The sequence below is a fragment of the Comamonas aquatilis genome, from assembly GCF_965139575.1.
GTDB classification, from domain to species: domain Bacteria; phylum Pseudomonadota; class Gammaproteobacteria; order Burkholderiales; family Burkholderiaceae_C; genus Comamonas; species Comamonas aquatilis.
This window is the reverse complement of the sequence record NZ_CBCSIW010000026.1, coordinates 1-56,958: the sequence shown is the minus strand read 5'-3', so window position 1 is coordinate 56,958 and position 56,958 is coordinate 1. Positions and strand designations below refer to the sequence as shown.

The following is a 56,958-nucleotide window of genomic DNA, read 5'->3' as shown; positions in this document are numbered from 1 at the left end:
GATATAAAGCTCAACTGCACGAATCCTGTCTGCGTATGAGTACATGAACTACCTCCTGGTAGTCCAAGTTTTTGTCCGCATCCCCACCGGGGGCTAGTGGGTCACTTCTGGGTGGAAATCAACAAGATGTGGTACTCCACATCTGAAAATAGGTGGTGAATCCGGTTTGTCTTGGCGCTCCAGACCCGCCGTGACCGACCTAGGCTGCTCAAGTCGGTGATCTCAAGCCAGGGGCGATATTCGGAGCCGTTACCTTTGCCACGGCCCTCTTTGACCATGCGTTCAATCTTCTTCTCTGACCAGACGTGCTTTCCCATCAATTCCTCTTGAGTGGTTCCTGTACCTACTCGTGTAGTTCTGGGGTCACCCCCATGCTTTGCCTGAAAGTGTTGATATCATCTAATTTAAAGAAAAATCATCATATACGATGATTGAAAATTGATGCCAGCCAAATGCTGTTGTTTTGCCTTGTTTCCAGGTCTTACGGGTGAAGGTGTACTCTTAAACTCGCTTTATGGAACCAGATTGGGAAGACCAGGCGCGCACGATCATTCGGGTCGAGCTTGTGCGTGCCAGAGTCAATTACAAAGAGCTGGCTTGGCGGTTTGAGCAAATGGGTATTCAGGAAACAGCCGCGAACTTGTCTAACAAAGTTGCACGGGGGCGGTTTTCGTTCGCCTTTTTCCTTCAGTGCATGACGGCCATAGGGGTCACTGTGGTCGACATTAACGGTGCTGTGAGTGGGGCAATGCTGATGAAGGTGCCTGAGGGTGACAACGAGGGGGAGGTCTAATGCTGGGCGCCACGCGCTTCATCTGGCTGGTCATTTATCGCCACCAGTCCTTGCCATGAGTACGAGAGCATTAGCCAGGTCAGTAAAAGAAGAAATTTGTTAGCCTAGCTAACCAATATTTGAGTGGTGCCAAGGAGGCTAATGAACGCTAGCCGGGAAAGATGGTCTCTGCTGCAATGACAAGCAACAACACCTTGAGCCCTCCAACATTGCAGCGCGGGATTCACTTCCCGACCAGCCGTTATCCAGCCATTCCTTTGGTGCGCCCCCTTGCGGTGTTTGGCAAGTCATTCGACGTAGAGCTGTCCTCGGGCCTCACCTTGAGCCCCGACACGGTCCTCCGTGCCTCACTAGGGAAAAGCCTTCAGACCTTTCTGCGTGAGGAGGGGTTGCTCCAACCAATCAAGCAGCTCCGCTACGGACTCTTGGGGCAGCACCAACTCAGCAGCACAACGAAGGCCAATATCCGCGCGGCGATGGGGCCGGTCGGAGACAAGGTCGTCGCAGTCCTCAACGGAGATCCCATCCCCGAGGACCTGGACAGCATGTCCGACTGGTCCACTCTCGCTATGACCTGGGGATCCACCTCGCCTGACAGCGCTTTGGATGTAGTCGTGAAGAGCTTCGTTGAGCTCGACCAGTTCAACGCGGAAGTCTCTGCTTGCACTGCAACTCATGGGCGCGAGGCAGGAGAGCAGATGTTTCAGACCCGCTTTGGGCAGCTCCTTCCTGCTTGGCGTGAGCTCTGTCCAGATCTCCGTATCGACTGCTGCTTACGCCTCGAATCGAGCCTTCATGTCGTGGCAGAGTTGGAAGCGATGCCCAGGGGGGTGGAGACTCAAGAAGCGGTATCGCTTGTTGCGGGCTTCCTTGATCCAGAAGCGAAGCCGTTAGGCCATTGGCTACGGCAGGTCGCTGAGACTGTGAAGTGTGGCAACAACAAGGAACTGGCTGATTTGCTGGCACGCCGCAATATCCTGCATCATGAAGGGCGTCTCATCACCCATGACACCCTCAAGGGATGGTCAGCAATGAAGCCGGGATCCCTGATGTCGCTTCAGGGATGCCAGGCACTTTTGAAGGTGGTTCCAGATGAAGAGGCCACCCAACGGCTGTTGTGCCGGTTTGCATTGGCTCGCTTTCTCGCGTTCTTATGTGAGTTCCTGCGTTCCTGTGTTAGCACTGGGGCACCCACTTGGCCGGACGCACAGCGAGTCATACGAGAGCGATACACGCAGATCTCAGTTGCCCGGCAACAAGCGGGTGGTCAAATACGCCAGACACAGTGAGCGAGCTGGTCAATCGCTCATGAGGCACAGCAGATATCGGATGCTGAGATACGGATGACAGCAAGGGATGATTGCTGTCTCAAACCTGCGGGGTCAACCGGTAGTCAGCGTTCAGGCCAGACTCAGGCCTTTGAACTCTTCCTGAGCGGAGGCAGGACCTGTGCTCGCTGAACCGTGGCATCCGCACGGCTCGCGAAGCTCTTTGGCGGGATCTTTCCGCCGGTCTTTTTTGCAGTTGTCGAGGCGATGCGGCTCGCAGCTTCACGGGTCATAGGGGAAAACTTTCCTTTGTTCATCACTAACTCCTGATAGATGGGCCGCAGAATTGCGGCCTGGAATTAGTGTCTGTGGCGAACAGGTGTTTCCGAGTGGAGTTTTCTGAACAAGATCGCGGGGGCAGGTTTCCCTCGACCAGCGTTCCTCTCTGAACTGAGCGGTACGCTTGATCTGACCACATTCAGCAACCGACCCATTGCCGCCACCTGGACATCGTCGGGTTATGTCAACTGGTCAGTGACTACCATCGCTCAAATCGTAGAACTCGCTGCCCTATTTCTGTCCTTCCACGCGAGGCATGAGTGGCAGCCAAGGGGCGGCCACGTGAAGGAGACACAGACTAAGAGCTGCGCGCGAGTCAGCACCCGCCACGAGCTAAGTCAAAGAGTGTGATTCTTCCAAGGGTTAACGTTAGCTCGCCGGTCGCCACAGAACCATTTCATTCGCTTACATATAGAGATCATTACCGAGTAATGCCTGCGCTTGACAGGCACTCAGTTGAGGGAGCCTCCAAAAGTGATTCTTCGCATTAATCGCCTTCGGCAGTTCGGCATCTTCACCGACTACAACGGAGCTGGCATTCAGCAGTTTGGCAGGTATAACCTCATCTATGGTTGGAATGGCACAGGAAAGTCAACCCTTTCTAATCTCTTTTCTTGCCTTGAGAGCCGTTCACTGACACCCCGCTTTGCTGGGGCACAGTTTTCCATCACACAGGAGGATGGGACTCCACTCACCGAAGCAAATCTGGCGGCTTCACAACTGAATGTCCATGTCTTCAATCAACGATTCATCCACGAGAACATTAATTGGGACAAATCGGTAAAGAGTATTCTGCTTATTGCTAAGGAGAAGATTGATGACCTTCAGACTTTGGAGAAAAAAAAGGGTGAGCTTGGCGAAAAGCAAAAAGCACACACGGCAAAGCTGACGGAAATCCGCACAAAGACAGAAGCATTGGAAAAATTTCTAACCAGTGCAGCAAAAAAAATGAAGACAGGTCTTCAGGCGATTGATACAAGTGATAGCTATTATCTAAACTATGACCGCCGAAAGCTCTCAAAATTCATTGAGAGCAACGGTGAAACGGTTGGGAAAAAGGAGTCTGTACTTTCCGATGAGAAAGTCATTGAGCTAACAAATGCAGCTAAACCGGACCACCTGCCGAGCATTAACTTCGCCTCAACAAAAATTGAAGATGGCTATTTCAAGAAGGCCGCTGCTCGCATTCGCGACTTAATTGGAACAACAGCAGTTAATCAGGCAATAGAGCGTCTTGCAGAAAACCCTAATATCCGTGATTGGGTTCAAAAGGGCTTGGAAATCCATGAGCACAGCAATTCAGAGTCTTGCGAATTCTGTGGGGGGAGTTCACTAAAGATCGTGCGAAAGTCTTGGCCGCTCATTTCAGCAAGGAATTCACCGAATTTCAAACGAGGCTGAATAATGCAGATAACTGGATTGAATCCCAAGGCGCACCTCTAAATACTCTTCCTGCATCAACAATCTTTTATAAAGAGTTCTCCACTGAGGCGACGAAGCTAGAAGAAGAATACAAGGGAATTGCTCAAAAAATCAATACACAAATTGAAGGATGGCGGATTGCCCTGAAGGAGAAAATCACTGATCCTTCAAAAACAGACATTCACATTGCGGATCTTGCAGAGGATGATGTGGCGAACTTTAATGCCGTCTTGTCGTCGATTGTTGACCTTGTGAAGAAGCACAATAATAAGACAGACAACTTCAGTGCAGAAACCTCTAAAGCAAAAAAAACTCTTGAACTGCATTTCTCTGCGGCAGAGATTCAAGACTTTGACTATGCAGGAAATGAGAGGCAGTGCAAAGACTTGGAGGCGACCGCAGCAATCGACAAGAAGGCGATTGATGAGATTGCTCTAGATGTGGCGAAGCTTGAGGCTCTTCTTTCCAATGAAACTGTCGGAGCTAAGGAGTTTAACGATACCCTCCATCGCTTCATTGGTCGCTCGGAACTCTGCTTGAGCTTCAACCAAGCCAAGAAGGGTTATGAGATTATTAGAAATGGAGTCGGGGAGCATGATGGAAATCTTAGTGAAGGAGAGAAGACGGCTATTGCCTTTGTCTACTTCATCACGAAGCTCAAAGAGCATGGAAACAACATCCAAGATTCGATTGTTGTCGTCGATGATCCTGTTTCAAGCTTTGACTCTAACCATCTATTTCATGCTTACTCCTTCCTCAAGACTCAATGCATAAATGCCAAACAGCTGTTTGTCCTCACCCATAACTTTACCTATTTCAAACTCGTGAGAGACTGGTTTACGACAACGAACAAGAATAGAGCAAGGAAGAGTCCTCCCAAAGCACCGGTGGCTTTTTTTTATAAGCTAGATGCCACGCCAGGATCCCCCCGTCATTCCCAGCTCGTGGATGCAGACGACTCTCTTAAAAATTATGGCTCTGAGTATCACTACATTTTCAATAAACTCTATGCATACAGAGCGAAGACGACTCTTGACCGCGACGAAGCATTCATGACCGCCAATCTCGCGAGAAAACTGCTGGAGTCATTCTTCACCTTCAAGTTTCCTCGTGGACGAAATGATGTGAGTCAGTTGATGGATGCAGGACTGGAAGGTTGCACTATAACCACAGCTGAGTTGAAGGAAAAGATATATAGATTCATTAATAAATACTCACACAGCGACGTTATTGAAATCACGGAAGAATCCACCGAAAACCTTGCGGGTGAGAGTCATAGCGTTCTAAATAACATCTTTCAATGGATTGAAGAGGCGGACAAGAAACACTTTGACGAGATGGTAGAAGTCGCCCAAGGAGCTTGATTAAATCAACGCCTAAAAAGCACGCCGCAATAAGCAAAGCCATCCTAGCGGTGGCTTTGCTTATATGAATATTGAGTTCCTATTCCATCAGCTTATTGGATTGAAGTGCTTGGTGATCACCATGATCTACGCCCATGTGATCATGATGAATGGAGTGTGCAGCCATTCGATTCACTGCTAGGTGCTGAGGTGCTGCAAAGCGACCATCGGTGAACTTCAACGCACTGGCTGAAGCCGACACTGGCATCGGCCAACTGGAACTCCGCTTCTGGCCGAACCTAGTCGGTCACAAGTCGCAGAATTGTCGGTGATCGCTTACTCTGGTGGTCATTTCAGCTGGAATACGCACAAGATGCAGGAACTCTATGGACGAACAGGCTTGCTTGTCACTTAAATGAAAGCGCTCTCGGCTCATCGCTGTTTTTAAGCTTTCAAAAAACCCCGACCGATCTTCAGCCTCACCATCCGTTAGTTGCTGGCCAGGAAGGGAAAGGTGCGGGTAGGGAAAGCCTTTGCACTGCTCTGCCTTCGACTTGAGGTCCGCAGTGTGAACGCCGCCAATCGATAGAACAAGGCAATCCAGCGCATGTTTCTTTTGTCAGTTGTGAATTCCAGCGCAGATTTATTTGTTTGAAACAGCCAGGATGCCATGAAAGTAGGTGTCTCGGTCGTTGTTTGCACCAAACTTGGGCAGGTAGGCATTGGATGTAGTCGCTTGGAAGCAATCTCACAAGGTGGCTTTTTCAGAGTGAGCGCAGATTTCTTTTGTCAGTCCGTTGTACCGGAAAAGGTTCTTCAGCGCAGGTCTATTTGTCTTAATGCTTCAGCGCAGGTTTATTTGTCTCGGCGCAGGTTTCTTTTGTCTTTCACCAGAGCGCAGCGACTGGGCGCTGTTTCGCCAGACCGGTGTAGCGCATCTGATGAGCATCTCCGGCCTTCACATCACCATGTTTTCCTGGATTGCCGCCTTGCTGGTGGGCGGCTTTGGCGGCTCAGTGCCCGCGCCTGCCGGTATTGGCCTGCGCCGCGCGTGGCTTTGCTCGCTGGCGTGCTGCTGGCCTTGGCCTATGCGCTGTTCAGCGGCTGGGGCGTGCCGGCGCAGCGCACGGTGTGCATGCTGGCCGTGGTGGCGCTGCTGCAATGGCTGGGTCTGCGCTGGCCCTGGCCGCTGGTGTGGCTGCTTGCGCTGGCCGCCGTGCTGGTGGCGGATCCGTGGGCGCTGTGGCAGGCTGGTTTCTGGCTCAGTTTTGTGGCTGTGGGTGTTTTGCTGGCAGGCAGCCGGGCGCAGCAGGAGGGCGAGGCGGAAAGCGCGCAGCAGCCAACGCGCGGCCAGCGCTTGCTGCGCCAGAGTGTCGGACTGTGGCGTGAGCAATGGCTGATTTCTCTGGTGCTGGCACCCTTGAGCCTGCTGCTGTTCGGCCAGGTTTCGGTAGTGGGCTTGTTTGCCAATCTGATTGCCATTCCCTGGGTCACCTTGCTGGTGACGCCGCTGGCCTTGCTTAGTGCCTTGATTCCGCAGGCCGCCGCCCTTGCCGCCTGGCTGATGCTGCCTTTGCTGCAGTTTTTGCAATGGCTGGCAGCGACCAGTTGGGCGGTGTGGAGCTTGCCTCAGCCCGCATGGTGGGCCAGTGTGGCGGCTGTGGGTGCCGGTTTGCTGCTGGTGGCGCCGCTGCCAGTGAGCTTGCGCTGGGTGCTGGCTTTTTGCTGCGTACCTGCCCTGTGGTGGCCGCAAGCCAGAGTCGGCTTTGGCGAATTTGAACTCCTGGCCGCAGATGTAGGCCAGGGCAATGCGGTGCTGGTAAGCACCCAGACCCATCGCCTGCTGTATGACGCCGGGCCCCGGTACAGCCAGAACAGCGATGCGGGCGAGCGCGTGCTTTTGCCGCTGTTCTCCGCTTTGGGCGTGCGTCTTGACCGGCTGATGCTCAGCCACAGAGATGCCGACCACACGGGCGGCGCCCTGGCCGTCAAGTCTGCCCAGCCTCAGCTTCAGGTCTGGGGTTCGGAATCTGTCATTGATGAACCCCTGCTGGCCGCACTGGCTCCGGTGCAGCGCTGCACCGCGGGCCAGCGCTGGCGCTGGGACGGGGTGGAGTTTGAAGTCTTGCATCCGGCAGCAGATTTCTGGGCCAAACCACGCAAGCCCTTACCGAACGCCGGCAGCTGCGTGTTACGCATACGTTCTGCTTCCGGGCGCGTGGCGCTGCTGACCGGCGATATCGAAGCCGCGCAGGAACTGCAGTTGCTGGCTGGCGGCCTGGCCGGGCCTGTGGACTGGCTGCTGGTGCCGCATCACGGCAGCAAAACCTCATCAAGCACCAATTGGGTGCAAGCCCTCAGGCCGCGCTGGGCCATGGTCCAGGCGGGCTATCTCAACCGTTTTGGCCACCCTGCAGCAGCCGTGGTGCAGCGCTACGAGCAGGCGGGCAGTCAACTGGTTTTGCAAGACCGCTGCGGTGCCGCGCTGTGGAGCTCGGGTTCGGCGCAGAGTCTGCAATGCGAGCGCCGGTTTCGGGCGCATTATTGGGACGTTCATCTGGAGGCTGAGCCCTGATTTTTGCCGCTTCACGGGAAAGCTGGCATGTGGTTTGCATGATGAAATTGCCAGGAGTGAAGTCGTCGTTGGCATGCGCAAACATGGGGCTGAACCGGGGTTGGCCATGGCTGGCGTTCGCTTGCGGCATGGCTACACTGGCTCGAGCGCAGGCCGGATGCATGCGTTGTACTTAGAGAGGACAGAATGCGCACATTTGATGAGATGTATCTCAATTCACCCGCCGATCAGGGCGCGCTGAGGGACCATTACAAGGACTATGCGCAGTGGCTGGGCGGTCAATCGCAAGACTATTTGCGTGCCCGCAGTGCCGAAGCCGAGATCGTCTTTCGCCGCGTGGGCATCACGTTTGCCGTCTATGGCGACAAGGACGAGAGCGGTGCCGGCACGGAGCGGCTGATCCCCTTCGATCTGATTCCGCGCATCATTCCCGCCCATGAATGGACGCGCATGCAGGCCGGCCTGGTGCAGCGGGTCAAGGCCTTGAATCGCTTCATTCACGATGCCTATCATCAGCAGGACATCGTGCGCGCAGGCATCGTGCCTGACGCGCTGGTGCGCGGCAACAGCCAGTACCGGCCTCAGATGGAAGGCATCAAGGTGCCCAACGATGTCTATGCCAACATCGCCGGCATAGACATTGTTCGCGCCCCCGATGCCGCGGGCAACGGCGTCTACTACGTGCTGGAGGACAATCTGCGCGTGCCCTCGGGCGTGTCCTATATGTTGGAAAACCGCCGCATGATGATGCGGCTGTTTCCCGATCTGTTCGGCAAGCACGGCGTGGCGCCGGTGGCTCATTACCCCGACATGCTGCAGGACACTTTGCGCGCCAGTGCACCCTCGGGCGTGGTCGAGCCCACCGTGGTGGTGCTGACCCCCGGCATGCACAACAGTGCTTACTTCGAGCATGCTTTTCTGGCCCAGCAAATGGGGGTGGAACTGGTGGAAGGGCAGGATCTGGTGGTGGAAAAAGACGTGGTCTATATGCGCACCACTCAGGGCTTGCAGCGCGTGGATGTGATCTATCGCCGTGTGGACGACGATTTTCTCGATCCCGAGGTGTTCCGCTCCACTTCCACACTGGGTTGCAAGGGCTTGATGCGCGCTTACCGCGCCGGCAATGTCAACATCTGCAATGCCGTGGGTACGGGCCTGGCCGACGACAAATCGGTCTACCCCTATGTGCCGGAGATGATCCGCTTCTATCTGGGCGAAGAGCCGATTTTGCAGAACGTGCCCACCTGGCTGTGCCGCAAGCCAGATGACTTCAAGTACGTGCTCGATCACCTGCACGAACTGGTCGTCAAGGAAGTGCATGGCGCTGGCGGCTACGGCATGCTGATTGGCCCGGCGGCCAGCAAGGCCGAGATTGAAGATTTTCGTCGCGTGCTGCTGGCCAACCCCAGCGGTTACATCGCTCAGCCCACTTTGAGCCTGTCCACCTGTCCCACCATGGTGGAAAGTGGCATAGCACCCAGGCATATCGATTTACGGCCTTTTGTACTGAGCGGCACGCAGGTGCAGATGGTGGCGGGCGGCCTGACGCGCGTAGCTTTGAAGGACGGCTCGCTGGTCGTGAACTCCTCGCAAGGCGGAGGCACCAAGGACACCTGGGTGCTGGAAGATGAAAACGCCGATACAGAAGGAAATACAGGGGGAGATCGCTGATGCTGTCACGTACCGCAGACCACTTGTACTGGATGTCCCGCTATACCGAGCGGGCGGAGAACACGGCTCGCATGCTCAGTGTCTCGTACGACACGGCGATGCTGCCTCACGCCATCAGCAATTCAAAGCGTGGCTGGCACAGCGTGCTTTCCATCAGCGAATTGATCCCAGCCTTTCATGAGAAATACGGCACGGTGGATCGTGAGTCGGTGATGAAATTCATGGTGGCCGACGAGTTCAATCCGTCGTCCATTTACTCCTGCCTCAAGGCTGCACGCGAGAACGCGCGCGCAGTGCGCGGGGCGTTGACCACGGAATCCTGGGAGACGCAAAACCAGACCTGGCTGGCCATGCAGCGCCAGTTTGATCAAGGTGTGTGGCGCGAAGACCCGGGGCAGTTTTTTGAGTGGGTCAAATACCGCTCCCATCTGTGGCGTGGCGTGACTCTGGGCACCATGCTCAAGGATGAGGCCTTGCACTTTGTGCGCCTGGGTACGTTTGTGGAGCGGGCTGACAACACGGCCCGCTTGCTGGACGTGAAATTCCATGCCATCGAGCGCGATTACCACGGCATACCGCGTGGGCGCAATGTGCACAATTTTGACTTCTACCACTGGAGCGCCCTGCTGCGCAGCGTCTCGGCTTTCGAGGTCTATCGCAAGGTCTATCGCGACGTCATCACGCCCGAGCGAGTGGCCGAACTGCTGATGCTGCGTGCAGACATGCCGCGCTCTTTGCACGCCTGCTTGCGTGAAGTCGTGCAGAACCTGGAGCGGGTAAAGAACAACCACTCCCAGGAGACACAGCGCAAGGCCGGTCGCCTGCTGGCGGATCTGCAGTACGGTCGCATTGATGAAATCCTGACCACGGGGCTGCATGCCTATCTGACCCAGTTTCTGGACCGAGTCAACGACCTGGGCCAGGGCATCAGCCAGGACTTTCTGCTGCCGACCTGAAGCGCAGAAACGCCATAGCCGTACAAGACAAAGCCGCCCTTGGGCGGCTTTTTTCTTCCTGTCAGGGCTGGGTTTCATCCAGTTCCAGCACCACTCCTGCTCCATCGCCTATAGGCACTACATCGCAGTTGTCGCCCGGCCCCCCGCGGTCTACCACCATGAAGCGCGCAGGCGTATTCAGTGCGATCAGAGAGTGATGCCAGACGCCTCGTCGATAGTTCACGCCCTGGCGTCCATCGGTGATGAAGGCGCGCAGATCGGCGGGTTCCACATGTTCGCCTATGGGGGCAACCACCACGATGAAAGGCTGTGCATCCAGTGGCATGAAGGCCTGGCTGCCCAGAGGATGGCGTTCCATGCTTGACAGTGTCATGGGCAGTGCATAGGGCTGAGCGTGAAACAGGTTGATCAGCGCGTGACCTCCGTGATCTCCGGTGTCCACGAGGGCCAGGGCGTGAAAGCGCTCGGTCATACCGTCGTTGATCAGCAATGGTGTGTTGCCATCGCTGGTGATGACTTCACCAAACTCGGCGAAGGCCTCGACGGTGAGTGGCTGGGCGCGCAAGCGAATTCTGGTCGGGTGGGTCTCTAACGAGGTGTTCACGAAATCTTTCCTTTTGTTTTCATGCTGGTAATACCAGTTTGTAGAGGAATCGAAGCTTTGTCAAATCTACGGATAAGTAGTGAGGTTGTCTTGTGATAGGGGTAAATGCGAGTGTGCATAGTGCTGAAGTGCAGCTAAGGTTCGCTTCGTAAATTAAGACCGGTAATACCAGTTGATTCAAACCCTTCAATCGAGGACTCCCTGATGTCATCCTTTCCTGCATCTGCCGAGGGCGCCGGCACGGCTCCGGCTCTGGCCAGTGAAACACCTGCCGAGGCCGCCGTTTACCGCAAGGTGGCCTGGCGCCTGCTGCCCTTCATCATGGCTTGCTACGTGGCAGCCTATCTGGATCGGGTAAATGTGGGCTTTGCCAAGCTGAACATGCTGGCCGATCTGCAGTTCAGTGAGGCCATGTATGGCCTGGGCGCGGGGCTGTTCTTCATCGGTTATTTCTTCTTCGAAGTGCCCAGCAATATGCTGATGCATCGCATAGGCGCCAAAGCCACCATCTCGCGCATCATGATCATGTGGAGCCTGATATCGGCCGCCATGATGTTCGTGACTACGCCCACGCAGTTTTATGTGCTGCGCTTTTTACTGGGCGCTGCCGAGGCAGGCTTTTACCCCGGCATGATTTTGTACATGACCTACTGGTTTCCCTCGTACCGGCGCGCCCGCATGGTGGCGCTGTTCATGTGTGCGATACCAGTCTCGGGCATTGTCGGCGGGCCTTTGTCTGGCGGCATCATGGAACTGATGCAAGGTGTGGCTGGTATGCACGGCTGGCAATGGCTGTTTCTGCTTGAAGCCATTCCCTCTTTGATTCTGGGTCTGGCCGTGCTCTGGTATCTGGACAACAGCATCCGCAGTGCACGCTGGCTGACCGAGGCCGAGAAGACCCTGCTCGAGCGCAATATTGACCGTGAGAACGCCAGCAAAAGCGACAGCCATATGACCTTGCGTGCGTTGTTTGCAGACCCGCGCATCATCAAAATGGCCATGATCTGCTTTTGTACCGTCATGGGCCAGTACGGACTGACCTTCTGGTTGCCCAGTCTGATCCGTCAGTCGGGGGTGGAGGGTGCTTTCCATATCGGATTGCTCACGGCGATTCCATTCTCTGTGGCAGTGGTATCCATGAACCTGGTCAGCCGCAGCTCGGACCGCATGCGCGAGCGCCGCTGGCATTTGATCGTGCCCTTTTGTGTGGGGGCGTTGGGCCTGACGCTGTCGGCGGTCTTCAGCGGCAATGTCTATCTGTCGCTGGCCGCCCTGGCCCTGGCGGCAGGAGGAAGCCTAGCGACTTCTCCTTTGTTCTGGAGTCTGCCCACGGCCATTTTGTCCAGTGCTGGTGCGGCGGCCGGCATAGCGTTGATCAACTCCTTTGCCAATCTGGCCGGATTCATCAGCCCCTACATGATCGGCCTGATCAAGGATGCAACACAAAGCACCAATACAGCCATGTACGTGCTGGCAGGCGTGTTGCTGTTCGGCGCTTTTCTGACCTATACCGTGCCAGCCAAGCTGGTCAACAAGTAAGGAAAGGGGCAGAGAATACGTCGAAGGCAGCGGGACAGTCGCTAAGATCGGATGCACCACCTCTGTTTCGATGACTGACCCTACTGTATGGAATCCACCAGCGCCACCAGCCTTGCCGTTGCCAGCCACGCCGCCCGCGTGATTCGGGAGTGGATAGACGACGGCGTCTATCCGGTGGGTTCGCTGCTGCCTTCGCAGCGAGATCTGTCGGAACAGTTAGGCATCAGCCGGACCTCGTTGCGCGAGGCGCTGTCCACGCTGCAAGGTCTGGGGCTGGTTGTGGCGCGGCCTGGCAAGGGTATGTATGTGACTGAGGCCGCTGAAGCGCAGCCCTCCGGCGAGGTCTGGCGCTTTGCCGATTCTCATGCGCTCAACGATGTCTACCAGCTGCGCTATGCGCTGGAGGGCTTTGCCGCCCGTTTGGCGGCCCTGGTGATGCAACCCGAAGATGTGGCCGCCATGCAGGCCAACCTGCATGCCTTGCAGCAGAGTATTGAGCGGGACGATTTTGCGCAGGCCAGCCGGCTGGACTTCGACTTTCACCTGCAGATCGCCACCATCTCGGGCAACCATGCCATCGCCGATGTATTGCGCGGCAGCGGTGAAGTCATGCAGGAAAGTCAGCGGCTGCCGTTTTACCGGCGCGGCGCGCGCCATGCCACGTGCGAGGAGCATGCGGCCATCATTGAAGCCCTGTCCCAAGGTCGGCCCGAGCTTGCCCAGCAGGCCATGGCGACGCACATCGTACAGGCGGCACAACGCGCGGGCGTGCACTTTCCCACGGGGCTTTGACAAACCACTGGGGGCCAAGGCATGTGCGACCTATTGGGGATCGATGTGTAGGGACGACTCGGAGAAATCCGGGAGTCTGTGAGCCTTGACTATCCTCAGAGTCAGGATGTGTGAAGCAACGGGGTCTGTGTATGAGCGATGGACCGATAAGAAAATGCCGTTCACTGGCTTCAGTGAACGGCATTGGGACCGTGGGCCGCGTTTTCATGTCTGAGACGCAATGCCGTGACTGCTGTGCTCAGTTCAATAACGGTAGGTGGCGGTCAGCAAGAAGTTGCGGCGTTCGCCGTAGAAGCAGTCGCCGCGCGACAGGCATTGGGTGATCACCACCTTGTCGCCGATATTGTTGGCATGCAGGGCCAGGCGCCAGTCGCCGGCGTCATAGGCCACCATGGCGTCGGCCAGCAGGGAAGAGGGCGTGCTGATGGCCGAAGTGCCGCTCCACTGCGGACCCACATAGCGCAGACCGGCGCCCACACTCCAGCCGCCACGACCCTGGGCAGCAAAGCGATGCATCAGCCAGCTCGACGCCATATGGCGCGACACCGAGGCCACGCGCTGGCCCTGGTCGCCGGCGTTGCTGCGGCTGATCTTGGCGTCGGTATAGGCATAGGCCAGCGTCCAGTCCCAGTTCTTGGCCAGGCTGGCGATCAGCTCTGCCTCAAAGCCCTGGGTCTTGACCTCGCCCAGCTGCAGGCTGTTGAGAGGGTTGGCCGGGTCATTGGTCTTGCGGTTTTGTTCGCGCAGGCCGTACACCGCGGCATAGCCGGAGAGGCCTTTGCCCTCGGGAATCCATTTGACGCCGGCTTCCACCTGCTTGCCGCGCTGGGGTTTGAACGGCGTGCCATAAAAATCCACGCCGCCCAGAGGCTGGAAGGACTCGGTATAGCTGACATATGGTGCCCAGCCGCCACCGGCCTGGTAGGTCACGCCCAGGCGCTTGGTGGTGGCCGAGTCGTCGGCGGCTGCTGCCGGACGGCCTTCGGTTTCGGTCTTGGCCTTGTCGTGGCGCAGGCCTACCGTGGCGGTCCAAGGGCCCCAGCGCAACTGGTCCTGCAGATAAAAGCCGAGCTGGCGCTGCGCCACATTGGGCGCACGCACCAGTTTGGAGGCCGAGGGCGGGGTGAACGTGCCATACACGGGGTTGTAGACATCCAGCGGCGTGCCCGGCCCGCGCCAGTTGGACTGGCTGCTGGTATTGCGCTGCCAGTCCATGCCGGCCAGCAGCGTGTGCTGGACGGCCCCGGTTTGCAGCTGGCCTTCCAGTTGAGTGTCCAGCAGCAGCATGCGTCCGCCGTTGATCTGCCACACGGCATCGCGCTGTACGGTGCGGCCGTTGGCATCGAACACCGGGCGTGCGGGTCGGCCCGTGGCGGCGTTGGCGGCAAAGCTGGTGTACAGCGTGCGGTAGTCCACTTCGCTGATGGTGCGGCGCAGGTTCTGGCGCAGCGTCCATTGCTCGTTCAGACGGTGGCTGAACAGATAGCCAAAGGATTTGTTTTCGGAGTCGTACTTGTCCCAGCCTGGCTCGCTGATGAAGCGGTTGGTCGGAATCTGGCCGTAAGGGCTGGGCAGGCGCGTGCCCTGCCAGGGAAAGAACTGGGTGATGGAGCCGCTCTTGTCCTTGTGGTACATGGCTTGCAGCGTCAGCGAGGTGTCGGCGCTAGGGCGGTAGGTCAGCGAGGGCGCGATCACCACGCGGTCGTCCTTGACATGATCGACCTGGGTGTCGCTGTCGCGGCCCACGGCCACCAGGCGGTACAACCATTTGCCTTCGGCATCCATGGCGCCCGTCATGTCGCTGGCGATCTGCTTGCGGCCGTGGCTGCCCAGCTGGACCTGCACTTCGCGCAGGCGCTCGGCTTGCGGACGCTTGCTAGTCAGATTGAGCACACCGCCCACGCTGCCCTGGCCGTAGAGCACGGAGGAGGGGCCGCGCAGAAACTCCACGCGCTCCAGCGTATAGGGCTCGACCTTGATGTTGTTGTAAGTGCCGTAAGTGCGCAGCAGCCCGTCCTGGTACTGGCTGACATCGCCGCCGCGGGCCTTGAAGGAGTCCACGCGGTTATCGAAGTAGCTGGAATTGACCCCTGCCGTATAGCGTGTGGTTTCGCGCAGCGTGGTCACGCCCTGGGCCTCGAACTGATCGCGCGTGACCACGCTGATGGCTTGCGGTGTTTCGATCAAAGGCGTATCGGTCTTGGTGGCCGACATCGCACGCCGGGCCACAAAGCCGATGACCGGGCCGGTGGCGGTTTCACCAGCCAGGCTGTCTTGCACGGTGACGGGGGCCAGCATGACTTCAGTGCTGCCGTCTGAGCTGGCGGTGGGGGCGGAGGTCTGAGCCCGAGCGCTCAGGCTCAGGCAGGTCAGGGCGCTGAGCAAGGCCAGCGGCAATCGGCTGGGCATGCCGGGGAGTTGTGGGTTCATGGTGCTATCGAATGGCTGGCCTCGGGAAAGGCTGCCAGAGTTGAAATGATGGGTGGGCTGCGGACGCTGTGATCAAGGCTTGGCTGCGGATGGCAGCGCGGGCGATGGCATGCCGTCCCTGACGCTGAAACTCAGCGTGGTCACATAGCTGGCTTCGCCATAGCGCTTGCCCTGTGCTTCGCCGCCTTGCTTGTCGCTGTGATGGACTTCGGCCACGTACAGGCCTTTCCAGGGCAGGGCAAAGTTCACCCGGCCTTGCTCGTCGCTTTGCGCCTCGCGCGACCAGCCCGAGGGGGCGGCGATCTGCACCTTGGCCTTGGGCAGGGGCTGGCCGTTGAAACTGACCTGGAATTGGCCTGACTGGCCCGTGGGCACCAGATCCAGGGCCTGGGCATTGGCGATGACGGCCTGTGCAGGCGTGGCCACCCAGCGCGCCGCAGGCACCCACAGCAAGGCTGCTTCATTGCGCTGGTTGCGCTCAATTAGCGGATAGGCGGCGCTGGCGAACAGGGTTTGGGCCCGGCTTGCTGCGCTGTAGCTAAAACCTGTGCCGGTTTGCTGGCCCGTCAGTTGTTGCGTGCCGCTGGCCGTCTGCTGGATCAGCGTGGGTATAGCCAGAAACTTGTCTAGCGCACCGGGCGAGGTCTCGCGCAGGTTGTCGTTGAATTCACCAAAGAACAGCTGGGCTTGGCCGCCATTGCTTTCCAGCCAGACCTGATGGGCTTGTGCCGTACCAAGGCTGACACACAGAAGCGCGGCGAGGCTGAAGGGGTGATGAAGTTGGCGCATGAACGATGTCTTTCCCCGGTGATCACCGGGATTGCTATTGAATGGATAGGTGCCTGCGCAAGATTCACATGCGTTGAGTGGCTTTTTTATTCGTGAAATGAATCGCGGCCGGAGGCCGCTCAGTCCATCAAAGGCTGAGGCGGCTGAAAGCCAAAACCGGCAGGGCCAGCGCTAGCGCCAACATGCCAAGCGTGGGCAGGCGTTGCGGCTGCCAGGTTGCCATGGCGGTGGCAGCCAGGGCCGACAGGGACAGGGCTGCCGTCCATACCGCAGCCGACATGGCGACCGTGGCCGCACCCGGAAAGCCCAGGGCCATGCCCAGCGACAGGGCCAGCAAGGCCCAGCCAGTCTGGGCCAGACGCTTGCGGCGCAGAGCGGCGGCTGGGGCTTCACTGGCTACACCCGGCCAAGCGTCCTCATGATGGCGGTCCATGCCCAGTGCCAAGGCAGACCAGGCGGCAAAGCACAACAGGAAATCGAGCAGCATTTCTTATGCCTCCTGTGCGGTGTTGCCGGCCGGGATCAGCTGGGTGCCGGCCTTGCGCTCAGAGGTTGTGGCCTTGGCGGGCGCTGCGTGTTTGGCAACGGGCTGAGGCTTGTGACGCAGCAAATGCCTGGTGATGGCGGCAAGCATCAGACCCGTGGCCGCAAAGCCCAGATCCATGCCGGCCCAGCTCCAGTCCAGGGCCGGCAGGCTGATGCCCAGATGGGTGGCTGTGGTCAAGGCATTGACCAGGGGCAGGGCCAGGTAAGCGGCAGCAGCTGCACCCAGCACCATTACCCAGCCTTGGCGCAAAGGCCAGATCAGGCCTACCAGCAAGCCCAGCGCCCAGGTGCCGAAGAAGCAAGACAGTTCGGCATCGGGTCGGCCCGTCATCTCCACAGGGAGCAGGCGGTTGGCCAGCAGATACGCCGCAACCGCCAGTGGCAGACCGCCCATGAGGCCGATGTTGAAACTGGCCACCAGCCGCTCGCCAAAAGGCAGGGCTGCGCCTGGTGATTTGCGCTGGGCTTGCGCGCGGCGCTTGACGGACCACAGCACCAGGCCCGAGGCAATCATCAGCGAGCCCATGACGCCAAAGCCAAACAGTGCCCAGCGTGTCCCGGTATCGGCAAAGCGCCCCATATGCAGGCCGTAGAGCACGCCATAGGTCTTGATGGCCGGGCTTTGCGGATCGACCTGGGTTTGCAGCTGGCCGGTGCTGCCATCGAAGCGCAGCCGGGCCGTATTGCAGCCGGTCGCCGTCGTGGCGGGTGATTTCCACCAGCGGGCCCTGGCTGTCGCTGCGCACCGTGATGCTGCCGACACGGCCGCCTTGCCATAGCTGGCTGGCTTGGGTCAGCATGGGCGCCAAGTCAAGCAAGGGCAGGGGCTGGGCCTGTTCGTTGCGGCCGCGCCGCGCGCTGCGGGCGCCGGGCTCGTCGCCTTGCAGCTCGGCAAAATAGCTTTGCGTGTCCGTGCCTTTTTCGCCCGGGTAGGCGGCGGCGATGCCGGCCGGCATATACATGGCGTGAAAGATCATCAGACCGCTGAAGGTGATCATCAAATAGAACGGCAGCACCAGCACGCCCGAGACATTGTGGGCGTCCAGCCAGGCGCGCTGCCCGCCCTTGCGCGGGCGGAAGGTGAAAAAGTCCTTGAAGATGCGGCGGTGCGTGACGATGCCGGTCAGCAAGGCAATGAACATCAGCAGCGTGGCCGCGCCCACCACCCAGCGGCCTTGAATAGTCCAACGGCCTTTGTGGGCAGTGCGCAGCTCAAAGTGAAAGCGGTAGAAAAATTCGCCGCCACCTGTTTCTCGCGCTTGAAGCACCGCACCGGTCTGCGGATGCAAGAGCAGGGTCTGAAAGCGGCTATTGGCCTGATCCCGCCACAGCAGGTTGACAGCTGGCGTGCGCTCATCGGGCAGGCGCATGATGAAGTTACTCACGCCCGGCGCATGCTGGTGCAGCGCGACCTGGGCGCGTTGCGCGACTTCGCTGTCGGCCGCTGGCAGGCCGTGCAGCTCGGGCCGCATCCAGAGATTGAATTCGTTCTTGAAAAAGCTCAGCGTGCCGGTGACGAAAATTGCAAACAGAATCCAGCCCAGAATCAGCCCGGACCAGGTATGCAGCCAGGACATGGCCTGGCGAAAACCTTCCTGCTCTGGCGAGGACGGGTTCTTGGCCTGTGCTTTGTGGGGGGGCGTCATGCCGCGATTCCCCACCATGGCGGCCCATATACGGCGGCTCCCAGGGCGAGAGCCGGTAGCAGCACGCCGGCCCAGGCCAGCCAGGCCGTGCGTGCAAAAAAGGTCCAGCCGATCGCCATGGCGTAGATGATCCAGGACAGCAAGGTGGCCGTCATGACTGCCTCCACGCGATCCAGTGGTGGGTGCAGCAGCAGGCTCAGGGCTGCGGTGCTGGTCGCCGCCAGGGCATAGCCACCCAAGGTGGCGGCCACGGTGCGCGAGGCCACGGCGAGGCGGTAAGGCGTCAGGGGATGTGTGGCTTTCATACCGCCTCCTGCGCTGCCGGAGCAGGGCGGCAGAGATGATCGCCGCCAGGGGCCGCAACGGCAACGCGCGGGGAAGTCGCCCTTGGCGATAAAAAGCAGGTAGATGGGGAGTGCAGCATGGCAGACAGGCAAACGGAGCAAGCGGTTCGCTGGCTGGCCTATGTCAAGAAATCATGCTGGCATGCGAAGAAATGTAAAGCTGAGTATAAGCTTTATTGAGAATGATTGTTATTTGGTGTTGGGTTTCAGGCCACAAAAAAGGACCCGTAGGTCCTTTCAATCAGCAGCTCAATGGCCTCAGAATCTTTATTCGATCTCGCCCATCAGCGACTGCAGATAGTTCTGCGTACCGACCTTGTCGATCAGATCGATCTGGGTTTCCAGGAAGTCGATGTGTTCTTCGGTATCGTCCAGAATCTTTTGCAGCAGGTCGCGCGAGACATAGTCACGCACGGATTCGCAGTGTGCAATGCCGTCCTTGATGGTCTGCTGGGCAGCCAGTTCCAGACGCAGATCGCAGGCCAGGGCTTCGGGCACGTCCTCGCCGATTTGCAGCTTGCCCAGGTCTTGCAGATTGGGCAGGCCGTCGAGCGTGAAGATGCGGTCCATCAGCCAGTCGGCGTGCTTCATCTCGCCGATGGATTCTTCATATTCCTTCTTGGCCAGCTTGTCGAAGCCCCAATGCTTGTACATGCGGTAGTGCAGGAAGTACTGGTTGATCGCCGTCAACTCGTTCTTCAGCTGTGCTTGTAGCCAGGAAATGACTTGTGCGTCGCCTTTCATGGGGGGACTCCTTCTCGGACAGTTGTTATTCGCTTGGATTGTCCACGCTTTGTGAGGCAAATCAAACAAAGCCCATGCTTGGGCGAATTGGCTGCATCTGATGCGCGTTCTCGTTTAGCTTCTGTGGGGCCGGATCGTGATCGTGCATGGAGATTGACCTGTTGATGACAACAAAAGCTATGAACGTGATTGAAGGACTATTGACTTGAAGCGGCCAGATTCGGCCCACAATAGAAAGCTGAGCTGCAAAGCGATGCGGCTTGGCTCCAGAATGGCTGGAAATCTGGTTTGATAGATTTCTTAAATCAATTTAATGAAATCAATTGATTGGTTTTATTGATTGAGGGAATCTAAACTTCATCCTGTCATCAACACTAACCACAAGGAAACAGCAAATGTCTTCTCTGATCAATACGCAAGTTCAACCGTTCAAGACCGAAGCTTTCGTGAACCGCAACGGCAAGGGTGAATTCATCACCGTGACCGAAGAGAGCCTGAAGGGCAAGTGGTCTGTTGTGATCTTCATGCCTGCAGCCTTCACCTTCAACTGCCCCACCGAAATCGAAGACGCAGCGAACAACTACGCTGAGTTCCAGAAGGCCGGCGCCGAGGTGTACATCGTGACGACCGACACCCACTTCTCGCACAAGGTGTGGCACGAAACTTCCGACGCCGTGGGCAAGGCCAAGTTCCCTCTGGTGGGCGATCCTACACACCAGCTGACCAACGCTTTCGGCGTGCACATCCCTGAAGAAGGCCTGGCACTGCGCGGTACCTTCGTGATCAACCCCGATGGCGTGATCAAGACCATGGAAGTGCATTCCAACGAAATCGCCCGTGACGTGTCGGAAACCCTGCGCAAGCTCAAGGCTGCCCAGTTCACCGCCGCTCACCCCGGCCAAGTGTGCCCCGCCAAGTGGAAGGAAGGCGCTGACACGATCACTCCTTCGCTGGACCTGGTTGGCAAGATCTAAGCCTGATTGCTATCGGCTGAGCGCGCAGGCGCTCTGAGAGCCGGACGACGCTCAGGCACCCGGTGTCCGTTCGTCCGGCTTTTTTTCGCCCAGTTTTTTGCTTTATGGGCGGGCAAGTGGCTTCAAACCACTTTGCTGCACTGCATTAACAACTCAAAATTCAAAGGAATCCACCATGCTTGACGATCAACTCAAAGCCCAACTCGCCGCCTACCTGGAACGTGTGCAGCAGCCGTTTGAGCTGGTGGCTTCTCTGGACGACAGCGAGACCAGCGCCAAGATGCGCGATCTGCTGCAAACCATTCAGTCTCTGCGCAGCGACAAGATCACGCTGCGCACCGATGGCAACGATGCCCGCAAGCCTTCGTTCAAGCTGCAACGCAAGGGCACCGACACCCAGTTGCGCTTTGCCGGCCTGCCCCTGGGCCATGAATTCACCTCGCTGGTGCTGGCGCTGCTGTGGACGGGCGGTCATCCGCCCAAGGTCGAGCAGGACTTGATCGATCAGATCAAGGCGCTGGACGGCGACTTCAATTTCGAGGTCTATATGAGCCTGACCTGCCACAACTGCCCGGACGTGGTGCAGGCGCTGTCGCTCATGGCCATCCTCAACCCCAAGATCAAGACCACGGTCATCGAAGGCGGAGCTTTCCAGAAGGAAGTGACCGAGCGCGAAATCATGGCTGTGCCCATGGTGCTGATGAACGGCAGCGTATTCGGCACCGGCCGCATGAGTATCGAAGAAATCGTGGCCAAGCTCGATACCGGTGCGGCCTCGCGTGAAGCCGCCAAGCTCTCGGCCAAGGAGGCTTTCGATGTGCTGATCATCGGCGGTGGCCCTGCCGGCGCAGCGGCCGCTGTGTATGCAGCGCGCAAGGGCATTCGCACCGGTGTGGCGGCCGAGCGCTTCGGCGGTCAGGTCAACGACACGCTGGCGATCGAGAACTACATCTCCGTGCTGGAAACCGACGGCCCCAAGTTTGCTGCGGCGCTGGAAGCCCACACCCGTGCCTACGATGTGGACATCATGAATCTGCAGCGCGCCGAGAAGCTGATTCCTGCTGCGCAGCCCGGCGGCCTGCTCGAAGTGCAACTGGCCAATGGTGGTTCGCTCAAGGCCAAGACCGTGATCCTGTCCACCGGTGCCCGCTGGCGCAATGTGAACGTACCCGGCGAAGCCGAGTACAGAAACAAGGGCGTGGCCTACTGCCCGCACTGCGACGGCCCGCTGTTCAAGGGCAAGCGTGTGGCGGTCATTGGCGGCGGTAACTCGGGTATCGAGGCGGCCATCGACCTGGCCGGTCTGGTAGCCCATGTGACGGTGGTGGAATTTGCCGAACAGCTCAAGGCCGATGCCGTGCTGGTCAAGAAGCTGCACAGCCTGCCCAATGTGACCGTGCACACCAATGCACAGACCACGGAAATCACCGGCGCCAATGGCAAGGTCAATGGTCTGCGCTACAAGGACCGTGCGACGGGCGAGGAGCACCATGTCGAGCTGGAAGGCGTGTTCGTCCAGATCGGTCTGGTGCCCAACACCGAATGGCTCAAGGGTACGGTGGAGCTGAGCAAGTTCGGCGAAATCATTGTGGATGCCAAGGGCCAGACCAATCTGCCCGGCGTCTTCGCTGCCGGTGACTGCACCACGGTGCCATACAAGCAGATCGTGATTGCGGCGGGTGCCGGCTCTACGGCGGCTCTGTCGGCCTTCGATCACCTGATTCGCAACTAAAACAGGCTGTAGTGCTTTATAGATAAGCGCTGGTAGCTATTAAAAAAGGACTGCTTTGGCAGTCCTTTTTGTTTTTCTCGGTGCATTTATACATTCGTCGATGAAGGTTAAAGTAAAAATACCAATCAAATGAGAACTATTCGCATATACTGTAACTTGCTCAGCCAGCATATGCAGTGCCAGCTACGGGTCTGATTCCTGTGGCACTTTTCAGAAGCCAGCTCTTGTCAATTCAATGAATAAAGAGGGTTTCTGGTATGGCATCCGCTGCCGCTTCGCACACTCGCGCCCTGTCGGCGCCGCTTTCCGTTTTTCACCCCGCTGCTCGTCCTGCGATCCATCCGCTGGCCCTGGCTTGTGCGCTGGCCTGTGTGTCTTTTACCGCTCAGGCACAGGAGTCGACCGCAGTCGCTCCGACGCAGACGCTGGCCCAAGCCTCGGCCACGGTGCAAGTGGCCGCGGCCCATGCCGATCGCAGCGCCCCGGTGATGAAAGACGTGGTGGTGAGTGCCTCGCGCGACGAGCAGGATGCCGATGCCTTGCCCATGACGATTGACGTCATTGATGCCAAGCAGATGGAAGAGGGACATGTCAGCGACATCCGCGAGCTGGCCGAGAAACTGCCCAACGTGACCGTGCCCCGCGCACCGGCCCGTTTTTCGCTGGCGTCCTCGTCGGCTGGGCGGGATCAGAACAGCGGCTTCAATATCCGCGGCCTGGAAGGCAATCGCGTGCTGATGCTGGTCGATGGCGTGCGCCAGCCGCGCAGCTACTCTTTCAGCGCCAACACCTTTGGCCGCGACTATCTGGATCTGGGCCTGGTACAGCGCGTGGAAATTCTGCGTGGCTCCGTGCCGGCGCTGTACGGCTCTGACGGCATGGGCGGCCTGGTCAACTTCATCACCGTGCAGCCTGACGATTTGCTCAAAGGTGGCAAGACCATTGGTGGCCGCGTCTCCGCCAGCTATGACGGCTCGGACAATGGCAAGCGTGTGGGCGCCACCCTGGCAGGACGTGCCAGCCCTGAATGGGCCTGGCTGGTTTCTGCCGGCATTGGCCGCTCCAGTGCGCTGGAGAACATGGGCACCGTGGGCGGCGTTGGCAGCACTCGCACCGAGCCCAACCCCGAAAAAGACAAGAGCCACTCGCTGCTGGGTCGCCTGGTCTACACACCTTCGGCCGTGCAAAAACATGTGTTCACGCTCGAGCAGGTTAACAAAAAGGCCGACTACGCCTTGCTGACGGCGCAGGGCACATCCCTTGGCGGCACGGTGCTGGACTCCAATTCCAAAACGGAAATGAACCGCTGGCGCGCCAGCTGGCAGGGGCAATGGCAGCAGCTGGGCATGTCGCTGGCAGATGAGCTGCAGCTGATGGCCAGCTACCAGGGCTCGGATTCGCGCGAGTGGATCAATGAAACCCGCAGAAACCTGCCCTATCGCGAACGCGATGTGACCTATGACGAGAACGCGCTGCAACTGCATGCGCAGGCCAACAAAATCCTGCGCTGGGGTACGGCGGTCAGTGGCAAGTTCACCTATGGCATGGATTACATGCGCAACAAGGTGGTCAATGAGCAAAACGGCATCACGCCGGCCGCTGGCGAGCAGTTCCCGCTCAAGCGCTTCCCCAATACGACAGAAACATCGACTGCGCTGTTTGCGCAGGCGGATCTGCACTATGGAGCCTGGAGCCTGACGCCCGGCGTGCGGGCCGAGCACTACAGCATCAAGCCCAAGCAGCAAGGCTTTTTGCCTGCGGTGGTCAGCAATTCGGATTCGGCCATCTCGCCCAAGTTGGGCGCACTGTTCCAGGCGTCGGATGCATGGTCGGTCTACGGCAACTACGCCGCAGGCTTTCGCGCACCGAATGCAGGCCAGATCAATGCCTATTTCGAGAATTCCAGCCAGTACTACAAGAACATTCCCAACCCGAATCTCAAGCCCGAAAAGAGCAACACCTTCGAGCTGGGACTGCGTGGGCGCATGGAGCGCATGAAGCTCGATGCGGCGGTGTTCACCGGTCGCTACAAGAACTTCATCCTCGACCAGCAGCTGGTGTCGGGCACACCGGGCAACCGCAACGACCCCGGCATCTATCAGTCGGTGAATTTGGAAGACGTGCGCATCAGCGGCTTTGAACTCAAGGCCGACTATGACTGGGGCAAGTTTGCCGGTGGCAACTGGCGCACCCATGCCGCCTACGGCTACACCAAGGGCACGGAAACCAAGACCGACAAGCCTGTGAACACCATCTCGCCCCAGCAACTGGTGCTGGGCGTGCGCTACGACACCTCCAACGTGGGTGTGCAGCTGAGCGCCTCGCACTGGGCAGGCAAGAAGGCCAAGGATGTTCCTACCACCACCGCCTGGCTCAGCCCAAGCGCCACGGTGCTGGACTTGAGCGCGCAATGGCGTATTCGTCCCGGCACGCGCCTGAACGTCGGCATCTACAACCTGACTGACAAGAAGTACTGGCGCTGGTCCGATGTGCGCGGACTGACCTCCAGCACGCAGATTGTCGACGCCTACAGCCAGACAGGCCGCAACCTGCGTGTGTCCCTGGTTCAGGACTTCTAACTTCATAGCATCAAGCGCTTTCTTATCAAGGGCTTGATGCGTTTTTCAATGGATAACGTGGGAGTGTGCCATGCCAGTGTCTGAAGACCGTTCCAAGACCGCCGGTGCCAGCGATGCCGAAGTCTCAGTGCAGGAGCGCGCAGAGGAATACCTGCTCACCGAAAGCGAAGCGCAACTGGCCGCCACGCTGGCGCTGATGACCGGTTTCAGCCAGGGCTGCTGCGCCGCCCATCGTGCGCCCATGGCCGCCCGCGTGGCCGAGCAACTGGCCGGCATGGCGCATGGCGCTGCGCTGTCCAAGGATATGCAGGCGTTCTTGCTGCGCCTGTGCCAGCGCTGGAGTGTGGTGGCCGATGCCCTTGATGCGGAGTTTGCGGCACAGCAGCGCGAGGCTGATGCACCAGACGAGCGGCCTATAGGCACGCATCACCACACAGCAACCCACAGCAGCATGGGTCAGGCCACGGCCCACGACGATTTCCCCCCTTCCCGCGTGCATTGGCACGCCAGCCCGGAGACTTTGCAATGAACAACCCTACGATGACAGAAACTCCAACCCAAAACCCCGGCACATCGGCTCTGAACACCGCCGTGCAAATCCGCGAGCAATTTGCCCAGGAGCGTGCCAAGGGCTTGCGCATCAAGGATGCCGCCGAAGCCCTGGGTCTGAGCGAAGGCGCGGTGATTGCCGCGCATGGCGGCGAGCATGAGCGTGCGCTCAAGGCCCTGCCTTTGCGTGCCGAGTGGCTGACGATCCTGCTAGGCCTGGAGGTCTGCGGTACCGTCATGGCGCTCACCCGCAACGAATCGACCGTGCACGAAAAAGACGGTATCTATCAAAACGTTTCGGCCACCGGCCCCGTGGGTCTGGCTTTCAGTCGCGAGATTGACCTGCGCCTGTTCTTTATGCATTGGCATGCCGGCTTTGCTGTGACCGAAGCCTCGGCCAACGGCAATCGTCCTGCCATGCACAGCCTGCAGTTCTATGACGCCAGCGGCCGCGCCGTGCACAAGATTTTTGCCCGTGAAGCTACGGATATGGCGGCCTGGAATGCGCTGATCGAGCGCTTTGCCGAACCGGCTGCCGGCTATGTATTCCGCGAAGCGGCCGCCAAGCCTGCTCCCAAGGCCGACAGTGAAATTGACGTGCCTGCGCTGACCCAGGCATGGAGCGCCATGAAGGACACGCACGAGTTCTTCGAGATGCTGCGCAAGCACGGAGCCGAGCGTCAGCAGGCTTTCAGCCTGGTGCCCGAATACTGCCAGCGCCTGGAAGGCGATGCCGTTACCCGCCTGCTGGGCGATGCGGCCGTGGATGGCGTGTCCATCATGGTGTTTGTGGGCAGCAGCGGTTGCATCCAGATTCACACCGGTCCGGTGAGCAACATCCAGCCCATGGACGGTGCCAACGGCGTGCGCTGGATCAATGTGCTGGACAAGGGCTTCAATCTGCATCTGCGCACCGACATGATTGACAAAGTATGGGTGGTGCAAAAGCCCACCAGCGATGGCGTGGTGACTTCGGTGGAAGCGTTCGATGCCGCTGGCAACAACATGGCCATGTTCTTTGGCGAACGCAAGCCCGGCCAACCCGAGCTGCAAAGCTGGCGCGATCTGGTGGCCGGTCTGCCTCGTCTGTCGGCGGCGACGGAGGCCGCATGAAACAGCAGCTGAACTCCCGCAGAGCGGGTCTGCAATGGCTGGGGGCCGCTGTTCTGGGCGCGGCCCTGCCGGGACTGGGCCATGCCCAGACGCAGGCCGCGCCGGCGCGGCGCCTGGTGTCTTTGAGCGGAGCCCTGACCGAAGTCGTCTACCTGCTCAACGCCCAGGGCTTGCTGGTGGGCACCGATACCACCAGCCTGTTCCCCGAAGCCGCGCAGAAAACGCCCAAGGTGGGCTATGTGCGCCAGCTGTCGGCCGAAGGTCTGCTCTCGCTCAAGCCCGACTCTGTCATAGGCACCAGCGAAGCCGGACCGGCCGTGGTGCTGGACCAGATACGCCAGGCCGGCGTACGGGTGTCGCTGGTGAAGGCCCAGCATGTCTGGGCCGATGTGCAGGAAAAAGTGAAAGTCGTGGGGCGCGAAACCGGCAAGGTAGGCGAAGCCACGGCCTTGCTGGGGCGCCTGGATGCGCAGTGGCTGAACGTGCAGGCCCAAGTGGCCAAGGCCACACGCAAGCCGCGCGTGCTGTTTTTGCTCTCGCACAGCGGCAGCCCCCAGGTGGCGGGACGCGGCACGGCAGCCGATGCGCTGATGCGCTATGCCGGCTGCGTCAACGCCATCGACCAGTTCGACGGCTACAAGCCGCTGACGGCCGAGGCCATGGCCAGCGCCGCACCGGAAGTCATCATCAACACCACGCAAGGCATAGAGGCCATGGGCGGTGAGGCGGCTTTCTGGAAGCGGCCCGAGCTGGCGCTGACCCCGGCCTATGCCAAAAAAGCCCTGGTCACGCTGGAAGCCAGTCACCTGCTGGGCTTTGGCCCGCGCCTGCCCAGCGCCGTGCAGGCCCTGCATATGCGTACCTTGCAGTGGGTGGCCTGAGAGCAGACATGAGCATGAATATGAGCATGGGTCGTGCGGGGGCCAAACCCGTGGCTGGGCTGCCAAAGACGGCGGCGCGCTGGCGTTCGCCGTCCGGGCGCCTGAGCCGGGGCGCCACCTTGTCGCTGGGTCTGCTGCTGGTGCTGCTGGCCATGGTGCTGGGCAGTGCCAGCGGGGCCTATGCGATTGCGCCGAGTCAGCTGTTCGGCATCGCCTGGGACGGACTCAGCGGTGCCGCCGGCGGTAGCGCCGAGCATCTGGTGTTTCTCAATATCCGCCTGCCGCGCCTGTTGATGGGTGTGGCCGCTGGTGCCGGTCTGGGGCTGGCCGGGGCCTTGATGCAAGGTCTGTTTCGCAACCCGCTGGCCGATCCCGGCCTGATCGGCGTGAGCAGCGGCGCGGCATTGGCCGCGGGCATCACCATTGTGCTGGGCGGCATGTATCTGCCCTGGCTGCCGCGCCATCTGGGCAGTTGGGCGCTGGTGGCCATGGCCTTTGGCGGCGGTCTGGCCGTGACGGCCGTGGTCTATGTCCTGGGCCAGGTGCAGGGCACGACCCGCATCGGCCTGATGCTGCTGGCCGGGATTGCCATCAATGCGCTGGCCGGAGCGGGCCTGGGCTTTCTGAGCTTTATCTCTACCGACGAGCAGCTGCGCAATCTGCAGATGTGGTTGCTGGGCAGTCTGGGCGCTTCGCGCTGGAGCGCGGTAGGCCTGGTGGGCGCTGCCGTGACGCTGAGCGTGCTGGCCGCGCTGGCCCTGGCGCGGCCCTTGAATGCAATTGCGCTGGGCGAGGCCCAGGCCAATTTGCTGGGTGTGGCAGTGGAGAAAACCAAGCGCCGCGCGGTGATGGTGGCGGCACTGGCCGTGGGCGCGGTGACTGCGACCACCGGCATCATCGGCTTTATCGGTCTGGTGGCCCCGCACTGGGTGCGGCTGGTGGCCGGTCCCGATCACCGGGTGGTGCTGCCGGGCTCGGCCCTGTTGGGTGCTGCCCTGGTGGTGACGGCCGATGCCGTGGCCCGCACCATCGTCAAACCGGCCGAGCTACCCCTGGGCGTGCTGACGGCTTTTATCGGCGTGCCGCTGTTTTTGGCCATGCTGCGCCAGTTCAGGAGCAAGGTATGAGTGAGGCCTCTTTGCTGGAGTGTCGCGGCCTGGGCGTGGGCATAGGCCAGGGCCCGCGTCTGGCCACGGTGAATGCCGGGCTCAAGGCCGGACGCTTTACCGCCATTCTCGGCCCCAACGGCGCGGGCAAATCCACGCTGATGTCCATGCTGGTGGGCGAACGTGCCGCGCAGGCCGGCCAGGTATTGCTGGACGGGCTGCCGCTGGCGCAGCACAGCATGGCCGCACTGGCCTGCCGTCGCGCCGTCATGCCGCAGGATGGTTCGGTGGCGTTTGACTTCACGGCGCAGGAGGTGGTGGAGCTGGGGCGCTACCCCCATCGCAACCAGCCCAGCGCACAGGAAGAGGGCATTGTGCAGGCGGCCATGGAGCTGACGGGCGTGGCCCATCTGGCCCAGCGCAGCATCAACACCTTATCGGGCGGCGAGCGGGCCCGCAGCCATCTGGCACGGGCGCTGGCCCAGGTCTGGGAAGCGCCGCAGGACGGCAAAGCCCGCTGGCTGCTGCTGGACGAGCCCACGGCCGCCCTCGATCTGGCCCACCAGCACCATGCCATGCGCTTGCTGCGCAACTGGGCCGCCGAGCAGGGCGTGGGTGTGGTGGCCGTGATTCACGATCTGAATCTGGCCTTGCGCTATGCCGATGACGTGCTGGTGCTGGGCGCAGATGCCGGCGTGCACAGCGGTGCTACGCAGCAGGTGCTGCGGCCCGAGTTGGTGCAGCAGGTCTGGGGCATGCAGTGCGATAGCGTGCGCAGCAGCGACGGCGCTTTGCAATATATTTTTGTAGCAGATAGCGCAATGGTGGTTTGAATCTCACTGCTCAATATATTGAAATCTGAAGTTGGTCATGCGCAAACCACTTCAGATTCGATAGCGATCTACTCTTCTTTTCTCGGTTCTCAATGGCTGTGAACCGTGATTGCCACCAGCCTCAGCACCAGCGGTCGCACCAGCACCACACAGCAAAATGCCACGGGCATGGCCAGTGCGTAGGCGCTCAAGACGCGCTGCAGAAAGCCGCTGCCCAGGCCGCTATTGGCCGCGACGATGGTGCAGGACATCAGAAAAGCCATGATGCCGGCCATGTAGAAGGCAAATACAAAAGGGGTGTAGCGCTTGTGCAGCTTCAGGCCTGGGGGTTTGGAGGGGATTGCGTTCATGCAGCGGTCAAAGCTTGTGTTTTTAGAATGCCCAGACTGTAAGCGGGCCCTGGAGACGGCGGTAGAGGGCTGCAGCTTGCTGCACTCATAAGTCAAACTTCAGAATGCTTTGGCGATACATTGGTACTCATGCCGAATCTGCGAGCCATAGAAACCTTTGTCAAAGCGCTGGAGGGCGGCTCCATCGCTTCGGCTGCGCGCCAGCTGGGCATCTCGCCGGCCGCGGCCAGCCAGAACATTGCGCGGCTGGAGCGTGAGCTGGGCACAAGGCTGATCACGCGCACCACGCGCTCCATGGCCTTGACCGAGGCGGGCGAGCGTTATCTGGCTCGCGTGGCGCCCGTGCTCGATGCGCTGGAAAAAGCCCAGTCCGACCTGTCGCTGATCCACGGCCAGCTGCAAGGTCGGCTGCGCATTGCCTGCATGTCCGCTTTCGGCCGCCATGTGCTGGCGCCGCTGCTGCCGGCCTTTACCGCCCGGCACCCGCAGCTGGAGATCGAGTTGCTGATTGCCGATCGTTATGTGGATGTGCTCAAGGAAGATGTGGACATCAGCCTGTGCTACCGCGATGTGCTGGAGCCCGGCATGTCCGTGCGGCAATTGGCGTCTGTGCCGCGCTTTCTGTGCGCTTCGCCGCAGTATCTGCAGCAGCATGGCAGCCCGCAGACGGCGCAGGAGCTGCTGGAACATGCCTGCCTGCTCTATAGACGCGAGCGTGACGGCCGCCTGATGCGCTGGCCTTTTACACGCGATGGCCAGCGCAGCGATCCTCAGCAGCGCATTGCCACCATTGGCAACGATATCGATGCGCTGGTGGAGTTTGCAGCGGCCGGCGGCGGCATCGTCTGGGCCGGCAGCTTTATCGTGCATGACTATGTGCGCCAGGGCCGGCTGCTGCCGTTGACCTTGAAGCCGGGGCGCAAGGGGCAGCTGCAGTTCGAGAATGCGCCGCTGGATTTCTTTGCCTGCTTCAAAGACCGGCAATATGTGCCGGCCAAGGTGAGGGCGCTGGTGGACTATCTGTTGCAGGAGCTGCAGCAGCAGGTAAAGCTGAGCTGAGCCACCCGTCCTCTTTGCATTCGGCGGCCCTCAAGTCAGAGCAGCCGAGCAAGAGCCGCCTCGCGGCGAAGGCTGCGTCCCCCCTCCCGCGCAGCGAGAGAGGGGGAAGGCGCAAAGCGCCTCAGGGGGAGTATTGATCAATGCCCCAGATGCTGAGGCAGCACTTCCTGCAAGATGGTGGTGGCGATCTCCTCGATCGACTTGGTGGTGCTGGACAACCACTCGATGCCGCTGCGGCGCATCATGGCTTCGGCCTCGGCCACCTCGTAGCGGCAGTTTTGCAGGCTGGCGTACTTGGAGTCGGGGCGGCGCTCGTTGCGAATGCTCGACAGGCGCTCGGGCTGAATCGTCAGGCCGAACAGCTTCTTGCGAAACGGCTCCAGCGCGGGCGGCAGCTGCTTGCGCTCGAAGTCTTCGGGGATCAGCGGATAGTTGGCCACTTTCAGGCCGAACTGCATGGCCAGATACAGGCTGGTAGGCGTCTTGCCAGAGCGGCTCACGCCCACCAGGATTACATCGGCTCCGGTCAGATCGGTATGGGTCTGGCCGTCGTCATGGGCCAGCGTGTAGTTGATGGCCTCCATGCGCTCCAGATATTCCTTGCTTTCGCTGATGTCGGCAAAGCGGCCCACGCGGTGCAGAGACTTCTGGCCCAGCTCGATCTCCAGCGGGCGCACAAAGGTGCCGAACATATCGAACACCTTGCCCTTGCAGGTGGCTTCGATCAAATCCAGGTGCTCCTGGTTGACCAGGGTGGTGAAGACCACGGGCTTGTTGCTTTCCAGGGAAGCCACATGGTTGATCTGGCGAATTGCCTGATGGACCTTGTCCGGAGAGTCCACGAAGGGGATGCGCACGATGCGGGGCTTGGTGTCGAACTGGGCCATGATGGCCGTGCCAAAGGTCTCGGCGGTGATGCCGGTGCCGTCGGAAATGACAAAAATCGTATGGGTATGCATGGTGCGCGCAGTGATTAGGTGAGGGCTGGGTAAGCAATGCCATGCCCGGAACTCTGAAACAGGATTGTGCCGCCCGGGGCTGCTTGGCTCGGCCTACAATGGCGCCCATTATTCCCAATTTCAACCCATGCTCGTTGACGGTCAACATCCAGAACAGCAAAGCACTGCCTTGATGCAGCGTGGGTTCGCGTCGCCTGGCCATTCAGCCCAGGCCTCGCAAGCGTGCCGGTTTTTAACCTTTGGAGCTTTCCCATGTCTCAACTGTTCGAAGCGACCGCATTAGTCGTTCCGTTTGAAAAACTGAGAATGACCGACGTCGAGTCGGTCGGCGGCAAGAACGCCTCGCTCGGCGAAATGATCTCGCAACTGCCCCAGGGCGTGCGCGTGCCAACCGGTTTTGCCACCACGGCCCACGCTTTCCGCGAGTTCCTGGCCTTTGAAGGCCTGGCAGGCAAGATTTCCGCCAAGCTGGCTGCTCTGGATGTGGACGATGTCCGTGCCCTGGCCGCTGTGGGCGCCGAAATCCGCGCCATGGTGGAAAGCCAGCCTTTCCCTGCCGATCTGGAAGCCGCCATTCGCGCCGACTTCATCACGCTGCAAGCCGGCAACGAAGCCGCTTCGTTTGCCGTGCGCTCTTCCGCTACCGCAGAAGATCTGCCTGACGCCTCGTTTGCCGGCCAGCAGGAAACCTTCCTGAACGTGGTGGGCATCGAAGACGTGCTGCACAAGATGAAGGAAGTGTTCGCGTCGCTGTACAACGACCGCGCCATCTCTTACCGCGTGCACAAGGGCTTCGAGCACGATGTGGTGGCCCTTTCCGCCGGCGTGCAGCGCATGGTGCGCTCCGACCTGGGCGCAGCCGGTGTGATGTTCACCATCGACACCGAATCTGGCTTTGAAGAAGTGGTGTTCATCACTTCCAGCTATGGCCTGGGCGAGACCGTGGTGCAAGGCGCCGTGAACCCCGACGAGTTCTATGTGCACAAGCCCATGCTCAAGGCCGGCAACAAGGCGCTGATCCGCCGCAATCTGGGCTCCAAGCTGATCCAGATGGAATTTGCCACCGCCGAAGAAAAAGCGGCGACCGGCAAGCTGGTCAAAACCACCGACGTGGCTCCCGAGCTGCGCAACCGCTATTCGCTGACCGATGCCGACGTGGAGCAACTGGCCCGCTACGCCCTGGTGATCGAAGAGCATTACGGCCGCCCCATGGATATCGAATGGGGCAAGGACGGCACCGACGGCCACCTCTACATTCTGCAGGCGCGCCCCGAGACGGTGAAGAGCCAGTCCAAGGGCCAGGCCGAGCTGCGCTACAAGCTCAAGGGCACGGGCAATGTGTTGGCCGAAGGCCGCGCCATTGGCCAGAAGATCGGTACCGGCCCTGTGCGCCTGGTGTCCGACATCTCCCAGATGGACCAGGTCCAAGCCGGCGATGTGCTGGTGACCGACATGACCGACCCCAACTGGGAGCCGGTCATGAAGAAGGCATCGGCCATCGTGACCAACCGTGGCGGCCGCACCTGCCACGCCGCCATCATTGCGCGCGAGCTGGGTATTCCTGCCGTGGTGGGCTGTGGCAATGCCACCGAGCTGCTCAAGGCTGAAACCCTGGTGACCGTGTCCTGCGCGGAAGGCGATACCGGCAAGATTTACGACGGTCTGATCGAGACCGAAGTGACCGAGGTCAAGCGCGGCGAAATGCCTGCCATCAAGACCAAGATCATGATGAACGTGGGCAACCCCCAGCTGGCATTTGATTTTGCCCAACTGCCCAACGAAGGCGTGGGTCTGGCCCGTCTGGAATTCATCATCAACAACAACATCGGCGTGCACCCCAAGGCCATCCTGGACTACCCCGCCGTGGCTCCCGACCTGAAGAAGGCCGTGGAATCCGTGGCCCGCGGTCATGCCTCACCCCGTGCCTTCTACGTGGACAAGGTTGCCGAAGGCGTGGCCACCATTGCCGCCGCTTTCTGGCCCAAGCCCGTGATCGTGCGCATGTCGGACTTCAAGTCCAACGAATACCGCAAGCTCATCGGCGGCAGCCGCTACGAGCCCGAGGAAGAGAACCCCATGCTGGGCTTCCGCGGCGCGGCGCGTTACATCTCCGCCGATTTCGGCGAAGCCTTCAAGATGGAGTGCGAAGCCCTGCACCGCGTGCGTGAGGAGATGGGTCTGACCAACGTCAAGATCATGATTCCTTTCGTGCGTACCCTGGGTCAGGCCAAGCGCGTGACCGAGCTGCTGGCCGAAAACGGCTTGAAGCGTGGCGAGAACGGCCTGCAATTCATCATGATGTGCGAAGTGCCTTCCAACGCCATCCTGGCTGACGAGTTCCTTGAGTACTTCGACGGCTTCTCCATTGGCTCCAACGACCTGACCCAGCTGACCCTGGGCCTGGATCGCGACTCCGGTCTGGAACTGTTGGCTGCTGACTTTGACGAGCGTGATCCCGCGGTCAAGAAGATGCTTGAGCGTGCCATCAAGGCCTGTCTGGCCCAGAACAAGTATGTGGGCATCTGCGGCCAAGGCCCTTCGGACCACCCCGACTTCGCCAAGTGGCTGGCCGATGAAGGTATTTCCTCCATCTCGCTGAACCCCGACAGCGTGGTCTCCACCTGGCAGAAACTGGCTGAGTAAGCCGGCCCATCGTCATGCCGACGCAGCGAGCGCCTGAAGGTCCGCATGACGACTTGGCCAGGGATGCTTCCCTGGATGCCTACGGCAACCCGGTAGAAGCACCGCTTCCGCCGCGGTTGCACGATACACACCACCTGAGATTGAAAGCCTTGCTGCTGACGATCTGGGTGGTGTTTTCTTTTGGCATCATCTATTTCGCCCGTGACCTGCAGGCCATGATGCCGGGCAAGCCCACAGCCTACTGGATGGCGGCCCAAGGGGCGATCCTGATGTTTCTGGTCATCATCGTGGCTTACTGTGTGGCCATGGATCACCTCGAACGCCAGGCTGCGCGGGACAAAGCCGCCATGCCAGCCGACTCTTCCTCGCCCCATGCCTGAGCGGGCTGTTCTGAGCCGCGCCTATCACTGGCGCCTGCACCGCATTCTGTTTTTGTATGTGCTCGGCGTTCTGGGCTTTTTGTGGGCCATGTTCTGGGCGGAAGACCAGGGCCTGTCGCGCCACTGGATAGGGCCCATCTTTCTGTTTTGCACTGTCATGGCGTATGCGGCCATTGGCGTGTACTCACGCACCAGCAATGCCGAAGAGTATTTTGTGGCTGGGCGACGCATACCCCCGTTCTACAACGGTATGGCCGCAGCGGCCGACTGGATGAGTGCGGCTTCCTTCATCAGCCTCTCGGGTGCCTTGTATCTGCAGGGGTTTGCCGGCACTGCGGGCCACGCCGGCGGGCTGGCCTATGTGCTGGGCTGGACGGGTGGCTTTTGCCTGGTGGCCATGCTGATCGCCCCTTATCTGCGGGCCATGAATCTCTATACCGTGCCCGATTATTTTCAGGTGCGTTTCGGCGGGCGCTGGCCGCGCGTCATTGCAGCGCTGGCCGCCATGACATGCTCATTCACTTATGTGGTGGCCCAGATTTACGGTGTGGGTCTGATTGCCTCCCGTCTGACCGGAGTGCAGTTCGAGATAGGCATCATGCTGGGCCTGGGCGGCGTGCTGCTGTGCTCGTTTCTGGGCGGAATGCGCGCCATCACCTGGACCCAGGTGGCTCAGTATGTGGTCATGCTGCTGGCATTTCTGATTCCGGTCTCCTGGCTGGCCTATAAGCAGCTGGGCACACCGCTGGCCACGGCGGCCTATACCCAGCAGCTGGGCAAGATTGCCCAGCTGGAGCAGCAGCTGCTGCATTCGCCGGCAGAGCAATCGGTGGTGGATGCCTACCGCTTGAGGGCGCAGGTGCTGGAATCCAAGCTGCGTGATGTGCCCACGGTGCTGGCCACCGAGCGCCAGGCCCTGACCGAGCATATTCGCGAGCTGCGCACCAGCAGCGGCAATGTGGGCGCCATCATGGCGGCCAGCCGCGAGTTGGCCGCCATGCCCAAGGATGAGGCGGCGGCCCGCGAACGCTGGACACGGGAGCTGAACGAGACCTATGAGCGCGCCAGGCCGTTGGGCGGCATTCCCCTGCACAGCCTGCCGTTCACCGGCGATCCACATGGCACGCCCGAGCAGCAGGCCGAGTATGAGGACAGTCGCCGCAATTTTCTGGCCCTGATGTTCTGCCTGATGGTGGGCACGGCCGGCCTGCCGCATTTGCTCACGCGTTACTACACCGTACCCACAGTCTCGGCGGCGCGGGCATCGGTGGCCTGGACGCTGTTTTTTATCGGAATCCTGTATCTGAGCGCACCGGCCTTGGCTGTGATGGTCAAGTTTGAAGTCATGAACAATCTGGTGGGCACGCACTTCGATGCCTTGCCCAACTGGATTGCGCAGTGGTCGCGCGTCGATGGCTCGCTTTTGTCGGTGGAAGACATCAACGGCGACGGTATTTTGCAGTTTGGCGAGATTCGCATGGGGGCCGACCTCATCATGCTGGCCACGCCCGAGCTGGGCGGTATGCCCTATGTGGTCTCCGGTCTGGTGGCCGCAGGTGGCCTGGCGGCAGCCCTGTCCACTGCCGACGGCCTGCTGCTGACCATCAGCAACGCACTGGTGCGTGATCTGTATTTTCAGGAGCGCCAGTTCAGCCGCGTCAACGAGCATGTGCGCCTGCGGCGCTTTTCGCCGGAGCGGCGCGTCATCCTCTCCAAGTTTGCGCTGCTGCTGGTGGCCCTGTCTGCAGCCTTTGTGGCGGCGCGGCGCTCGTCCGATATTCTGCCCATGGTCTCGGCTTCGTTTTCCCTGGCTGCCTCGGCTTTTGTGCCTGCCATGGTGCTGGGTATTTTCTGGCGCGGCACCACCCGTCGTGGAGCGGTGGCGGGCATGCTGCTGGGGCTGGCGGTCACCTTGTACTACATGCTGTCCCATGTGACTGCTCTGCAGACCATGCTGCCCGAGGCCTTGCGCAGCCCCGGTCTGTGGTGGGGCATACAGCCGATTTCGGCCGGCGTCTTTGGTGTGCCCATCGGCTTTGTCGTGACCTGGGTGGTCAGCAGGCTGGAGCAGCGCCGGATTTCAGAAAATCAAGTTATCCGCTCTTAAAAGTGAAGCGCTTAGCGATTGATGGGTAACGGCTTTACTTGATTCTGAGGCTGAAAACTGATTGACCAAGCGTAAATCGTGAACTATTGCAGGCGCTCGGCGGATGTGCTGTGTCAATCGTTGAAGGTAAACCCGGTTTGCAATGCAGGGCTCTCATGCGACTCTTGGTCGTTGAAGAGAAAGAGTGATCATGTACTTTGTCAAAACGGCGCAAGGCCAGCAGGCGTTCAAGGAGCGGCACCAGGATTTTGCTCAGCGTCTGCGTTCGGCTTTTTTGTTGTTTGACGGCAAGCGCAGTCTGAACCAAGTACTGGAGGCTACTGCTGCCATGGGCGTGACGCAGGCAGATGTGATGAGTCTGGTGGACAAGGGCTGGCTGCAGCTGCCCGATGTCGCAGCTCCCGGCCTGGCACCGGCGGCCGTGGCGCAGCCGTCAACTTCGGCCTTGCTGGAGTTTGCCCTGCCTGTCACGGATGAAGAGCAGGCCAGGCGCCGCTATCAGCAGGCCTATCCCTTGGCAGTCAGTCTGACGAGCAAGCTGGGACTCAAGGGATTTCGCTTGAATCTGGCCGTAGAGGCCGCCATGGGCTATGCGCAGTTGGTGGAGCTGGCTCCCCGTATCCGTGACGCTACTGGCGACAAGGCTTATGCGGCGCTGCATCAGGCACTTTTTTCCCAGGAGTGAGGGCATGGTCGGGTGGCGCCCCTAAACAAAAAAGCGGCTCTAAAGCCGCTTTTTTGTCGAACGCTATGACAGCGCAGGCGATCAGAGTGCCAGCAGTTCCACATCAAACTTCAGTGTGGCATTGGGAGGAATCACGCCGCCGGCGCCACGGGCGCCGTAACCCAGTTCGGAAGGGATCAGCAGGGTGCGCTGGCCGCCGACCTTCATGCCTTGCACGCCTTCATCCCAGCCCTTGATCACCATGCCGGCGCCCAGGGGGAAGACGAAAGGATCGTTGCGGTCCTTGCTAGAGTCGAACTTGGCGCCTTGCACGCCATTGTTGTAAAGCCAGCCGGTGTAGTGCACGGTCACGGATTGGCCGGCGCGGGCTTCGGCACCTTCGCCCACAACTGTGTCTTCGAATTGCAGGCCAGAGGCAGTGGTATTGAAAGCCATGATGGTTTTCCTTTCAGCGCAAATGCAGAAAAAATGATGGAAAAAAGGGCCGGCCAAGCATGCTTGGGGCCCTGGAAGACAAAGGTTCAAGGCAGCCCCTGCCATGCAGGTCGTTTGCCTATTAAACCCTGAAATTATTTCTTGGCGCGGGCAGCAACCCAGCGGTTGGCAAAGGCTTGTACGTCCGACAGGCGCTTGAGCAGGTCCTGACCGGCCAGGGTGACTGTGTAGCCGTCGGTGCCGTGTTCCAGCAAGCCGCATTCACGCAGCTCCTTGATACGGGTGTTCAGTGTGTTGGGGGTGATGCCGCCAACGCTGTCTTGCAGCAGTCGGAAGGTCTGGGGATGGCCGTCCCGCAGGGCCCACAGCACGCGCAACGCATATCGGCATTCGAGTTTCTCGAACAGCTGGTTGATGGCGGCGTTTTCCTTGGAGCTCATGGACGCTTCTCCTTGCGCAAATTGTGTTGTTGAGCCGTACGCACTTGTCTGCGCACAGTGCTACGTCTTTCAGAGACTATAGCGTTTAAATGATTTTGCTACAAGTTTAGTAGCTCCAAATCTACAACCGCAACGCGCTGGGGTCACAAACTTCATAAAGCCTGTGGAAGTGTTGCTGGCTTGCCACGAAAGCCGGGGTTTGTCTGCAGAGCGCGCTCAACTCCCGGGCGCGCAGGAATCCTGGTGCGAATGGCTGGCTTGAGAGCAGTCGAAAGACTGCGCCAAGCCGCGCCGTTCTATTGGCTTTTGCCGATCTGAACCATATTGACCAGAACCTGCAGCAGGCGGTTGGCCGGCGTGGCAATGCCCAGGGCCTGACCACGTCGCACCACATAGCCGTTGAGGTGATCGATCTCGCTGGGCTTGCCGCGCGCCACGTCACGCGCCGTCGATGAGAGCTGGCCGGGCATGGTCTGTGCAATCGCTTGCACGGCAGCATCCACGCTGGCTCCAAGCACCAGCCCATCGGCCGCAGCAACCGATTTGCATTCGGCCACGATGTCGGCAATCACGCTGTTCACGCCCGCTTGCTCAACCAGCCAGCCATAAGGCTGCTGGGTGAGGGCGGACAGGGCGTTGTAGCTGCAATTGATGATGAGCTTTTGCCATAACTCGGCGCGTACATCGGGCGAGACCGTGGTGGCAATGCCTGCCGCGCCAAAGGTTTTGACGATTTCGGCGGCTTTGGGGTTGGGTGCGATGACCAGCTCGCCGCGTCCGAAATGGCGCACGTGGCCGGGCGCTTCCATACCGGTCGCCACATAAACCGCCACGGCGGCAGCGGGGTTGCGTTCTCCCAGCACGCTGCGAGTGCGTTCGTCGTTGTCTACGCCATTTTGCAGGCACAGCACCACGGTCCCTGCGGCCAGATGAGGCTTGATCTGCTCGGCGCTGGCCTCGGTATCCGTGGACTTGACGCACAGCAGCACCACATCGGCACCGGCCACAGCGCTGGCATGGGTGCTGGTGTGCATGGAGATGAAACTGTCTTCGCTGGCGGTTTGCAGGCGCAGGCCTTGTGCGGCAATGGGCTGCATATGGCTTTCTCGGCCAATCAGGGTCACGCGGTTGCCCGCACGTGCCAGCAGGGCGCCGAAGTAGCAACCCACGGCGCCCGCCCCCATGACGGCGATGGTCAGTGGCTTGTCTTGGGTGTTCAACACGGAATCTTGCACGGCATGTCCTCAGGCCTTGGGGTGTGGCAGATAGGGGGTGAAACGGGTCCTAGCATAGCCAATGTATTCATGCGGCAGATCTCAAGCGGCTTTCAAATAATGGATGAGCTGTTGCAGGCTGCATTTGATGCGATGGACGTAAAAAAGCCCTGAGCTTTTGCAAGCTCAGGGCTTTGGGCGATGGCCGCAGCAAGCGACGGCCATGCGGTTTTTACAGCGAATCGATGAAGCTGCGCAGCTTGTCGGAGCGGCTGGGGTGCTTCAACTTGCGCAGCGCCTTGGCTTCGATCTGGCGAATGCGTTCACGCGTCACGTCGAACTGCTTGCCCACTTCTTCCAGCGTGTGGTCGGTGGACATTTCAATGCCGAAACGCATGCGCAGCACCTTGGCTTCGCGCGGCGTCAGGCCGTCGAGGATGTCCTTGACTACATCGCGCAGGCCGGCTTGCATGGCAGCGTCGATAGGCGCGGTGTTGTTGCCGTCCTCGATGAAGTCGCCCAGATGAGAATCGTCATCGTCGCCGATGGGGGTTTCCATCGAAATCGGCTCCTTGGCGATCTTCATGATCTTGCGGATCTTGTCCTCGGGGATTTCCATCTTGGCCGCCAGGATGGACGCATCGGGCTCGAAACCAAACTCTTGCAAGTGCTGGCGCGAGATGCGGTTCATCTTGTTGATGGTCTCGATCATGTGCACCGGGATGCGGATCGTGCGGGCCTGGTCAGCGATGGAACGCGTGATGGCCTGGCGAATCCACCAGGTGGCATAGGTCGAGAACTTGTAGCCGCGACGGTATTCGAACTTGTCCACGGCCTTCATCAGACCGATGTTGCCTTCCTGGATCAAATCCAGGAATTGCAGGCCGCGATTAGTGTACTTCTTGGCAATCGAGATCACCAGGCGCAAGTTGGCCTCGATCATCTCTTTCTTGGCGTCGCGGCTGGCGCGTTCGCCATTGTTCATGCGCTTGTTGATGCTCTTGAGCTCGTCCAGCGGCACGACCACGCGAGATTGCAGGTCGATCAGGTTCTGCTGCAGCTCTTGCACGGGCGGAATATTGCGTTCCAGCACGGCGCTATAAGGCTTGCCGGCATTGGCGTGCTTGACCACCCATTGCAGGTTCAGCAGATTGGGCGGGAAGTCCTTGATGAACAACTCTTGCGACATGCCGCACTTGTCCACAATGATCTTGCGCAGCTCGCGTTCCTTCTTGCGCACGTCATCGACCTGGGCGCGCACCAGATCGCAGAGCTTCTCGATCGTCTTGGCGGTGAAGCGGACGGTCATCAGCTCTTCGGTGATGGCTTTTTGCACCTTCATGTATGCAGGGCCGCCGTAGCCGTCCTTGTCATACACCTTGTGCATCTTGTCGAAGAGCTCGCGCATGGAGTCGAAACGGCGCAGCGCTTCGTTCTTGAGCTCTTCCAGCTTCTTGGTCAGGGCCTTGGAGCCGCCCTTGCCGTCGTCGTCGTCTTCTTCGTCGTATTCGTCGAAGTCTTCTTCGGCCACGTAGTCATCGTTTTCGTCGGCATTGACGAAACCATCAACCACGGTGGAGATGACAACCTTGCCTTCGCGGATTTCCTCAGCCATGGTGAGGATTTCGGCGATGGTCGCAGGAGAAGCCGAGATGGCTTCCATCATGTCCATCAGACCGCCTTCGATGCGCTTGGCGATTTCAATTTCGCCTTCGCGCGTCAAGAGCTCCACGGTACCCATTTCGCGCATGTACATGCGCACGGGATCGGTGGTGCGGCCGAATTCCGAGTCCACGGTAGACAAAGCCGCTTCGGCTTCTTCTTCCGCTTCTTCTTCGGTGGTAGCCGACTGACCGGTGTTGTTCAGCAGCAGGGTTTCGGCATCTGGTGTCTGTTCATACACAGCCACGCCCATGTCGTTCAACATGGAGATCACCACTTCCAGCGTTTCGGCATCGACCAGCTTGTCGGGCAAGTGGTCGTTGATTTCGCTGTGGGTCAGGTAGCCGCGGGTCTTGCCCAGCTTGATCAGCGTCTTCAGACGCGAACGGCGGGTAGACATTTCCTCTTCGGTGAGGATGGTTTCGTCCAGGCCGAATTCCTTCATCAAGGCGCGTTCCTTGGCCTTGCTGATCTTCATGCGCAGAGGCTTGACCTTCTCGGTCGGAGTGGTCGAAGCTTCGGTCGTCACTTCCTCTTCGACGTCGCCTTCCAGATCGCTGTCGATATCCGACAGGTCTGCATCGTCCATGCCGTCATCGGCTTCCTTGGCCTTGGGCTTGCGGCCGCGCTTGGCAGGTGCTTTATCTGCAGCTGCGCTCTCGACTGCGGCTGCCTTCTTGGCAGGAGCTGCAGCCTTCTTGGCGGCGGGCTTCTTGGCCGCAGGGGCTGCGGCGTCGTCGCCGTCGGCGGCTTTCTTGCGACTGCGCTTGGGCGCTGCTTCGGCAAGCAGCGCGTCGGCCATGGCTTTGAGTTCGGCTTGTGACTTTGTAACCACTGTGGTTTCTTTCTTGGCTTCGACCGCCTTGGCGGTGCTCTTCTTCGCAACCGTCTTGGCGGTCGCCACCTGCTCGGCAGCTGCGGAAGCGGAAGTTTGAGAGGTCTTGGGCTTGGCGGAAGCTTCGGGGGCCTGCTTGGACTTCACGGACTTTGACACGGGCATGAACACCTCTTACGGTAGCGAACACACACAAACACACAAAGGGAAACGGAATAACAAACAAACGCCGTCTAAGCTGGCGCGTGGGAAGACATGGGTCTACCCTTGGGAATATCTCTTCTTGGCAAGAGTTTGGGCGAACATTTGGTATGCAGTCCTTGCGGAACAATGGGCCATGCAGTTGCTGCCAACACGTGATGTCTTCACGGGGCCCGGGCCGGAGGTGCTGCTGTCGCGCTTGCCAATAACCCTCTAATTATACCCATTCCTGGGAATGTCAAGAGCTGGAAGGCAAATTTCTCATTTGCTGATCCAGGGTCTGTTGGCGGGCATACAAATCACGTAGACGCTGGGTTGCACTGGGGTCGGTGCTCATGGACTGGATGGTCTGCGTGATCTGCTGTTTGATGTGCTCGATCAGAATGCGATTGAGCACGCCGCGCAACTCCACCCGCAGCTCGTCCAGTTCGCCTTCGGGCTGGGCGTGGACGCTGTTCATGAGCTTTTCAGCCAGCGGCTGCTGCGGCAGCCCCTTGAGCTGTTCGCGTAAAACCGCCCAGGAGCGTGGCCCTGATTCGGTGAACTGGGCTTCCAGCCAGCGAAACAGGGCGCCGTGGGCTTCGGTGCTGTGGGTCAGGGCGTCAAAGTCTTCATGGGTCAGCTCTTCCATGAACTCCATATGGGCCATCAACAAGCGCGCGGCCTGATCGGTGCGGGTGCCCGGTGTGACACGCGGACCCAAGGGCGGCGGATTCCATTCGCTGCCCTTGTTACGTCCCCAGGGCTTTTTGTCGCGACCAAAACCCTGCTGGCGATTGCCGCGCCATCCGCTGCTTTGCCCGTAAGCGTTCTGCCCCGCGCCTTGGGGAGCGGAATGGTTGCTGAACCCCCCTTGGCTGTAGCCAGACGGCGGGTAATCGGGGGCAGGCGCTGACAGGCCGCCCATATCGCTCCAGCTGCCGCCATGTTCCCATGCCGGAGGTGCGTCCCAGGCGGGAGGCTGCTCGCCGAGAGGGGGGGCATCATGGGCTGGCGTTGCGGCGGTGCGCGGGCGCGCTGGCGCGGTGCGGGCCGCTTCCTTGGCCCAGATTTCTGAGAGATCGCGGGAGTCCAGCTGTGCCAGCGCTGCAATTTCGCTGAGCAACTGGCGCTTGAGCACCCCGTCGGGCAGCAACGACCACAGCGGTCGGGCATTGCTGGCCATATGGGCGCGACCTTCGGTCTGGCCCAGGTCGCAGCCATCGCTGGCGGCTTCGATCAGAAAGCGGCTCAGCGGCGTGGCATCGCCAACGTAGCGGGCAAAGGCTTCGCTGCCGAACTCGCGGATAAAGCTGTCCGGGTCATGCTCGGCAGGCAGAAACAGGAATTTGATGCTGCGGGTGTCGGTGGCCAGAGGCAGGGCTGCATCCAGCGCCTTGCGCGCAGCACGTCGTCCGGCGCCGTCACCGTCAAAGCTGAAGACCACGGCCTCGGTAAAGCGAAACAGCTTTTGCACATGGTCCGGCGTGCAGGCCGTGCCCAAGGTGGCCACGGCGTTGGCAAAGCCCAGCTGGGCCAGAGCCACCACGTCCATATAGCCTTCGGTGACGAGGGCGTAACCCATGTCGCGCAAGGCCTGACGGGCTTCAAACAGCCCATACAGCTCGCGACCCTTGTGAAAGACCGGGGTTTCGGGGGAGTTCAGGTATTTGGGCTTTTCATCGCCAAACACGCGCCCGCCAAAGCCTATGCATTCGCCTTTGACATTGCGGATCGGAAACATCAGCCGGTCGCGAAAGCGGTCGTAGCGGCGCTTGTCTTCTTCGCTGACGATGACCAGGCCGGATTCTTCCAGCTGCGGGTTGTCGTACTCGGGGAAGACACTGGCCAGGCCATGCCAGCCGGCTGGGGCATAGCCCAGGCCGAAGCGCTTGCAGACCTCGCCGGACACGCCGCGCTTTTTGAGATAGTCGATCGCATGCTGCGCAGTTTTGAGCTGCTTGCGATAGGAGTCGCCGGCTTTTTCCAGTACGTCGGTGAGCGTGGCCTGCTTTTGTTTTTGCTGGGCCTGGCGTTCGCGCTCGGCGGGGCTGATGTCGTCCTGCGGCACCTGCAGGCCGACCTGGTTGGCCAGATCCTGTACGGCTTCCACAAAGCCCATGCCGGCATGCTCCATCAGAAAGCCGATGGCATTGCCATTTTTGCCGCAGCCAAAGCAGTGAAAAAACTGTTTGCTGGGGCTGACGGTGAAGGACGGCGATTTTTCGCCATGAAATGGGCACAGGCCCATGAAATTGGCGCCGCCTTTTTTGAGCTGCACGTAGCGGCCCACGATGTCGACCACGTCGACGCGCGAAAGCAACTCTTGGATGAACGATTGAGGAATGGCCACCTGTGTATTTTGCCTTGCTTGGGCAAAACTTCGGGCTGTCAGGGTCTGAGGACTGATGGAGTACCCAAAAAAGAAGCCTGTGCCCAAAACAGGCACAGGCTTGGTCTCCAGATGCCCGGAACTTTGCCGGACTCTCCTCTAAAAAAGTCTCCTCCTCCACAGTCTTGAACGGGCATCAAGCCTCGCGAGCCGTCTGACGTGTCTCCGGCTTTCAACAAGCCCTGTCAGTGCGCTTCGGCAGCCACGCGCTCAAAACATGTCGGCATTCTAAGAGTGAATTGACAGGCTTGCAGACTGCTCAGTCAGATAAATGATGTCTTATAGATGACTTGCATGGAGACTGCGATCTTTGGGTATGGGTGGTTTCAAATTATTTTGTTTAAGTATTTGATTGTTAAAAGTTTTATTGAATTTCAGAACTTGCTGAATACATTGATGCGGATGAATGACCTAGTGCGGCAGTTTGGATTGATCTGCAGATGGCCCCCGGTTTCAGGGTGGCCTAACTGCTGTCTGCATGTCTGTGGCTGAACTGGTTCGCACGGCGCCAGGATCAGGCCGCAACAGGCGAGTGGGCTGCTAGGTTGTAAGTTTGCCGGGCGGCAAAGTGCGCTACAAGACGGGCAGGAGACAAATATGACCAGCCCATACGATCAACATCTGGAGCGCAACCGCGCCAACTACGCCGTACAAAGCCCTTTGGGCTTTATTGCCCGCACCGCCGAGGTCTATCCGCAGCGCCTGGCCATCATCCATGGCGAGCTGCGTCAAACCTGGGGGCAGACCTATGCGCGCTGCCGCCAACTGGCCAGCAGTCTGCAAAAAGCCGGCATAGGCAAGAACGACACGGTGGCCGTGATCCTGCCCAACACGCCGCCCATGGTGGAGGCACACTTCGGCATTCCCATGTCGGGCGCCGTGCTCAACACCCTCAATACCCGGCTGGATGCCGAAACCCTGGCGTTCATGCTCGATCACGGCGAAGCCAAGGCCTTGATCGTGGACCCGGAGTTTGCCGGCGTGATCGCCAAGGCGCTCAAGCTGCGCCAGAGCAAGCAGCCTTTGCTGGTGATACAGGTGGAAGACGCGCTGTATGGCCCGGCTGCCGAGCAGGTGGGTTCTGTTGACTATGAAAGTTTTGTGGCCCAAGGCGATGCCCAGTTTGACTGGCAGCTGCCGGCGGATGAGTGGGATGCGATTGCGCTGAACTACACCTCGGGCACCACGGGCAACCCCAAGGGCGTGGTCTATCACCACCGCGGGGCTTTCAACAACGCGGTGAGCAATGTGCTGGAGTGGGACATGCCCAAGCACGCGGTCTATTTGTGGACGCTGCCCATGTTTCACTGCAACGGCTGGTGCTTTCCCTGGACGGTGGCGGCCCGTGCCGCGGTCAATGTCTGCCTGCGCCGGGTGGAAGCACAAGCGGTTTTCGAAGCCATTCGCCAGCATGGCGTCACGCATTACTGCGGCGCGCCGATTGTGCACAGCTTGCTGGTCAATGCTCCAGCGGCTTTGAAGGAAGGCATTCCCGCCGGAGTGAAGGCCATGGTGGCGGGCGCTGCGCCTCCGGCTTCCATGATTGAAGGCATGGAAGCCATGGGTTTTGACATCACCCATGTCTATGGCCTGACGGAAACCTATGGCCCGGCCACGGTCTGCGCCAAGCACGACAGCTGGGATGCGCTGGAGATTGGCGAGCGCGCGCGCCTCAACTCCCGCCAGGGCGTGCGCTACCACCTGCAGCATTCGGCCGCGGTGCTCGATCCGGAAACCATGGAGCCCGTGCCGCATGACGGCCAGACCATGGGCGAGATCATGTTCCGGGGCAATATCGCCATGAAGGGCTACCTCAAGAACCCGCAGGCCACGGAAGAGGCTTTTCGCGGTGGCTGGTTTCACAGCGGCGATCTGGCCGTGCAGCACCCGGACGGCTATATACAGATCAAGGATCGCAGCAAGGACATCATCATTTCGGGCGGAGAAAACATCTCCTCCATCGAGGTGGAGGATGTGCTCTACCGCCACCCCGCCGTGCTGGCGGCGGCCGTGGTTGCCATGCCGGACGCTAAGTGGGGCGAAACGCCTTGCGCTTTTCTGGAGTTGAAGGCCGGTGCCGAGACCACGGCCGAGGAGATTGTGGCCCATTGCAAAAAGCACCTGGCGGGCTACAAGGTGCCGCGCGCCGTGGTGTTTGGCGAGCTGCCCAAGACCAGTACCGGCAAGATTCAGAAGTTCGAGCTGCGCAAGCAGGCGGGCTCCGCCTCGGCCATCAGCGGCTAAGCGCTTGCCCTGCAAGCAAAAACGCCCGGGCTAAAAGGCAGTGGGCGTTTTTCATGGCGTGATTGATTCATGGATTTGATAGCGGCTTGCGCACTCTATTCATAGAGTTTGGCTTGAATTCATTCATAAATCTATGAATGGCAGGCGCTGCAAGCTATCAAATAAATAGTGCAGGCGAGCTGGTCGGGCTCAAGCCTGATCGGGCGCCAGGCGGTGCCAGCCTTCTGGCGTCACGCGCAGCACTTCGGCGCGCCGCGTGTGTTCATCGATATGCCAGTCGCTGAGCACAATGCGCCAGTGCTCTTTGCCCAGAGCATGGTCTGCAGGCTGATGTGTATGGCCGTGTATGAACCAGGGCGCATCGGCGGCCTGCATCCAGGTGGCGGTCATGGCCGCATCGGCATCGGCATAGGGCGCGCCAGACTGTTTGCGCATCTCGCTTTCGCTGCGGGCCGATTTGCCCAAGGCGCGGCGCGCGGCCAGCGGCTGGGCCAGCACCTGTTGCCGCCAGGCGGCAGAGCGCGAGAGGGCGCGGAATTGCTGGTACTCCACATCATCAAGACATAGCGCGTCGCCATGGCTGAGCAGGATGGCCGGACCGGCCCACTGCAGCACGGTAGGGTCGGCAAGGCCCGTCATGCCACTTTGGCGCAGAAATTCCTCGCCCACCAGAAAGTCGCGGTTGCCGACCATGAAGAACAGCGGGCGTTTTTGAGCTGCCGCGCGCAGCACGGCCGCGCATTCGGCTTCGAAACTGCCGCTTTCATGCAGGGCATCGTCGCCCACCCAGACTTCGAACAGGTCGCCCAGAATGAAAACGGCATCGGCCGTGGTGCGGGTCAGATAGTCGCGCCAGGCCTGCACGGTCTGCGGCTCCGAAGGCTGCAGGTGCAGGTCTGAAATGAAATCGACCGTGCGCCAGTTCGGCGCACCTTGTAGCTGCGCCACTTGGGGGGCGGTCTTGCGGGGATCTGAAGAGTCAGTCATGGGGTGAAAGTACGCAGCCTTGAAACGGTAACGGCCCCGAGCGGGAGGCGGCAAGCAAGAGCCGCCCCGCAGCGAGGCCGTCGTCCCCTTCCGCGAGCGGGAGGGGGTAAGGCGCGCAGCCGCGCCTCAGAGGGTGATTACAGGGCCACAGCCTTGTCGATCACCACGGCGTCGAAAGGCACGTCGTCGTGGAAGCCCTTGCGAGTGGTGCGCACCTTCTTGATGGCGTCGACAACTTCTTCACCCTTGACCACCTTGCCGAACACGGCATAGCCCCAGCCTTGGGGTGTGGGCGAGGTGTGGTTCAGGAAACCGTTGTCCACCGTGTTGATGAAGAACTGGCCTGTAGCGCTGTGTGGGTCGCTGGTGCGGGCCATGGCCAAGGTGTACTTGTCGTTCTTGAGGCCGTTCTTGGCTTCGTTCTCGATAGGAGCCTGGGTTTCCTTTTGCTTCATGTCGGGAGTCATGCCGCCGCCCTGGATCATGAAGTTCTTGATCACGCGGTGGAACACGGTGCCGTTGTAGAAGCCGCTGTTCACGTAGTTCAGGAAGTTTTCGGTGGACTTGGGGGCGTTCACGGCGTCCAGCTCGATGGTGATGACACCGGGAGTGGCGGTTTCAGCCACGTTGATGGTGATGTGCAGTTCGACTTGAGGATTGCTCATGGCAGTGCTTTCTATGGAAATGAGGAGATGGCTGCCGCGCAGGCCTTGCGGCGCGCGGCACAAAGCGATTATTTGATTTCGGTGACCGAGATAATTGTCACCGGCGAAGTAGGCACATTTTGGTGCATGCCGCGGTTGCCCGTAGGCACGGCACGGATTTTGTCTACGACCTCCGTGCCCTTGATTACCTTGCCGAACACGGTGTAGCCATAGCCGTCGGGCTTGGGCGCGTTGAGCATGTCGTTGTTCACCACATTGATGAAGAACTGCGAGGTGGCGGAGTTGGGGTCGCCGGTACGCGCCATGGCAATGGTGTATTTATCGTTCTTCAGGCCGTTGCCGGCCTCCAGCGGCACGGGGGCGCGGGTCGGCTTTTCTTTCATATTGGCGTCCATGCCGCCGCCTTGAATCATGAAGCCATCCATCACGCGGTGAAACACCGTGCCTTCATAGTGCTTGTCGCGCACGTACTGCAGAAAATTCGCCACCGTCTTGGGCGCCTTGGCTTCGTTGAGCTCCACCACGATGTCGCCCATAGTGGTCTTGAGCTGCACCTTGGGTTGGGTCTGGGCCAGAGCGGGGACTGCAAAAATACTAGCGGTAAGCGCAATCGCTGCAAGCGATAGCGTGGCATTTCTGCGTGTTTTTTGAGTGGTGTTCAACATCAAGTCATCCAGAGAAGCTGCAGCACCACCGGGGTGGCGCTGGAGTGGGAGAGTCAAGGCAGGCGACTGGGCGCATCAGAGCTTGCGGCCGGGCTTGCCTTGTTGACGATATTTTTGTCGCCAGCCCTATTTGCTGGCAGCAGGCGCTTTTTCAACTGCGGGTGCCACAGATGTTGCAGGTTGCAGCAATTGCTGCAGCAGCGTCATCTTGGGGCGCAGGTCTTTGACGCGGCCGCCCTTGGCCTGGGCCTGGGCGTAGGACTGATAGGCCAGGCGTGCATAGATATCGCCCAGATTCTCATGGGCTATTGCATAGTCCGGGTTGTTGCGCACGGCGCCTTCCAGCGCGCTGCGGGCCTTGTCCAGATCGCCCTGGCGGGCGTAGATCACGGCCAGGTTGTTGTAAGGCTCGGGCAGTTCGGGGTATTCCTCGGTCAGCTGGCGCAGGGCGGTGACCGCCTCTTCGGTCTTGCCGTCATCGGTCAGCGCAATGGCGCGCAGAAAGCGCATTTGCGGATCGCGGGTATTCTTGGCCAGATAGGCATCGGCTTTTTGCAATGCCTGCTGTGTTTTTCCGCTCTTGAGCAACTGGGCAATATCGGAGTAATCGTCTGCGTAGGCGCTGCCAGCGGCCAGTGCGGCCGACAGGGCCAGCAGGCGAGCTGCCGAGCGAAACAAGTTGCTTACGGGCATGTAGGTGCTTTCAGTACACAGCAAGGACACCCTTGCAGTGCGGGCTTATACTGCGGGGAATTGTAGCTGAGGGGTGTACAGGGCGAGGGAGCCTGTCCGGGGTGTTGAAAAAGCGTCCGGAACCTGCATCTTTCAGCATCAGGGAATGGCGGGCCTACAAGAACAACGAGTTGCTGGCGCTGCCGCCCATACTCCCCCATATAGAAATTCATGAGTTTGCGTATCTACAACACGCTGTCGCGTGCATTGGAAGCGTTTTCGCCGCTGGAACCTGGCCATGTGCGCATGTACGTCTGCGGCATGACCGTGTACGACCTGTGTCACCTGGGCCATGCACGTTCCATGGTCGCGTTCGACGTGGTGCAGCGCTGGCTGCGTGCCAGTGGCCTGAAGGTCACCTATGTGCGCAACATCACCGACATCGACGACAAGATCATCAAGCGCGCGGTGGAAAACGGTGAAACCATCCGTAATCTGACCGATCGCATGATCGACGCCCTGCACCAGGACGCCGATGCCCTGGGTATCGCGCGTCCCGATTTCGAGCCTCGCGCCACGGAATACGTGCCGCAGATGCTGAGCATGATCGGCACGCTGCAGAGCAAGGGTCTTGCCTATCAGGCGGGCAACGGCGATGTGAACTATGCGGTGCGCAAGTTCAAGGGCTACGGCAAGCTCTCGGGTAAGTCGCTGGACGAGTTGAACGCCGGTGAGCGCGTGGCCGTGGCCGATGGCAAGCACGATCCCCTGGATTTTGTGCTGTGGAAGTCCTCCAAGGTGGATGAGCCCGCCGATGTGAAATGGGCCAGTCCCTTTGGCGAAGGCCGCCCGGGCTGGCATATCGAATGCTCGGCCATGGGCTGCGCCTTGCTGGGCGAAAGCTTCGACATCCATGGCGGTGGCGCGGATCTGCAGTTTCCCCATCACGAAAACGAGATCGCCCAGAGCGAGGGCGCGACCGGCAAGCCGTTTGCCCAGACCTGGATGCACAACGGCTTCATCAATGTGGACAACGAGAAGATGTCCAAGTCCTTGGGCAACTTCTTCACCATCCGCGATGTGCTTAAGGAATACGACGCAGAAACCGTGCGCTTCTTCGTGGTGCGCAGCCATTACCGCAGCCCGCTGAACTACTCCAATGTGCACCTCGACGATGCGCGTGGAGCGCTCAAGCGCCTGTACACCGCGCTGAGCCTGGTAGCGCCTGCCGAGGTGCAGATTGATTGGGCCGAGCCCCATGCCGCGCGCTTCAAGGCTGCGATGGATGAGGATTTCGGTACGCCCGAAGCGGTGGCCGTGCTGTTCGAGCTGGCTGCCGAGGTCAATCGCAGCCAGTCTCCGCAAGTGGCGGGACTGCTGAAGGCGCTGGGTGGCGTGCTGGGTCTGCTTCAGGACGTGCCGCAGAGCTTTCTGCAAGCCGGTGCTGCCGGTGTTGATGCTGCAGCCATCGAGGCGCAGATTGCTGCCCGTGCCGAGGCCAAGGCGGCCAAGAACTGGGCCGAGGCCGATCGCATTCGCAAGGCTTTGCTGGAGCAGGGCATTGTGCTCAAGGACTCGGCAGCGGGCACGACCTGGGAGGCAGCCCCCAAAGGCTGATCGCTTGCCCATGTCGTGTTTCAAAACCAATGTGCCCAGAGCACAAGAGGCGGTATGAGCGCTGCCAAGCATCTGGACACCATGGAGTTCGAACAGCTGCCTCTGGTGGCTGATCTGCCCGTGCCCATGGGGCCCGCGGCTCCGTTGCCTGTCATGCCTTTGGGCACCGCAGCGGGCAAGACTGCGCCCGTGCCGGCGGCTTCGGCGGCTGCTGCGAATGTGGCGGCCAAGGCGGCTGCGGCATCCAAGATTCATCTGACCTTGCCCGAAGGCGTGCCGGCTTACTGGGCCGATGCCTGCCGTCAGCTGATGCGGCGCGACCGGGTGCTCAAGCGCCTGATTCCGCAAATCAGCAACCAGGCGCTGCTGCCGCGCGAGCAAAGTCGCGATGAGGCGTTTGCCACGCTGGCGCGTTCGGTGGTCGGACAGCAGATTGCGGCCAAATCCGCTAAGACACTGTGGAATAAATTTGGCAAATTGCCTGCGCAGATGACGCCTGAGCTGGTGCTCAAGCTCAAGGTGGACGATATGCGTGCAGCCGGTCTTTCGGCGCGCAAGGTGGACTATCTGGTAGATCTGGCGCTGCACTTCACCGAAAACCGTCTGCACCAGGATGAGTGGAATGAGATGGGTGACGAGCTCATCGTGGCCGAGCTCATGGCGATCCGTGGCGTCAGCCGCTGGACGGCCGAGAATTTCCTCATCTATTACCTGCGGCGGCCCAATGTGCTGCCGCTTGATGATGCCGGTTTGATCAAAGGCATCTCTCAGAATTATTTTTCGGGTGATCCTGTCAGTCGCAGCGATGCCCGCGAAGTAGCCGAGGCTTGGAAGCCGTGGTGCACGGTGGCAACTTGGTATATTTGGCGCTCGCTTGAGGCGCAGCCTGTGGCTTGATGACACCCGTTCTCTGGCCGGTTTGCCTGCACAAAGCGTGCATTGCAACAGGCTGGGACAAGGAGAAATACGTTGGCGAAAAAGAACTTTCTGGATTTTGAGCAACCCATTGCCGAACTCGAAACCAAAATTGAAGAACTGCGTTATGTGCAGACCGAAAGCGCAGTTGATATCTCGGAAGAGATCGAGCAGCTCAGTAAGAAAAGCCTGCAGCTGACCAAGGATATTTACAGCGATCTGAGCCCTTGGCAGATCACCAAGATTGCCCGTCATATCGAGCGTCCCTACACGCTGGACTATGTGCGCGAGTGCTTTACCGACTTTGTCGAAATGCACGGCGATCGCCATTTCTCGGATGACCAGTCCATCGTGGGCGGTCTGGCGCGCTTTAACGGCATGCCCTGCATGATCCTGGGTCATCAAAAAGGCCGTGATACCAAGGAGCGCACGCTGCGCAACTTCGGCATGACACGGCCCGAAGGCTATCGCAAGGCCTTACGTTTGATGAAGACGGCCGAGAAGTTCAAGCTGCCCGTGTTCACCTTTGTGGATACGCCCGGCGCCTTCCCTGGCATTGACGCCGAGGAGCGAGGTCAGTCCGAAGCCATCGGCCGCAACATCTACGAAATGGCCCAGTTGCAAACCCCCATCATCACCACCATCATCGGTGAAGGTGGCTCGGGCGGTGCGCTGGCCATTGCCGTGGCCGATCAGGTGCTGATGCTGCAGTACTCCGTGTATTCCGTGATCAGCCCCGAAGGCTGTGCTTCCATCTTGTGGAAGACCGGCGAGAAGGCGCAAGAGGCGGCCGATGCCATGGGCATTACCGCTCACCGCCTGAAGGCTCTGGGCCTGGTGGACAAGATCGTGAGCGAGCCTGTGGGTGGCGCGCACCGCGATCCCAAGCAAATGGGTGCCTTCCTCAAGCGTGCCCTGGGTGACGCCTACCGTCAGCTCGCCGACCTGAAGCCCAAGGAGCTGCAGGATCGTCGCTATGAGCGCATCTCCAGTTATGGCCGATTTGCCGATACCAAGGCCGAAAACCGCTGATCAGCATCTGCTCTTTAAAAACAATGGCTCCTATCCGGGAGCCATTTGTTTTTGTGGTGCTGGTTTGCTATTTTATTAATAGCTTGTTGTGCAACCTGTACCTGAGATTTAGGTTGATTTAGATGTGTTCTGATTCAAATGAAAGCGTGAGCCGCTATCAAGCTTGAAGTGCATTGCTTCATCGTGCCTAGGTTAGATTTGCCTTCTCGAATATTTTGAAAAAGCTGCGTGTGCGTCTGGTGCCGTGGCTGCAAGAACCGTGACTTCATTGCCGACGCCTTCTTTATTGCCCCGTACCTCAGCCCAAGCGCAGATGCAGGCGGGTGCGCATCTGGTGGATGTGGCAATGCGTGACTTCCATCCGCCCTTGCCTGTAGCAGTGGGCTTTAGCGGTGGCGCCGATTCCACGGCCTTGTTGCTGAGCTGTGCCCAGCGCTGGCCTGGGCAGGTGAGGGCGATTCATGTGCACCACGGTTTGCAAGCCGCTGCGGATGGTTTTCAGGTTCAGTGCGAAAAACTATGTGCTGCGCATGCCATCCCGCTCAAAGTCTGTGCCATCGATGCGCGCCATGCCCCCGGCCAAAGTCCGGAAGATGCGGCGCGCCAAGGGCGTTACGAGGCTTTGATCCATGCGGCTCAGCAAGTTTGGATTGATGCGCAGGGGCGGCCGCTTTCACCCGTGCAATCCATGGCTTTGGCCCAGCATGCTGATGATCAGGTGGAGACCTTGCTGTTGGCGCTTTCTCGGGGGGCGGGTGTGGCAGGGCTGGCGGCCATGCCCTCGCGCTGGCAGCGGGCGGGTCTGGAATGGTTCAGGCCATTGCTGGCGGTGCGAGGCCAGGCTTTGCGTGACTGGCTCACGCTGCGTGCCCAGGATTGGATTGAAGACCCGAGCAATACCGATACCGGCTACACACGTAACCGCATCCGAGCCCAGTTGCTGCCGGTGCTGGAGCAGGCTTTTCCCCAGTTTCGTGCCACGTTTGCACGCAGCAGCGCCCATTGCGCACAGGCGGCTCAGCTGCTGGAAGAGGTGGCGGTGGCCGACCTGGTGGCGGTTGGGGTGCCGCCACGCATCAAGGATTTGCAGTCGCTCAGTCAGGCGCGTCAGGCCAATGTTCTGCGCCATTGGTTGCGCAGCGTACATGCCACAACGCCTACGGCGGCGCAGCTTTCCGAGCTCATGGCGCAGTTGGGCGTTTGCACTACGCGAGGGCACCGTATCCATATCAAGGTGGGGCGTGGCTATGTCGAACGCCAGGGGCTTGTGCTCGATTGGTACAATTTCTAGGTTTTGGTTTTTACTTTGTACGAAAACCGGCGGCGCGCCAAAACCCTTGTGACCTGCGCCGTGGCAAGCAGTTTCGTCACCCTTTAGTATCCAATGGCACTGATCGTTCATAAATACGGCGGCACATCGATGGGCTCGACAGAGCGCATTCGCAACGTTGCCAAGCGCGTGGCCAAATGGGCTCGGGCAGGTCACCAGTTGGTGGTCGTGCCCAGCGCCATGAGTGGCGAAACCAACCGTTTGCTGGGTCTGGCCAGCGAACTGGCTCCCAGCCCTGCCAAGAATTCGTACTACCGCGAACTCGATATGCTGGCCGCCACTGGCGAGCAAGCTTCGTCGGCTCTGCTGGCGATTGCTCTGCAGGCCGAAGGCGTGGAGTCGGTGAGCTATGCCGGCTGGCAAGTGCCTGTGCGCACGGACAGCAGCTTTACCAAGGCGCGCATCGAGTCCATCGATGACAAGCGTGTGCGCGCTGATCTGGATGCTGGTCGTGTCGTCATCGTCACAGGCTTCCAGGGTATTGATCCCGAAGGCAATATCACCACGCTGGGTCGTGGCGGTTCCGACACTTCCGCTGTGGCTGTGGCTGCGGCTCTGAAGGCGGCCGAGTGCCTGATCTATACCGATGTGGATGGCGTCTACACCACCGACCCTCGTGTGGTGCCCGCTGCCAAGCGTCTGGGCACGGTGAGCTTTGAGGAAATGCTGGAAATGGCCAGCCTGGGCTCCAAGGTGCTGCAGATCCGCTCCGTCGAATTCGCTGGCAAATACAAGGTGCCCATGCGCGTGCTCTCCAGCTTCACGCCCTGGGATATCGATCTGGAAGAAGAAGCCAAGTCCGGCACGCTGATTACTTTTGAGGAAGACGAAAAAATGGAAAAGGCAGTCGTATCCGGCATCGCTTTCAACCGTGGTGAAGCCAAGATCTCCGTGCTGGGTGTGCCGGATACCCCTGGTGTGGCGGCTGCCATCCTGGGTCCCGTCGCTGATGCCAACATCGAAGTCGATGTGATCATTCAGAACATCTCCAAGGACGGCAAGACCGACTTCTCCTTCACTGTCAGCCAAGGCGACTACCAGCGTGCCATGGATCTGCTGCGTGAAAAGGTGGTTCCTGCTCTGGGTGCAAGCGAAGTGGTGGGCAATCCCAATATCGCCAAGGTCAGCATTGTTGGCATCGGCATGCGCAGCCATGTGGGCGTGGCATCCACCATGTTCCGCACGCTGAGCAAGGAAAGCGTGAACATCCAGATGATCTCCACTTCCGAGATCAAGACCTCTGTTGTCATTGATGAGAAGTACCTGGAACTGGCCGTGCGCGCACTGCACACTGCCTTCGGTTTGGACAAGAGCGAATAATTTTCGCAAGTTTCCAAAAGTAGCCAGAAAAGCTGTTTACAATAGCGTCATTCTGGAAACGTGACCGAGTGGCCGAAGGTGCTCCCCTGCTAAGGGAGTATGGGGTGTAGAGCCTCATCGAGGGTTCGAATCCCTCCGTTTCCGCCAGATCTAAAAAAAGACGATCGCAAGATCGTCTTTTTTATTGAAGGGCTTGCGAAAGCAGGTTGATCTAGACTTTGAGTTGTTTACAGGGCTTTTGTCTTGTGTACAATGCAAGGCTGCACTGAGCGAATCGCATGATTTGCTGGTCACCAAGAGATTGAGAATTCTTCCTCTGGTTGATAAAACAGTGCTACAATGCAAGGCTTCGCTGATCACAGCAAGCAAAGAAATGGAAGCCGGTTTAGATTGGTTTTTGTTCTCGGATCCTTAACAAGATACAGCCGATAAGCGTGGGCGTTTGATGGCAAGCAGCCAAGTTCTTTAGAACTAAATCAAGCGCTCATGGAAATAGAAGTGAAGTTCACTTCAATTCCGTTTTTATGAGTGAGTCGCAAGACTTTAAATTCAAGATCGAACTATAGAGTTTGATCCTGGCTCAGATTGAACGCTGGCGGCAT

General features: G+C 59.6%; 45 protein-coding genes, 1 tRNA gene and 3 pseudogenes. 29 read left to right on the top strand and 20 right to left on the bottom strand.

Annotation, left to right across the window (positions count from 1 at the left end):
* Window positions 1-101 precede the first annotated feature (101 nt).
* Window positions 102-317 carry a transposase gene (locus tag ACNAZA_RS20500; RefSeq protein ID WP_415798348.1) on the bottom strand — a complete coding sequence of 72 codons (216 nt, stop codon included), beginning with the start codon at window positions 315-317 and terminating at the stop codon, window positions 102-104.
* 197 nt (window positions 318-514) lie between these two features.
* Here ACNAZA_RS20500 and ACNAZA_RS20495 point away from each other — a divergent pair, with 197 nt between their 5' ends.
* Together ACNAZA_RS20495 and ACNAZA_RS20490 are read left to right on the top strand one after the other, a co-directional pair.
* Entirely contained in the window at window positions 515-793 is a 279-nt protein-coding gene (locus ACNAZA_RS20495) for a DUF6471 domain-containing protein (RefSeq protein ID WP_415798347.1), read from the top strand.
* Window positions 794-969: 176 nt separating this feature from the next.
* A complete protein-coding gene (locus tag ACNAZA_RS20490; RefSeq protein WP_415798346.1) occupies window positions 970-2,082 on the top strand; it encodes a hypothetical protein in 1,113 nt (370 codons plus the stop codon).
* A gap of 122 nt (window positions 2,083-2,204) precedes the next feature.
* On the opposite strand, the gene ACNAZA_RS20485 is transcribed toward ACNAZA_RS20490, so the two are convergent.
* A complete protein-coding gene (locus tag ACNAZA_RS20485) occupies window positions 2,205-2,378 on the bottom strand; it encodes a hypothetical protein (RefSeq protein ID WP_415798345.1) in 174 nt (57 codons plus the stop codon).
* Window positions 2,379-2,874: 496 nt separating this feature from the next.
* Here ACNAZA_RS20485 and ACNAZA_RS20480 point away from each other — a divergent pair.
* From ACNAZA_RS20480 to ACNAZA_RS20460, 5 genes and pseudogenes are all read left to right on the top strand, one after another.
* Window positions 2,875-5,186: pseudogene (locus ACNAZA_RS20480) on the top strand (ATP-binding protein).
* 818 nt (window positions 5,187-6,004) lie between these two features.
* A pseudogene (locus ACNAZA_RS20475) lies at window positions 6,005-6,181 on the top strand (ComEC/Rec2 family competence protein); the annotation flags it as partial.
* 35 nt (window positions 6,182-6,216) lie between these two features.
* Window positions 6,217-7,740: a DNA internalization-related competence protein ComEC/Rec2 gene (locus ACNAZA_RS20470; RefSeq protein WP_415798344.1), complete on the top strand. Its 1,524-nt coding sequence runs from the start codon at window positions 6,217-6,219 to the stop codon at window positions 7,738-7,740.
* Between the two features lie 186 nt (window positions 7,741-7,926).
* A complete protein-coding gene (locus ACNAZA_RS20465) occupies window positions 7,927-9,411 on the top strand; it encodes a circularly permuted type 2 ATP-grasp protein (RefSeq protein WP_415798343.1) in 1,485 nt (494 codons plus the stop codon).
* Window positions 9,411-10,367, top strand: coding sequence for an alpha-E domain-containing protein (locus ACNAZA_RS20460; protein ID WP_415798342.1), 957 nt, complete (start codon window positions 9,411-9,413; stop codon window positions 10,365-10,367). Before ACNAZA_RS20465 ends, ACNAZA_RS20460 begins: the two co-directional genes overlap by 1 nt.
* Window positions 10,368-10,428: 61 nt before the next feature.
* On the opposite strand, the gene ACNAZA_RS20455 is transcribed toward ACNAZA_RS20460, so the two are convergent.
* The gene (locus tag ACNAZA_RS20455; RefSeq protein WP_415798341.1) at window positions 10,429-10,971 is read right to left on the bottom strand and encodes an ureidoglycolate lyase; all 543 of its coding nucleotides are present in this window, start codon (window positions 10,969-10,971) and stop codon (window positions 10,429-10,431) included.
* 204 nt (window positions 10,972-11,175) lie between these two features.
* Between ACNAZA_RS20455 and ACNAZA_RS20450 the strand changes: the two genes are divergently transcribed.
* Together ACNAZA_RS20450 and ACNAZA_RS20445 are read left to right on the top strand one after the other, a co-directional pair.
* The gene (locus tag ACNAZA_RS20450) at window positions 11,176-12,510 is read left to right on the top strand and encodes an MFS transporter (protein ID WP_415798340.1); all 1,335 of its coding nucleotides are present in this window, start codon (window positions 11,176-11,178) and stop codon (window positions 12,508-12,510) included.
* An 87-nt stretch (window positions 12,511-12,597) separates the two neighbouring features.
* Window positions 12,598-13,302, top strand: a complete 705-nt coding sequence (locus tag ACNAZA_RS20445; RefSeq protein ID WP_415798339.1) for a FadR/GntR family transcriptional regulator — start codon at window positions 12,598-12,600, stop codon at window positions 13,300-13,302.
* Window positions 13,303-13,545: 243 nt separating this feature from the next.
* Here the strand turns inward: ACNAZA_RS20445 and ACNAZA_RS20440 are convergent, their stop codons facing one another.
* The 6 genes and pseudogenes from ACNAZA_RS20440 to bfr all read right to left on the bottom strand — a co-directional run bounded on the left by ACNAZA_RS20440 (window position 13,546) and on the right by bfr (window position 19,801).
* Window positions 13,546-15,732 carry a TonB-dependent siderophore receptor gene (locus ACNAZA_RS20440; protein ID WP_415798338.1) on the bottom strand — a complete coding sequence of 729 codons (2,187 nt, stop codon included), beginning with the start codon at window positions 15,730-15,732 and terminating at the stop codon, window positions 13,546-13,548.
* A gap of 72 nt (window positions 15,733-15,804) precedes the next feature.
* Entirely contained in the window at window positions 15,805-16,521 is a 717-nt protein-coding gene (locus ACNAZA_RS20435) for a DUF4198 domain-containing protein (RefSeq protein WP_415798337.1), read from the bottom strand.
* Between the two features lie 127 nt (window positions 16,522-16,648).
* Window positions 16,649-17,008: a DUF3325 domain-containing protein gene (locus tag ACNAZA_RS20430; RefSeq protein WP_415798336.1), complete on the bottom strand. Its 360-nt coding sequence runs from the start codon at window positions 17,006-17,008 to the stop codon at window positions 16,649-16,651.
* Window positions 17,009-17,011: 3 nt separating this feature from the next.
* Window positions 17,012-18,713, bottom strand: a pseudogene (locus ACNAZA_RS20425) (PepSY-associated TM helix domain-containing protein).
* Complete coding sequence (locus tag ACNAZA_RS20420) at window positions 18,710-19,018, bottom strand: DUF3649 domain-containing protein (RefSeq protein WP_415798335.1); 309 nt, start codon at window positions 19,016-19,018, stop codon at window positions 18,710-18,712. Before ACNAZA_RS20420 ends, ACNAZA_RS20425 begins: the two are co-directional and overlap by 4 nt.
* Window positions 19,019-19,324: 306 nt before the next feature.
* The gene (bfr, locus tag ACNAZA_RS20415) at window positions 19,325-19,801 is read right to left on the bottom strand and encodes a bacterioferritin (protein ID WP_332568142.1); all 477 of its coding nucleotides are present in this window, start codon (window positions 19,799-19,801) and stop codon (window positions 19,325-19,327) included.
* Window positions 19,802-20,196: 395 nt separating this feature from the next.
* On the opposite strand from bfr, the gene ahpC reads away from it, so the two are divergent.
* The 8 genes from ahpC to ACNAZA_RS20375 all read left to right on the top strand — a co-directional run bounded on the left by ahpC (window position 20,197) and on the right by ACNAZA_RS20375 (window position 29,568).
* Window positions 20,197-20,775 carry an alkyl hydroperoxide reductase subunit C gene (gene ahpC / locus ACNAZA_RS20410; RefSeq protein WP_120966730.1) on the top strand — a complete coding sequence of 193 codons (579 nt, stop codon included), beginning with the start codon at window positions 20,197-20,199 and terminating at the stop codon, window positions 20,773-20,775.
* Window positions 20,776-20,950: 175 nt separating this feature from the next.
* Window positions 20,951-22,507, top strand: coding sequence for an alkyl hydroperoxide reductase subunit F (gene ahpF, locus ACNAZA_RS20405; protein WP_415798334.1), 1,557 nt, complete (start codon window positions 20,951-20,953; stop codon window positions 22,505-22,507).
* A gap of 257 nt (window positions 22,508-22,764) precedes the next feature.
* Entirely contained in the window at window positions 22,765-25,086 is a 2,322-nt protein-coding gene (locus ACNAZA_RS20400; protein ID WP_415798333.1) for a TonB-dependent hemoglobin/transferrin/lactoferrin family receptor, read from the top strand.
* 70 nt (window positions 25,087-25,156) lie between these two features.
* On the top strand, window positions 25,157-25,615 hold the full coding sequence (locus ACNAZA_RS20395) for a hypothetical protein (RefSeq protein ID WP_415798332.1): 459 nt from the start codon (window positions 25,157-25,159) through the stop codon (window positions 25,613-25,615).
* A gap of 11 nt (window positions 25,616-25,626) precedes the next feature.
* Window positions 25,627-26,748 (top strand): hemin-degrading factor, encoded by a 1,122-nt coding sequence (locus ACNAZA_RS20390; protein WP_415798350.1) that lies wholly within the window; start codon window positions 25,627-25,629, stop codon window positions 26,746-26,748.
* A complete protein-coding gene (locus tag ACNAZA_RS20385; protein WP_415798331.1) occupies window positions 26,745-27,629 on the top strand; it encodes a heme/hemin ABC transporter substrate-binding protein in 885 nt (294 codons plus the stop codon). The genes ACNAZA_RS20390 and ACNAZA_RS20385 overlap by 4 nt, the downstream gene beginning before the upstream one ends.
* Before the next feature lie 8 nt (window positions 27,630-27,637).
* Window positions 27,638-28,756, top strand: coding sequence for a FecCD family ABC transporter permease (locus tag ACNAZA_RS20380; protein ID WP_415798330.1), 1,119 nt, complete (start codon window positions 27,638-27,640; stop codon window positions 28,754-28,756).
* Complete coding sequence (locus tag ACNAZA_RS20375) at window positions 28,753-29,568, top strand: heme ABC transporter ATP-binding protein (protein WP_415798329.1); 816 nt, start codon at window positions 28,753-28,755, stop codon at window positions 29,566-29,568. The genes ACNAZA_RS20380 and ACNAZA_RS20375 overlap by 4 nt, the downstream gene beginning before the upstream one ends.
* An 89-nt stretch (window positions 29,569-29,657) precedes the next feature.
* Here ACNAZA_RS20375 and ACNAZA_RS20370 read toward each other — a convergent pair whose 3' ends face one another.
* Entirely contained in the window at window positions 29,658-29,918 is a 261-nt protein-coding gene (locus tag ACNAZA_RS20370) for a DUF2798 domain-containing protein (RefSeq protein WP_120970783.1), read from the bottom strand.
* A gap of 129 nt (window positions 29,919-30,047) precedes the next feature.
* Between ACNAZA_RS20370 and ACNAZA_RS20365 the strand changes: the two genes are divergently transcribed.
* The gene (locus tag ACNAZA_RS20365) at window positions 30,048-30,977 is read left to right on the top strand and encodes a LysR family transcriptional regulator (protein WP_415798328.1); all 930 of its coding nucleotides are present in this window, start codon (window positions 30,048-30,050) and stop codon (window positions 30,975-30,977) included.
* 137 nt (window positions 30,978-31,114) lie between these two features.
* Here the strand turns inward: ACNAZA_RS20365 and ppsR are convergent, their stop codons facing one another.
* Window positions 31,115-31,936 (bottom strand): posphoenolpyruvate synthetase regulatory kinase/phosphorylase PpsR, encoded by an 822-nt coding sequence (gene ppsR, locus ACNAZA_RS20360; protein ID WP_120966738.1) that lies wholly within the window; start codon window positions 31,934-31,936, stop codon window positions 31,115-31,117.
* 252 nt (window positions 31,937-32,188) lie between these two features.
* Between ppsR and ppsA the strand changes: the two genes are divergently transcribed.
* The 4 genes from ppsA (at window position 32,189) to ACNAZA_RS20340 (ending at window position 37,751) form a co-directional block, all read left to right on the top strand.
* Window positions 32,189-34,579 (top strand): phosphoenolpyruvate synthase, encoded by a 2,391-nt coding sequence (ppsA, locus tag ACNAZA_RS20355; RefSeq protein ID WP_415798327.1) that lies wholly within the window; start codon window positions 32,189-32,191, stop codon window positions 34,577-34,579.
* A gap of 14 nt (window positions 34,580-34,593) precedes the next feature.
* Window positions 34,594-34,959, top strand: coding sequence for a DUF4212 domain-containing protein (locus ACNAZA_RS20350; protein ID WP_415798326.1), 366 nt, complete (start codon window positions 34,594-34,596; stop codon window positions 34,957-34,959).
* Complete coding sequence (locus tag ACNAZA_RS20345) at window positions 34,952-37,066, top strand: VC_2705 family sodium/solute symporter (RefSeq protein ID WP_415798325.1); 2,115 nt, start codon at window positions 34,952-34,954, stop codon at window positions 37,064-37,066. Before ACNAZA_RS20350 ends, ACNAZA_RS20345 begins: the two co-directional genes overlap by 8 nt.
* Before the next feature lie 190 nt (window positions 37,067-37,256).
* Window positions 37,257-37,751: a hypothetical protein gene (locus ACNAZA_RS20340; RefSeq protein WP_415798324.1), complete on the top strand. Its 495-nt coding sequence runs from the start codon at window positions 37,257-37,259 to the stop codon at window positions 37,749-37,751.
* An 81-nt stretch (window positions 37,752-37,832) separates the two neighbouring features.
* Here the strand turns inward: ACNAZA_RS20340 and ACNAZA_RS20335 are convergent, their stop codons facing one another.
* The 5 genes from ACNAZA_RS20335 to dnaG form a co-directional block, all read right to left on the bottom strand.
* Window positions 37,833-38,186: an FKBP-type peptidyl-prolyl cis-trans isomerase gene (locus tag ACNAZA_RS20335; RefSeq protein WP_120966743.1), complete on the bottom strand. Its 354-nt coding sequence runs from the start codon at window positions 38,184-38,186 to the stop codon at window positions 37,833-37,835.
* 134 nt (window positions 38,187-38,320) lie between these two features.
* Complete coding sequence (locus tag ACNAZA_RS20330) at window positions 38,321-38,626, bottom strand: winged helix-turn-helix transcriptional regulator (RefSeq protein WP_120966744.1); 306 nt, start codon at window positions 38,624-38,626, stop codon at window positions 38,321-38,323.
* Window positions 38,627-38,922: 296 nt separating this feature from the next.
* On the bottom strand, window positions 38,923-39,861 hold the full coding sequence (locus tag ACNAZA_RS20325) for a ketopantoate reductase family protein (protein ID WP_415798323.1): 939 nt from the start codon (window positions 39,859-39,861) through the stop codon (window positions 38,923-38,925).
* A gap of 211 nt (window positions 39,862-40,072) precedes the next feature.
* The gene (gene rpoD, locus ACNAZA_RS20320) at window positions 40,073-42,502 is read right to left on the bottom strand and encodes an RNA polymerase sigma factor RpoD (RefSeq protein ID WP_415798322.1); all 2,430 of its coding nucleotides are present in this window, start codon (window positions 42,500-42,502) and stop codon (window positions 40,073-40,075) included.
* A gap of 274 nt (window positions 42,503-42,776) precedes the next feature.
* Entirely contained in the window at window positions 42,777-44,870 is a 2,094-nt protein-coding gene (gene dnaG / locus ACNAZA_RS20315; RefSeq protein ID WP_415798321.1) for a DNA primase, read from the bottom strand.
* 636 nt (window positions 44,871-45,506) lie between these two features.
* Here dnaG and ACNAZA_RS20310 point away from each other — a divergent pair.
* Window positions 45,507-47,153: an acyl-CoA synthetase gene (locus tag ACNAZA_RS20310; RefSeq protein WP_415798320.1), complete on the top strand. Its 1,647-nt coding sequence runs from the start codon at window positions 45,507-45,509 to the stop codon at window positions 47,151-47,153.
* A 189-nt stretch (window positions 47,154-47,342) separates the two neighbouring features.
* Here the strand turns inward: ACNAZA_RS20310 and ACNAZA_RS20305 are convergent, their stop codons facing one another.
* The 4 genes from ACNAZA_RS20305 to ACNAZA_RS20290 all read right to left on the bottom strand — a co-directional run bounded on the left by ACNAZA_RS20305 (window position 47,343) and on the right by ACNAZA_RS20290 (window position 50,163).
* Window positions 47,343-48,140, bottom strand: a complete 798-nt coding sequence (locus ACNAZA_RS20305; protein WP_415798319.1) for a UDP-2,3-diacylglucosamine diphosphatase — start codon at window positions 48,138-48,140, stop codon at window positions 47,343-47,345.
* Between the two features lie 137 nt (window positions 48,141-48,277).
* On the bottom strand, window positions 48,278-48,805 hold the full coding sequence (locus ACNAZA_RS20300) for a peptidylprolyl isomerase (protein ID WP_415798318.1): 528 nt from the start codon (window positions 48,803-48,805) through the stop codon (window positions 48,278-48,280).
* 68 nt (window positions 48,806-48,873) lie between these two features.
* Window positions 48,874-49,470 (bottom strand): peptidylprolyl isomerase, encoded by a 597-nt coding sequence (locus ACNAZA_RS20295; protein ID WP_415798317.1) that lies wholly within the window; start codon window positions 49,468-49,470, stop codon window positions 48,874-48,876.
* A 126-nt stretch (window positions 49,471-49,596) separates the two neighbouring features.
* The gene (locus tag ACNAZA_RS20290) at window positions 49,597-50,163 is read right to left on the bottom strand and encodes a tetratricopeptide repeat protein (protein WP_415798316.1); all 567 of its coding nucleotides are present in this window, start codon (window positions 50,161-50,163) and stop codon (window positions 49,597-49,599) included.
* 210 nt (window positions 50,164-50,373) lie between these two features.
* Here ACNAZA_RS20290 and cysS point away from each other — a divergent pair, with 210 nt between their 5' ends.
* From cysS to ACNAZA_RS20260, 6 genes are all read left to right on the top strand, one after another.
* The gene (cysS, locus tag ACNAZA_RS20285) at window positions 50,374-51,759 is read left to right on the top strand and encodes a cysteine--tRNA ligase (protein WP_415798315.1); all 1,386 of its coding nucleotides are present in this window, start codon (window positions 50,374-50,376) and stop codon (window positions 51,757-51,759) included.
* A 54-nt stretch (window positions 51,760-51,813) separates the two neighbouring features.
* The gene (locus tag ACNAZA_RS20280; RefSeq protein ID WP_415798313.1) at window positions 51,814-52,656 is read left to right on the top strand and encodes a DNA-3-methyladenine glycosylase family protein; all 843 of its coding nucleotides are present in this window, start codon (window positions 51,814-51,816) and stop codon (window positions 52,654-52,656) included.
* 72 nt (window positions 52,657-52,728) lie between these two features.
* Window positions 52,729-53,706 carry an acetyl-CoA carboxylase carboxyltransferase subunit alpha gene (locus ACNAZA_RS20275; RefSeq protein ID WP_415798312.1) on the top strand — a complete coding sequence of 326 codons (978 nt, stop codon included), beginning with the start codon at window positions 52,729-52,731 and terminating at the stop codon, window positions 53,704-53,706.
* Between the two features lie 313 nt (window positions 53,707-54,019).
* On the top strand, window positions 54,020-54,997 hold the full coding sequence (tilS, locus tag ACNAZA_RS20270; protein ID WP_415798349.1) for a tRNA lysidine(34) synthetase TilS: 978 nt from the start codon (window positions 54,020-54,022) through the stop codon (window positions 54,995-54,997).
* Between the two features lie 93 nt (window positions 54,998-55,090).
* Window positions 55,091-56,356, top strand: coding sequence for an aspartate kinase (locus tag ACNAZA_RS20265; protein ID WP_120966758.1), 1,266 nt, complete (start codon window positions 55,091-55,093; stop codon window positions 56,354-56,356).
* A 54-nt stretch (window positions 56,357-56,410) separates the two neighbouring features.
* A tRNA-Ser gene (locus tag ACNAZA_RS20260) sits at window positions 56,411-56,503 on the top strand.
* The last annotated feature ends 455 nt before the right edge of the window (window positions 56,504-56,958 follow it).

Bases quoted from the DNA above. Each gene is read 5' to 3' on its own strand.
- ACNAZA_RS20500 (WP_415798348.1), bottom strand. From the start codon at position 317: ATGGGAAAGCACGTCTGGTCAGAGAAGAAGATTGAACGCATGGTCAAA.
- ACNAZA_RS20495 (WP_415798347.1), top strand. From the start codon at position 515: ATGGAACCAGATTGGGAAGACCAGGCGCGCACGATCATTCGGGTCGAG.
- ACNAZA_RS20490 (WP_415798346.1), top strand. From the start codon at position 970: ATGACAAGCAACAACACCTTGAGCCCTCCAACATTGCAGCGCGGGATT.
- ACNAZA_RS20485 (WP_415798345.1), bottom strand. From the start codon at position 2,378: ATGAACAAAGGAAAGTTTTCCCCTATGACCCGTGAAGCTGCGAGCCGC.
- ACNAZA_RS20465 (WP_415798343.1), top strand. From the start codon at position 7,927: ATGCGCACATTTGATGAGATGTATCTCAATTCACCCGCCGATCAGGGC.
- ACNAZA_RS20460 (WP_415798342.1), top strand. From the start codon at position 9,411: ATGCTGTCACGTACCGCAGACCACTTGTACTGGATGTCCCGCTATACC.
- ACNAZA_RS20450 (WP_415798340.1), top strand. From the start codon at position 11,176: ATGTCATCCTTTCCTGCATCTGCCGAGGGCGCCGGCACGGCTCCGGCT.
- ACNAZA_RS20445 (WP_415798339.1), top strand. From the start codon at position 12,598: ATGGAATCCACCAGCGCCACCAGCCTTGCCGTTGCCAGCCACGCCGCC.
- ACNAZA_RS20440 (WP_415798338.1), bottom strand. From the start codon at position 15,732: ATGAACCCACAACTCCCCGGCATGCCCAGCCGATTGCCGCTGGCCTTG.
- ACNAZA_RS20435 (WP_415798337.1), bottom strand. From the start codon at position 16,521: ATGCGCCAACTTCATCACCCCTTCAGCCTCGCCGCGCTTCTGTGTGTC.
- ACNAZA_RS20430 (WP_415798336.1), bottom strand. From the start codon at position 17,008: ATGCTGCTCGATTTCCTGTTGTGCTTTGCCGCCTGGTCTGCCTTGGCA.
- ACNAZA_RS20420 (WP_415798335.1), bottom strand. From the start codon at position 19,018: ATGAAAGCCACACATCCCCTGACGCCTTACCGCCTCGCCGTGGCCTCG.
- bfr (WP_332568142.1), bottom strand. From the start codon at position 19,801: ATGAAAGGCGACGCACAAGTCATTTCCTGGCTACAAGCACAGCTGAAG.
- ahpC (WP_120966730.1), top strand. From the start codon at position 20,197: ATGTCTTCTCTGATCAATACGCAAGTTCAACCGTTCAAGACCGAAGCT.
- ahpF (WP_415798334.1), top strand. From the start codon at position 20,951: ATGCTTGACGATCAACTCAAAGCCCAACTCGCCGCCTACCTGGAACGT.
- ACNAZA_RS20400 (WP_415798333.1), top strand. From the start codon at position 22,765: ATGGCATCCGCTGCCGCTTCGCACACTCGCGCCCTGTCGGCGCCGCTT.
- ACNAZA_RS20395 (WP_415798332.1), top strand. From the start codon at position 25,157: ATGCCAGTGTCTGAAGACCGTTCCAAGACCGCCGGTGCCAGCGATGCC.
- ACNAZA_RS20390 (WP_415798350.1), top strand. From the start codon at position 25,627: ATGACAGAAACTCCAACCCAAAACCCCGGCACATCGGCTCTGAACACC.
- ACNAZA_RS20385 (WP_415798331.1), top strand. From the start codon at position 26,745: ATGAAACAGCAGCTGAACTCCCGCAGAGCGGGTCTGCAATGGCTGGGG.
- ACNAZA_RS20380 (WP_415798330.1), top strand. From the start codon at position 27,638: ATGAGCATGAATATGAGCATGGGTCGTGCGGGGGCCAAACCCGTGGCT.
- ACNAZA_RS20375 (WP_415798329.1), top strand. From the start codon at position 28,753: ATGAGTGAGGCCTCTTTGCTGGAGTGTCGCGGCCTGGGCGTGGGCATA.
- ACNAZA_RS20370 (WP_120970783.1), bottom strand. From the start codon at position 29,918: ATGAACGCAATCCCCTCCAAACCCCCAGGCCTGAAGCTGCACAAGCGC.
- ACNAZA_RS20365 (WP_415798328.1), top strand. From the start codon at position 30,048: ATGCCGAATCTGCGAGCCATAGAAACCTTTGTCAAAGCGCTGGAGGGC.
- ppsR (WP_120966738.1), bottom strand. From the start codon at position 31,936: ATGCATACCCATACGATTTTTGTCATTTCCGACGGCACCGGCATCACC.
- ppsA (WP_415798327.1), top strand. From the start codon at position 32,189: ATGTCTCAACTGTTCGAAGCGACCGCATTAGTCGTTCCGTTTGAAAAA.
- ACNAZA_RS20350 (WP_415798326.1), top strand. From the start codon at position 34,594: ATGCCGACGCAGCGAGCGCCTGAAGGTCCGCATGACGACTTGGCCAGG.
- ACNAZA_RS20345 (WP_415798325.1), top strand. From the start codon at position 34,952: ATGCCTGAGCGGGCTGTTCTGAGCCGCGCCTATCACTGGCGCCTGCAC.
- ACNAZA_RS20340 (WP_415798324.1), top strand. From the start codon at position 37,257: ATGTACTTTGTCAAAACGGCGCAAGGCCAGCAGGCGTTCAAGGAGCGG.
- ACNAZA_RS20335 (WP_120966743.1), bottom strand. From the start codon at position 38,186: ATGGCTTTCAATACCACTGCCTCTGGCCTGCAATTCGAAGACACAGTT.
- ACNAZA_RS20330 (WP_120966744.1), bottom strand. From the start codon at position 38,626: ATGAGCTCCAAGGAAAACGCCGCCATCAACCAGCTGTTCGAGAAACTC.
- rpoD (WP_415798322.1), bottom strand. From the start codon at position 42,502: ATGCCCGTGTCAAAGTCCGTGAAGTCCAAGCAGGCCCCCGAAGCTTCC.
- ACNAZA_RS20310 (WP_415798320.1), top strand. From the start codon at position 45,507: ATGACCAGCCCATACGATCAACATCTGGAGCGCAACCGCGCCAACTAC.
- ACNAZA_RS20305 (WP_415798319.1), bottom strand. From the start codon at position 48,140: ATGACTGACTCTTCAGATCCCCGCAAGACCGCCCCCCAAGTGGCGCAG.
- ACNAZA_RS20300 (WP_415798318.1), bottom strand. From the start codon at position 48,805: ATGAGCAATCCTCAAGTCGAACTGCACATCACCATCAACGTGGCTGAA.
- ACNAZA_RS20295 (WP_415798317.1), bottom strand. From the start codon at position 49,470: ATGTTGAACACCACTCAAAAAACACGCAGAAATGCCACGCTATCGCTT.
- ACNAZA_RS20290 (WP_415798316.1), bottom strand. From the start codon at position 50,163: ATGCCCGTAAGCAACTTGTTTCGCTCGGCAGCTCGCCTGCTGGCCCTG.
- cysS (WP_415798315.1), top strand. From the start codon at position 50,374: ATGAGTTTGCGTATCTACAACACGCTGTCGCGTGCATTGGAAGCGTTT.
- ACNAZA_RS20280 (WP_415798313.1), top strand. From the start codon at position 51,814: ATGAGCGCTGCCAAGCATCTGGACACCATGGAGTTCGAACAGCTGCCT.
- tilS (WP_415798349.1), top strand. From the start codon at position 54,020: ATGCAGGCGGGTGCGCATCTGGTGGATGTGGCAATGCGTGACTTCCAT.
- ACNAZA_RS20265 (WP_120966758.1), top strand. From the start codon at position 55,091: ATGGCACTGATCGTTCATAAATACGGCGGCACATCGATGGGCTCGACA.